Origin of the sequence: Streptococcus sp. 27098_8_74, from assembly GCF_041431705.1 — a bacterium.
GTDB classification, from domain to species: Bacteria; Bacillota; Bacilli; order Lactobacillales; family Streptococcaceae; genus Streptococcus; species Streptococcus salivarius_E.
Window position 1 is genome coordinate 1 of record NZ_JAPVYF010000019.1, and the last position, 43,487, is coordinate 43,487.

Annotated in this window: 36 protein-coding genes and 4 pseudogenes; 2 read left to right on the plus strand and 38 right to left on the minus strand. The window is 41.0% G+C overall.

All coding sequences use genetic code 11. The features are described from left to right. From O3670_RS08075 to O3670_RS08155, 17 genes are all read right to left on the minus strand, one after another. Positions 1-428: ABC transporter transmembrane domain-containing protein (locus tag O3670_RS08075; protein ID WP_371595987.1), on the minus strand; the 428-nt coding region annotated here is incomplete at its 3' end. Continuing rightward, positions 421-2,178, minus strand: coding sequence for an ABC transporter ATP-binding protein (locus tag O3670_RS08080; RefSeq protein WP_037602514.1), 1,758 nt, complete (start codon positions 2,176-2,178; stop codon positions 421-423). The genes O3670_RS08075 and O3670_RS08080, both read right to left, overlap by 8 nt. 63 nt (positions 2,179-2,241) lie before the next feature. Continuing rightward, positions 2,242-2,637 (minus strand): hypothetical protein, encoded by a 396-nt coding sequence (locus O3670_RS08085; RefSeq protein ID WP_014634994.1) that lies wholly within the window; start codon positions 2,635-2,637, stop codon positions 2,242-2,244. Between the two features lie 153 nt (positions 2,638-2,790). Then, positions 2,791-3,318 carry a VanZ family protein gene (locus tag O3670_RS08090; protein ID WP_014634995.1) on the minus strand — a complete coding sequence of 176 codons (528 nt, stop codon included), beginning with the start codon at positions 3,316-3,318 and terminating at the stop codon, positions 2,791-2,793. Position 3,319: 1 nt separating this feature from the next. Further along, positions 3,320-4,429 carry a dual-specificity RNA methyltransferase RlmN gene (gene rlmN, locus O3670_RS08095; RefSeq protein WP_096832658.1) on the minus strand — a complete coding sequence of 370 codons (1,110 nt, stop codon included), beginning with the start codon at positions 4,427-4,429 and terminating at the stop codon, positions 3,320-3,322. A 63-nt stretch (positions 4,430-4,492) separates the two neighbouring features. Next, positions 4,493-5,215: a YutD family protein gene (locus O3670_RS08100; RefSeq protein WP_048790202.1), complete on the minus strand. Its 723-nt coding sequence runs from the start codon at positions 5,213-5,215 to the stop codon at positions 4,493-4,495. A 54-nt stretch (positions 5,216-5,269) separates the two neighbouring features. Then, positions 5,270-6,625 (minus strand): bifunctional metallophosphatase/5'-nucleotidase, encoded by a 1,356-nt coding sequence (locus O3670_RS08105; protein WP_227039368.1) that lies wholly within the window; start codon positions 6,623-6,625, stop codon positions 5,270-5,272. Positions 6,626-6,898: 273 nt separating this feature from the next. Continuing rightward, positions 6,899-7,129, minus strand: a complete 231-nt coding sequence (locus O3670_RS08110; RefSeq protein WP_002884558.1) for a Blp family class II bacteriocin — start codon at positions 7,127-7,129, stop codon at positions 6,899-6,901. A gap of 479 nt (positions 7,130-7,608) precedes the next feature. Further along, positions 7,609-8,952 carry a DEAD/DEAH box helicase gene (locus O3670_RS08115; RefSeq protein ID WP_060971666.1) on the minus strand — a complete coding sequence of 448 codons (1,344 nt, stop codon included), beginning with the start codon at positions 8,950-8,952 and terminating at the stop codon, positions 7,609-7,611. Positions 8,953-9,024: 72 nt separating this feature from the next. Continuing rightward, the gene (gene mraY / locus O3670_RS08120) at positions 9,025-10,047 is read right to left on the minus strand and encodes a phospho-N-acetylmuramoyl-pentapeptide-transferase (RefSeq protein ID WP_002891748.1); all 1,023 of its coding nucleotides are present in this window, start codon (positions 10,045-10,047) and stop codon (positions 9,025-9,027) included. 1 nt (position 10,048) lies between these two features. Next, on the minus strand, positions 10,049-12,316 hold the full coding sequence (gene pbp2x / locus O3670_RS08125; protein ID WP_110981240.1) for a penicillin-binding protein PBP2X: 2,268 nt from the start codon (positions 12,314-12,316) through the stop codon (positions 10,049-10,051). Between the two features lie 3 nt (positions 12,317-12,319). Further along, positions 12,320-12,640: a cell division protein FtsL gene (gene ftsL, locus O3670_RS08130; protein WP_002891750.1), complete on the minus strand. Its 321-nt coding sequence runs from the start codon at positions 12,638-12,640 to the stop codon at positions 12,320-12,322. Positions 12,641-12,642: 2 nt separating this feature from the next. Then, on the minus strand, positions 12,643-13,593 hold the full coding sequence (rsmH, locus tag O3670_RS08135) for a 16S rRNA (cytosine(1402)-N(4))-methyltransferase RsmH (RefSeq protein ID WP_002888254.1): 951 nt from the start codon (positions 13,591-13,593) through the stop codon (positions 12,643-12,645). 113 nt (positions 13,594-13,706) lie between these two features. Beyond that, entirely contained in the window at positions 13,707-14,756 is a 1,050-nt protein-coding gene (locus O3670_RS08140) for a DUF6287 domain-containing protein (protein ID WP_142246488.1), read from the minus strand. A 30-nt stretch (positions 14,757-14,786) separates the two neighbouring features. Beyond that, positions 14,787-15,242 carry a Wzz/FepE/Etk N-terminal domain-containing protein gene (locus O3670_RS08145; protein ID WP_073686181.1) on the minus strand — a complete coding sequence of 152 codons (456 nt, stop codon included), beginning with the start codon at positions 15,240-15,242 and terminating at the stop codon, positions 14,787-14,789. A gap of 141 nt (positions 15,243-15,383) precedes the next feature. Then, positions 15,384-15,782 carry a DUF805 domain-containing protein gene (locus O3670_RS08150; protein ID WP_084869549.1) on the minus strand — a complete coding sequence of 133 codons (399 nt, stop codon included), beginning with the start codon at positions 15,780-15,782 and terminating at the stop codon, positions 15,384-15,386. Between the two features lie 99 nt (positions 15,783-15,881). Next, on the minus strand, positions 15,882-16,289 hold the full coding sequence (locus O3670_RS08155; RefSeq protein WP_064523919.1) for a DUF805 domain-containing protein: 408 nt from the start codon (positions 16,287-16,289) through the stop codon (positions 15,882-15,884). Positions 16,290-16,525: 236 nt separating this feature from the next. On the opposite strand from O3670_RS08155, the gene O3670_RS08160 reads away from it, so the two are divergent. Beyond that, positions 16,526-17,506 (plus strand): HNH endonuclease, encoded by a 981-nt coding sequence (locus O3670_RS08160; protein WP_051677073.1) that lies wholly within the window; start codon positions 16,526-16,528, stop codon positions 17,504-17,506. A 350-nt stretch (positions 17,507-17,856) separates the two neighbouring features. On the opposite strand, the pseudogene O3670_RS08165 reads toward O3670_RS08160, so the two are convergent. The 8 genes and pseudogenes from O3670_RS08165 to O3670_RS08200 form a co-directional block, all read right to left on the minus strand. Further along, positions 17,857-18,110 (minus strand): annotated as a pseudogene (locus tag O3670_RS08165) (IS110 family transposase); the annotation flags it as partial. Further along, positions 18,046-18,452, minus strand: a pseudogene (locus O3670_RS08170) (IS3 family transposase); the annotation flags it as partial. The pseudogenes O3670_RS08170 and O3670_RS08165, both read right to left, overlap by 65 nt. A 16-nt stretch (positions 18,453-18,468) precedes the next feature. Further along, positions 18,469-18,885: pseudogene (locus O3670_RS08175) on the minus strand (DUF805 domain-containing protein). Between the two features lie 98 nt (positions 18,886-18,983). Further along, entirely contained in the window at positions 18,984-19,376 is a 393-nt protein-coding gene (locus O3670_RS08180; protein WP_073686183.1) for a DUF805 domain-containing protein, read from the minus strand. A gap of 95 nt (positions 19,377-19,471) precedes the next feature. Continuing rightward, positions 19,472-20,722, minus strand: a complete 1,251-nt coding sequence (locus O3670_RS08185) for a glutamate-5-semialdehyde dehydrogenase (protein WP_073686184.1) — start codon at positions 20,720-20,722, stop codon at positions 19,472-19,474. A 1-nt stretch (position 20,723) separates the two neighbouring features. Beyond that, on the minus strand, positions 20,724-21,527 hold the full coding sequence (proB, locus tag O3670_RS08190; RefSeq protein WP_073686185.1) for a glutamate 5-kinase: 804 nt from the start codon (positions 21,525-21,527) through the stop codon (positions 20,724-20,726). Positions 21,528-21,646: 119 nt separating this feature from the next. After that, on the minus strand, positions 21,647-23,236 hold the full coding sequence (locus tag O3670_RS08195) for an ABC transporter permease (protein WP_073686186.1): 1,590 nt from the start codon (positions 23,234-23,236) through the stop codon (positions 21,647-21,649). A gap of 2 nt (positions 23,237-23,238) precedes the next feature. Continuing rightward, complete coding sequence (locus tag O3670_RS08200) at positions 23,239-23,970, minus strand: ABC transporter ATP-binding protein (RefSeq protein ID WP_002891761.1); 732 nt, start codon at positions 23,968-23,970, stop codon at positions 23,239-23,241. Between the two features lie 274 nt (positions 23,971-24,244). Between O3670_RS08200 and O3670_RS08205 the strand changes: the two genes are divergently transcribed. Then, a complete protein-coding gene (locus tag O3670_RS08205; protein ID WP_002891763.1) occupies positions 24,245-24,976 on the plus strand; it encodes a DUF554 domain-containing protein in 732 nt (243 codons plus the stop codon). Positions 24,977-25,327: 351 nt separating this feature from the next. On the opposite strand, the gene addA is transcribed toward O3670_RS08205, so the two are convergent. The 13 genes and pseudogenes from addA to O3670_RS08270 form a co-directional block, all read right to left on the minus strand. Next, positions 25,328-28,981, minus strand: a complete 3,654-nt coding sequence (gene addA, locus O3670_RS08210) for a helicase-exonuclease AddAB subunit AddA (RefSeq protein ID WP_371595990.1) — start codon at positions 28,979-28,981, stop codon at positions 25,328-25,330. Then, on the minus strand, positions 28,971-32,291 hold the full coding sequence (gene rexB / locus O3670_RS08215) for an ATP-dependent nuclease subunit B (RefSeq protein ID WP_371595991.1): 3,321 nt from the start codon (positions 32,289-32,291) through the stop codon (positions 28,971-28,973). Before rexB ends, addA begins: the two co-directional genes overlap by 11 nt. A 245-nt stretch (positions 32,292-32,536) precedes the next feature. Then, entirely contained in the window at positions 32,537-33,910 is a 1,374-nt protein-coding gene (locus tag O3670_RS08220) for a GHKL domain-containing protein (RefSeq protein WP_073686189.1), read from the minus strand. Between the two features lie 34 nt (positions 33,911-33,944). Continuing rightward, on the minus strand, positions 33,945-35,255 hold the full coding sequence (locus O3670_RS08225) for an ATP-binding protein (RefSeq protein ID WP_014635015.1): 1,311 nt from the start codon (positions 35,253-35,255) through the stop codon (positions 33,945-33,947). A gap of 280 nt (positions 35,256-35,535) precedes the next feature. Continuing rightward, a complete protein-coding gene (locus O3670_RS08230) occupies positions 35,536-37,278 on the minus strand; it encodes a DUF6287 domain-containing protein (protein WP_195187437.1) in 1,743 nt (580 codons plus the stop codon). A gap of 9 nt (positions 37,279-37,287) precedes the next feature. Continuing rightward, positions 37,288-37,548, minus strand: coding sequence for a hypothetical protein (locus tag O3670_RS08235; RefSeq protein WP_002884593.1), 261 nt, complete (start codon positions 37,546-37,548; stop codon positions 37,288-37,290). Further along, positions 37,549-38,364 carry an ABC transporter permease gene (locus O3670_RS08240; protein WP_004183421.1) on the minus strand — a complete coding sequence of 272 codons (816 nt, stop codon included), beginning with the start codon at positions 38,362-38,364 and terminating at the stop codon, positions 37,549-37,551. A gap of 8 nt (positions 38,365-38,372) precedes the next feature. After that, on the minus strand, positions 38,373-39,158 hold the full coding sequence (locus tag O3670_RS08245) for an ATP-binding cassette domain-containing protein (protein ID WP_002891779.1): 786 nt from the start codon (positions 39,156-39,158) through the stop codon (positions 38,373-38,375). A 9-nt stretch (positions 39,159-39,167) separates the two neighbouring features. Continuing rightward, positions 39,168-39,680 (minus strand): hypothetical protein, encoded by a 513-nt coding sequence (locus O3670_RS08250; RefSeq protein ID WP_021143642.1) that lies wholly within the window; start codon positions 39,678-39,680, stop codon positions 39,168-39,170. Then, positions 39,677-41,275, minus strand: coding sequence for an Hsp70 family protein (locus O3670_RS08255; RefSeq protein WP_022495864.1), 1,599 nt, complete (start codon positions 41,273-41,275; stop codon positions 39,677-39,679). The genes O3670_RS08250 and O3670_RS08255 overlap by 4 nt, the downstream gene beginning before the upstream one ends. Positions 41,276-41,644: 369 nt before the next feature. After that, positions 41,645-42,682, minus strand: a complete 1,038-nt coding sequence (locus O3670_RS08260; RefSeq protein WP_013991153.1) for a S66 family peptidase — start codon at positions 42,680-42,682, stop codon at positions 41,645-41,647. 151 nt (positions 42,683-42,833) lie between these two features. Then, positions 42,834-43,097, minus strand: coding sequence for a SemiSWEET family transporter (locus O3670_RS08265; protein ID WP_002891785.1), 264 nt, complete (start codon positions 43,095-43,097; stop codon positions 42,834-42,836). A 99-nt stretch (positions 43,098-43,196) separates the two neighbouring features. Continuing rightward, a pseudogene (locus O3670_RS08270) lies at positions 43,197-43,487 on the minus strand (LD-carboxypeptidase); the annotation flags it as partial.

A 43,487-nucleotide genomic window follows, 5' to 3' on the forward strand; every position in this document is an offset into this window, starting at 1 on the left:
ATAAAGCTAGACAGAATCCCTGAGAACATCTCGCTAATAGTCTCTGTATCATTGGTCAAGCGGGAAACGATAGAGCCTGCTGGAGTTTTGTCAAAGTAAGACATACCTAGTTTCTCCATATTGGCAAAGGCATCTCGGCGAATATCCCTGACAATACTGTAGGACACACGCGCAAAAAAGAGATTTCCCAAATACTGGACTAGCGTCTGTAAGAGATAAAGACCATAGTAACCAATCAGAATCAAGCTTGCCGCCTGATTCATATCATGCAGATAGTGGTCGATAAAATAAGAGGCCACAAGGGGAATGATACTCTTGATAACCGTAGTGGACAAGAGGAAGGCCAAAGCTAGAAAGGTCAAGAATTTGTAAGGCTTGAGATAAGTCAAGAGACGCTTAAACACAGACCATTGGTTTTGATTAGGCATCAACTTCTCCTCCTTCCATTTCTAACTGTTGAGACTCATAGGTCTTGGCATACCAACCACCCTGAGCTAGTAAGTCCTCATGACGGCCCCGTTCAATGATACGACCATTTTGCATGACTAAGATGAGGTCAGCGTGCACTACCGCACTAAGACGATGGGCGGTAATGATCGTCGTCTTGTCCTTGCGGGTATGCTTGAGATTATCAAAAATGGCATGTTCTGTCTTGGCATCAACCGCAGATAAGGAGTCGTCCAAAATCAAAATATCTGGATCCAAAATCATGGCACGACTCATGGCCAGACGTTGTTTTTGACCACCTGATAGGCTGACACCCTTTTCACCAATGATTGTTTCAAAGCCTTCAGGCATAGCCTTGATATCCTCATAAACTTGAGCCAACTTAGTCGCTTCTTCCACCTTTTCAAAGGCGAGTTCAGGATTACCAAAGCGGACATTGTCTAAAATTGAACTGGCAAAGAGAAACTGGTCTTGAGGAACATAGCCCATCAAGCTACGCAAGTCTGATAGGCGATAGTCTCGGATATCATGTCCATTTAAATAGATGGCTCCTTGATTGACATCGTGCTCCCGCAAGAGCAACTTGACAAGAGCCGTCTTTCCTGAACCAGTCTGCCCAACCAAACCAAGGGTTTGGCCCTTGTCCAAGGTGAAATGAATATCTCTCAAAGTATCCTCATCCTCAAAAGCAAAGCGGTCAATCGCATATTCTAAACGACCATTTTCAATGCTTGGGAGAGGATGAGCAGGATCTTGAACATCTGATTCCTGCTCCAGAAGATTTTCAATACGTTGGTAGGATACATTTCCCCTCTGTGTGATATTAAAGAGAAAGCCAATGGCCATCAAAGGCCAAACCAACATATCCAAATAGGTAATGAAGGTTACTAAATTTCCGACCGTTATCTGATTAGTCTGAATCATAAAGGCCCCGACAAGAAGGGTTAAAACATAAGATGAGCCAACAAAGAGCAAGACCAAAGGATCAAAAAGGCTGTCATACTTCATGGTATGCATATTCTTTTTAAAAGTCATCTTATTGGTCTCTTGGAAGGACTGAAGCTCAGCCTCCTGATAGCCAAAAGACTTGGTTACCTTGATCCCTGATACCGACTCCTGAACCTTATTATTAAGTTCTGAAAAGGCTGCCTGGGATTCACCAAAAGCTTTATGGGTCTTGCGTCCCAAACGACTAGTCGCAAAAGCCATGAAGGGTAGGGGTAAGACAGCCAACAGGGTCATCTGCCAGGAAATGCTGAAGAACATGGTGATTAAGGTTACCAAGGCTGTGATAGACGCATCTACGGCTGACATGACACCCCCACCAGCCAAGCGGGTTAAGGAGTTGATATCATTAGTTGCATGAGCCATGAGGTCCCCTGTTCGGTACTTTTGATAAAAAGAAGGCGACATCTTGGTAAAATGCTCAAAAAGGCGTGACCTCATAATCTGACCCAAGCGATAAGAGGTCGCTAAGATATACATGCGCCAAACATAGCGCAAATAGTACATCCCCAAAGCTGCCAAAAGCAAATAAACGAGATTCAAAAGCAAGATCTGATTGGTCAATTTTCCCGATGTGATAGCATCAATGACCCGCCCCATAACCATAGGAGGAATCAGATTGAGAACCGAAACCAGACTCAGTGCCAAAATCCCAACAATATACCGGCGTTTTTCTAACTTGAAAAACCACCAAAGTTTTGCAATGATTGATTCTTTAAAAGACAAGTTACTCCTCCTATCCTTACAAATGGTTAATAATAGACCTCGTATAAGTCTCGTATGATAAGGTTACTTCCAATAGCGATAGATTGTGCCATCTTCTAACTGAAAGTGACCAATATAAGATAACTTCCCAAAATCAGTAGACTCTGGCAATTGATAAGCAAAGGAATCAAAATTATAGACCTTGTGCCCATCATCCATAGAGTAGCTATCCTTATCATGGATAACGGATTCATCTTTCTTAGGGTTCCAAATGCGTCTGATTTCATCAGATGTCTTATACTCTCTGACAAAATTGTACAATTCAAAGTTAGTTGCCTCACTGAGATAGCGACCATCGGTGTTGTAGTTAGCTAATTGAGGCTCTCTCTTAGCCTCAGAATAATTCCAAACCTGTCCTCTTTCTCGCATGATATCGGCATCACGGCCACTTTGATAGGTATCTGCCTTAACCATCGTCATTGTTACTCCTAACGTTAATACGGTGACTACTGTCATCATTAAATGTTTCATTATTTCTCCAAACGTGTTTATTCATTTTTCCCTCTTTTGAATGTGTTGTATTTGTATGATAGAAAATAAGTGAAACCTGAGACGCGTAAGCTCCCAGGTTTTTTACTCTTTAAAATGCGTTTGAATCAGTTTCACAAGGAGGCGGTAGGCAGCTAATGCCAGCAAACCTCCTAAAGTATTGGTCCATAAATCATCTAACTCAAAGACACGATTAGCATCAATGAGAAGGTCTAGAATGACTTGTCCAACCTCAATCGTCAAAGACATGACAAAGGTCGCTAAAAGGACCTTTTTCCAAGACCTGAATCTGGGGTACAAGGCTAAAAGCCCTAAAATCAGCGGACTCAGTAAGAAAATGTTGGTCACATTTTGCCCAAGGACAAAGACAATCTCCTTAAGACTATCCAGCTGATAAAAGTTGGTCAAACTATTGAATGGGGTTAATAGGACCACAACACGACCAAAATGTTGAATACCAGGGGTGTCAACACCTTCAACTAGCCCGTACTGGGGTGTCCAACACAGGAGCACTAAACAAAGGAGATAAGTATAGACCAAAACTCGGCTTAGCTTTCTTCCTTTTGGTGTTAGTTCTCCATCCTTATCTACCCAAGTCTTAAGCCGAAACATCTTACTTACCTTCTGATTTACCAGAAGCTTCTGCCACTGCTTTTTGACGGTCGCGTTTCATAGTGTTTGAACGCAATTGTCCACAAGCAGCATCGATATCTGTACCGTGCTCTTGACGAACCACACAGTTAACCCCATTTTTCTTAAGCACATCGTAGAAGGCCGCCACACGTTCTTTAGTTGAACGGCTATATTGATCGTGCTCTGATACTGGGTTATATGGAATCAAGTTGATGTATGACAACTTACGGATTTTCTTAGTCAAATCAGCCAACTCTTGTGCATTTTCAGGATGGTCATTGACCTCATTAAGCATGATATACTCAAAAGTTACACGACGGTTGGTTGTTTGGATGTAATACTCGATAGCTTCAAAGAGTTTTTCAAGTGGGAATGAGCGGTTGATACGCATGATGCTTGAACGAAGGTCATTGTTAGGCGCGTGAAGTGATACGGCAAGGTTAACTTGAACACCTTCGTTAGCAAATTCCTTGATTTTTGGTGCCAAACCAGATGTTGATACGGTAATGTGACGCGCTCCAATGGCAAGACCATTATCATTGTTAATGGTACGCAAGAAACGAAGCACATTGTCATAGTTATCAAATGGCTCACCGATACCCATAACAACCACGTGGCTTACACGTTCACCGTCGCCACGATCGTCAAAGTATTTTTGTACCAACATGATTTGCGCCACAATCTCACCAGCAGTCAAGTCACGTTGTTTCTTAATCAAACCACTGGCACAGAAAGTACAACCGATGTTACATCCAACCTGGGTTGTCACACAGACAGACAAACCATAGTGTTGACGCATCAAAACCGTCTCAATCAACATACCATCTGGCAATTCAAAAAGATATTTAACGGTACCATCTTTAGATTCTTGAACGATACGTTGTTTCAATGGGTTCACACAGAAATTCTCATTCAATTTAGCAATGAAATCCTTAGAAATGTTAGTCATTTCTTCGAAAGATTGCACACGCTTCTTGTAGAGCCAATCCCAAATTTGAGTAGCACGGAATTTCTTTTCACCGTGTTCCATAGCCCAATCAATCAACTCGTCACGAGTAAGACCATAAATAGAAGGTTTGTAGCCTTCCATATCCTCTAACTTCTGACGTTTACGGCGTTCTGGTTTTGCTTGTGTTGTTACTTCTGACATAGTTTAATTTCCTTTTTTTCTGATTGTGAAATGCTGACCATCTGACTTGGTCTGGCTTTGTTTCTTCGATGGGGTGTTTTGACCTTTAGATTTTGGAGCTTGCTTCTGACTCTTCTTGAAGTTAGGCTTACGCTCACGACCACCGTCCTCGGATCTAGATTTGAACTTAGGGCGACGCTTGATTTTCTCAAAGCTTGGACCCTCTTGATCCCTATCTCTTCGTTTGGACTTGTCTGGCTTTTGCTTAGCAGAAGCTTTTTGTCCTTTATTCTTTTGAGAAGCATTGCGCTCTCTAGATTCCTGAGAAGCATTACGACGATTATTAGAACGACGGCGCTTGCGACGAGGTTCTGTCTCCTCTTCAAAGACGATTAATTGCGGCTCTTCATTTTTCAAAATAAAGTAGGCGCAACCAAAGGCACAGTATTCACGCAAATACTCCGACAATCGGCTAATGCGGTCTGTCTTACGCGTATTAGGGCGCTCGTCCTCGTAAAATCCCTTAAGGCGAAGCTGATCATTGGACCAGTCCCCAACGATATAATCATACTTGAGCATGATTTCAGAAAAACGTTGCCCAAAGCGGGTAGCGTCTAAAGCATCCTTGTGATTTTCAAGAACTGTAAACTGACAGGCATCTGATTTCAGAAGATCAGCCACATACACAAAGTCTGGCCCTGGATATTTATTATAATTAAACATTTCTGGCAAGATTTCTTTACGCATGTGCCATCCTTTCTGCTCTCTCTTATTTTCTATCATGATGCTGTAATAAAGTCTCTATATCTTATCCCAATTGGCACCATTTTTTCCTAAATACTTGGCCACAAGTTCCCTTAACAAATCTGGAAAAAGAAGAGTAACTTCCTTTTCCTTAATTGTAGGAAAGTAAGAAGCAAAGTAGTACTGGTCCACAAGGACCAAACTAAACTTCTCATTGGAATCTACAACCCTTCTATTATACAACAAATTACCGTTTTTGTAAGCAAAATTCCCCGTGATTACTTCACCAAATGTCTTCCCTCTAAATCCCATACCTTTAATAGCTTGATTTTTAAGGAGTTCAGCCTTAGTAAAAACTTCCTGACAGATTTCTTTGAGCTCTTGTCCTGTCACGACTAGACGAGCCATCCGCATCTGATGAGGAAGGGCTTCTTGCAGGTCTGCCATGGTCACTTGAGGACCCAAAGTCTTCATGATGAGTCCAGTATTTAAAAGCGTTAATTGGCTATGAGTCTCCTGACAAACAGCCTGCAAAACCAATTGACAGGTCTCATCAAAATCTAGTTCTCGACCTAGATTAGCTACTTTTTTCTGAGCTAAACGACGATGGCCTTCCTCACGCATAGCCTTGATAAAGGCTTCGTCCTCCTTGTCTAAATCCAAGATGTAGGACTTGGTGGGGATAGCCTCAATCTGACACTCTATCAATTGCCCATTTTTCACAGTAAGGTCAATACAGCCAAGATAATAACCATATCTGTCAGCAGCTGCTAAATAGGTTTCATTGACTAATTTGCCCTCTTCAAAAAGGTGATGCGTGTGGCTTCCGATGACAAGATTTACCTGTGGATAAGTCTCTGCAATCTGCTCATCATAACGTACACCTAGGTGGCTAAGAACGACGACTATATCTGCATCCCTTACCTCGGGACGAGCCAAATCCTCTTCCAACCGAGCCATAGGCTCTAACACTTGCCAACCGTTGGGAGCATAGGTGATGTAATATGGGAAGGTATAGGCCAAGAAAGCAATGTTTGTACCTGCTTTAGTTTTGTGGATAAGATAGGGCTTAGCCCATTCAGGTTGTCTCCCCTCATCCTTGAGATTTCCTATGATCGGCTGAAACTTAGCCTGCTCATAAAGACAGTCTAGCTCCTCCTTGGCCAGACCAATCCCCTCATTATTTCCAATAGTCGCATAGTCTATCCCCAACTCATTCATCAGGGCTACATTAAAACGCCCGGCTGTCGCATCAGATAAGGGATGGGACTTATCCACATTGTCCCCAAGATCTACCTTGATCAACTCTCTATCTGTCTGACTCAAATCATCCACAGCTCGCTTGAGTTGTGGATACTGTTCAAAATGAGAGTGTAAATCATTGATATGAAGAATTCGAATCGTGTCTTTCATGACTCCTATTGTAGCACTTTTGCTATAAAAAAACTTGACAATCATTTTGCCAAGTTTTTACATGCTATTTTTCAAACAGGAAGGTATTCCTAGTTAACTTTCTTTTTAACATATTCTTCTGCGAGATGATAGACGTCATCTGCTAGGGATATACTGACATAGATGCACACAATTGAGAAAATTTCTCCTCTAAAGTGTTGCCAAGCAAAGAATATAAGCCCATAAATTAGTAGCGCAAGTACTATTTGGCCAAAAAATTGACTCAGTAATCGCCTAATAACGACAAATAAGTCCATAAGTAATCCCATCTTTAATACCATAACCAATACCCTTTAAGGCTGCACCTTGCCAAGTACCTGTTTGAATACCACCTTTAATGGCTCCTCCAACAGCCCCGACGCCTACGGCAGCTGTAGCTCCCCAAAAACTACATGCTCCACCCTTAACAGTAGAAAGATCTTCGGAATTAAGTGAGTTAAAATTGTTAATGATTTGTGTCGTCATTAAAACAACCTCCTTTAAAATATTTTTTAGCCTTTTCTCAAAAGCTATGATTGTATTATAGATAGAAAGCCAACAAAAAAGTAGTGACATAAATGTCACTACCTGATTTTGAGAGTTGACTCAACTAATAACCTCAAACTTACACATTATTTTACTTTAAACGGAAAGCTTCTTAAAAATGGCTGTGATAAAACTATTTAAAATCTGTCATAGTTTCAGTTCTTAAGACAGCCAATTATTTTGCGAGTGTAGTGAGCATATACTGAGACTTGTCACTGTGATAATGACGACTAAGACTTTGTAGTCATAAGCGTTGGGAAGTTTTGAGACCTTAGGCTCAAAAGAAAAATATATCTTCAAACTAAATAAGGTCTTTTGAGTTTCCAAAAAGTTTGATAATAATCAAAAAAGCTGAAACACTTTGGTTTCAACCTCTTGAATTTTTAAATTAAAATTTGCTCTCACCTAGAAGCCAATACTTAGAAACTTTGCTTCTTAGCTTTACGCTCAGCACGTCCCTTAGCACGGTTAGCTGCACGGCGTTCACGTTTGCGTTTTTCGTCAACCTTCCACTGAATTTTCTTCTTGTAGCCAGGCTTGATTTTTTTCTTTTTCTTCTTAACCAAACCAATCATTTCCGTATCAAGTTTTTGATAGGCTTTTTCACGGTTGGCACGACGGTCACGGTCATAGGTATCTTGAAACTCGCCGTCCTTATAGACTTTCGGCTCAAAGGTAATCCCCATCTTTTCAAGCTCACGAATATCTGAGTCATCACTTGGTTGATAGAGGGTGATGGCTGTTCCTGACAAGCCATTACGTCCAGTACGTCCCACACGGTGAACAAAAAAGGACAAGTCTTGAGGGATGGCGTCATTGATTACATGGCTAACCCCTTCAATGTCAATCCCACGCGCTGCAAGGTCAGTCGCTACTATATACTCAAACTCAAGCTTCTTAACTTGATTCATGATACGTTTACGTTCACGTGGTGGAATACCGCCGTGAATTTTGGCAACCTTAAGACCATTTGACACTAGGTAACTGTGCAAATCGTCAGCACGTTCCTTGGTATTAACGAAAATCATTGCTAGATAAGGCTGCATCCCCTTAAGCATCTCAAGAATCTGTTCATTCTTGTTGCGACCCTTGGTAGATACCAACCAGTTATCAATAGTATCCGCAATAACTGTTGAAGTTTTGATTTGTTCCATGACTGGATTGGTCAAATACTTCTTCAAGAATGGTTGCAATTTTTGAGGAATGGTTGCTGAGAAGACCAAAATTTGAACTTCCTTAGGTAGACTTGCCGCAATCTTGTCTACAGTATCCAAGAATCCCATATCCATGGTCATATCAGCTTCGTCAACAACAAAGGTATGGGCCTTGTGAATAGCCAAGTCCCCAGACTTAACTAGGTCATAAATACGACCTGGTGTCCCAATAACAATATGAGGTTGTGCTACCTTGAGTTTCTCAATCTGACGTTGCTTGTCTGTACCACCCACATAATTGACTACACGAATTTCAGTCTCAGAGTGTTTGGCAATTTGTTTTGTCGCTTGGTAAATTTGTGTAGCCAATTCACGTGATGGTGCTGTAATAACAACCTGAACATCACCACTCTTTGGATTTAGTTTCTCAAAAATTGGCAAGAGGAAGGTATGTGTCTTCCCTGAACCCGTCTTTGATTCACCAACCAAATCACGACCTGAACGGACTACAGGAATCAATTTCTGTTGAACAGGTGTTGGCTCCTTAAACTTAATCTCGTCAAGAGCCTCCTGAATAAATGTTTTAAAATTAAAATCTTTAAATGACATGTTTACTTCTTCTTTTCTATCTAGTATATCCCTATCATTATAACAGAAAAAGAGCATTTCTGCTCTTTTCATTTATTTCATAACGTTTCCAAGAACCATCCAAAGGGTAATGGCACTTGCAAGTGCTCCAACTGTCCAAAGGAAAGCATCAACCTTCCACTCTGACCATTTGTCACCCTTACCTGAAAGACCACCCAACTCGAGGTGATGGTGGAATGGTGTCATACGGAAAATACGACGACCTTCACCATACTTACGCTTAGTGTATTTGAAATAGCTGACCTGTAGCATGACAGAAGCTGTCTCAAAGACATAAACCACACCAATCAAGAGTAGGGTCCACTCTACACGTAGGGCAATAGAGATAACCGCAAGCATAGCTCCAAGTGACAAGGAACCGACATCTCCCATAAAGACCTTGGCTGGCTTGTGGTTAAAGACGAAGAAGCCAAGAAGTGCCCCAATCATAGTGATAATGATAGTCAAGATAGCGAACTCACCCTTGACAAAAGCGATAATTCCATAGGCAATCAAGCTGATAACCACAGAGATAGAAGCTAAACCATCAATACCGTCTGTCAAGTTCACAGCATTTGAGAAACCGACAATCCAGAATAGGACAAAGAGAACATAAAAGACACCGAGATGAATGGTTAATCCACCAATAGCTAGGCTATCTGTCCCACTAGGGAGTACGTGGATAAAGTAGAAAAGCAAACCCGCAATAATCTGCAAGGCCATCTTTTGCCAAGGTTTAAGTCCCTCATTGATTTGACGGAAAATCTTAAGGAAATCATCAAGGAAGCCGATGATTCCATAAATCAAAATTACAAAGAGAATCCCTACTGTAGCACCATAGGCTTGGTGGCCCTCGCTAAAGACGTGGAAGTTAAAAATCAAGCTAACCAAGATGGCAACCACTAGGAAGACTGTCCCTCCCATAGTTGGTGTTCCAGCCTTAGCCAAATGCTGCTTCACATCTTCATGCATTTGTTGGCCACCGATTTTCTTGATTTTGTAGTAAGTAATAAAGTGAGGCATGGCGAGCACCGTCAACACAAAGGCGGCCACACCTGCTATCAGACTCATAGTCATCTTAGTCTCCTAAAGTAATGGTAATCTTCTTGGTTTTAGACAGGGCTTTTCCTGCCGCAACACTTTGTTTGGTAACAGTCCCTGACTTGCCACCCTTATAAGTAACTTTAATGCCTTTCCATTTGGCAAAGGTTTCAACGTTCTTCTTGGTCCAACCATACATGTCTGGAAGTTCTGTGAAATCATTGGTCATGATAAGAATCTGTTCATTAGCCTTGATATTGGCTTTGGCATCTACAGAAACCTTCTCAATCTTATCACCAACACCCAGAACAATCGGATGAATCAAGTTTTGACGAAGGGTGTTAGCTGTCTCGCCCGGACTCTTACCGATAATATCGCCGGTTTGATAGCTCGTTTCCTCGGTCTTTTCACTACCTTCAGACACAGAAGTATCTAGGGTGTCTCCCATAGACATGGCTTCTTCCAAAACCGGGTTAACCACAGTTGCATAAAAATTATTATCCCAAGTCTTAGGCTCCTGTACAGTCACATACATGATATATTCTGGATTATCTGTAGGTACCATGGCTACAACTGAATTGAGGGTTTCATTGGAACCAACTTTGTAGGTCCCAGTCTTCTCATCAGCAACCTGAGCCGTTCCAGACTTAACTGAAACATCATAATTGCCAACTTGGATAATAGGTGACCCTTCAGATTTATTGTAAAGGGTACCGAACTCTGGATCTGTACCAACGGAAATCATATAGTTACGCGTTTCAGAGGCAGCCTGCTTAGAAACTGGCTTACCGATAACTTCCTTCTTCGCTGTACGAACTGTGCCTTGGTTAGTATCGGCAACTTGTTTGATAAATTGAGGTTCTAGCATTATACCATTGTTTGAAATAGCGGTAAAGGCTCGAAGCATCTGCACCTGAGTCACCGAAATCCCTTGTCCGAAGGACGATTGAGCTATATTAACAGAGTTTCGAGAGACAACCCCTGAAGATTCACCGACCATCCCAAAACGGGTTGGAAGACCAAATTTGTAAAGAGATAAGTAGCTAGACCAAACCTTGTCTCCCATCTCTTGTTCCAGCATGGTCATACCAACGTTACTTGAATAAGAGAAGCCTTGGGCAAATGACATGGTACGACCTGTTGAGATACCTTCATTGATTGACCAGTCATTAATTTCAACGTCGTCAACCTTAATACCATTAGCATTACTATAGGTCGTATTCGGGTTAAAGCTTCCATTGTTAATAGCAGCTGACAAGAGCATGACCTTCATGGTTGATCCAGGCTCATACTGAGCTTCGTAAAGACGGTTAACCCAATCATAGTTTTTCTTAGCCTGTCCCTCAAGAGTATCAGAATTATAGGTCGGACGTTGTGTCGTTGCAAGAATCTCACCTGTCTTAGCATTAACAACTGTCGCTGAAGCATTGACACCTTGCGTCTGCTCCATAAAGGTATCCATCTGCGTTTCTAAGAAGGTTTGGAGAGGCGCTGACAAGGTTGTATAGATGTTCTTACCATCGATAGCTTCCTTGGTAATGGTTTCCGTACCTAGAAGCGTATTACCGTTTTTATCCTTTTCATAGATGGCCTCTCCATCTGTTCCAGTCAAGAGGCTATTGAGCGAGCGCTCCAAACCAGTTTGACCAATTAAAGAATATGAGCCGTCTTTTTTATTTTCAACAGCTTCGGCACGACCAAGAAACTCTGACGCGAAGGTTCCATTAGGGTACATTCGTGACGTTGTTGCTTCAAAGGCCATCCCCTTAATTCCCGCATCTTTAAAGGCTTTTTCTAGTTCTTCTTTAACAGAGTAGGTAATTCCCTTCCCCTTTAGCCCAAAGGAAACCTGGTAGGCACCCTTAGTACGCAATTGGGCCAAGGAATCACTCTTTTCAATTCCTAGCTTATCCTTTAAAATATCAGCAACCTTGTCAAACTGACTATCTTGGACATAGAGTTTTTCTTGAGTCGCTGACACATAACTGGTCGACACGATAGCGTAAATGGCATAACTGGTTGAATCCTCAGCCAAAACATTTCCATTTCGGTCGTAAATCGTCCCACGCTTGGCAGCCACCGTGGTCTTAGTGTTATAAGATTTAGCAGCCTGGGTAGACAAATCGACACCAAACTTACTGTCTGTCCCGATAATCACCACAAAGTTGATAATAAAGACGAAAAAGATAAAGATGCTGAGAACCATAAGGTTCTGACCAACGTGCTGTCGATTCTGGGCTGGCTTTCGCCTATCCCTAACGACATAGTTTAGAAATAAATGTTTAAGTTTTCTTAATCTGTTCATTGGTTACTTCACACTCTTAATACTATCGTTATTAATAGACAGGCCTGCCTTATTAGCAATCTCTTTAATACGGTCAGAGTTTGTCAACTCATTAACCGCCTGCTTTGCATTATTAAGCTCTGTTTTTTCATCACTAATCTTGCTATTAAGGTCTGTGATTTGTTGCTTGATAGCCTGATTACGCCCTTGTAAAAATACAACTGCAATACTCATCACAATAGCTGTCAAAACAATTGCCGAATAGAAGGCCTTTTCCATACGCGTCATAAAACGAATATGGTTTCTAATGGCTCTATTGACAATCTGATGTTCCTTATTTTCCATAATTATTTCCTGATTTTTTTAGCCACACGCAATTTAGCAGAATGTGAGCGGTTATTAGCTTCTAATTCTTCCTGACTAGGTAGGATTGGCTTACGATTAACTAAGGCTACCTTAGGTTGGAGGTCTTCAGGAATAAAGGGCAGACCTTTAGGCACATCTACCGTACTGGCTTCCTTGAAAAGCTGTTTAGTCAATCGATCCTCCAAAGAATGGAAGGTAATCACCGAAATACGACCATCTACAGCAAGTAAATCCAAGGCCTCTTGAATAGACTCATCTGCAGCACCAAGCTCATCGTTCACTTCGATACGAATAGCTTGGAAAATTTGCTTGGCTGGGTGACCTTTTTTCTTCAGTTCCTTAGCAGGCTTAGCCGATTTAATGATTTCCGCCAGTTCCGTCGTGGTCTCAATTGGTTTAACCTGACGGGCCTGTTCAATCTTACGTGCAATTTGTTTAGAGAACTTGTCCTCACCATACTTGAAGAAAATGCGCACCAAATCGTTGTAAGGATAGGTATTGACCACATCATAAGCGGTCAGACTCGCCTCCTCATTCATACGCATATCTAGCTTGGCATCCTGTTTATAGGAGAAACCACGCTCACGCTCATCCAACTGTGGGCTAGAGACACCCAAGTCATAGAGAATGCCATCAATTTCAGACACCCCCAAGGCTTCAAGGTTGGACTTGAGATTACGGAAATTATCCTTGATGAAAGTCACCATACCCTTATCAATATAGTCCTTGAGACGCACTTGAGCATTATCAATAGCCTTTTGGTCCTGATCAAAGCAGTACAAATGACCCTTTTCAGATAATTGCGACAAAAGATAAGACGAATGTCCTGCGCCACCCAAGGTCGCATCAACATAGATGCCATCGGGCTTGATATCAAGCATATCAACAGTTTCGTGTAAAAGAACGGTTACATGGTGAAATTCATTAGTCATAACTTTTATTATAGCACAAGAATAGAGAAATTGTCTCGTTCTGTAAGTTGACAGGATAGTAAAAGAGCCAGACCCGAGGCCTAACTCTTTAGTTACTATATCATCTGATAAGATTAATCCACTCTGTAAAAATAGCTTTCCTCAGATGGCACTCCATTCGTCGCTAGAATACGGTCCTTACTGTTATCTCCCGCATCACTTGCATCACTAACTCCCTTAGGACAAAGCTGAATTGGAGTATTCCCAACTGGACTAGAATCAACATAAGTTAAGGTATATATACCAGACACATACTGATTCGGTGAGACTTTGTCGATAGGATAAGTATAGCCCCAGAAATCCAACTGTCCATCCGAAGTAATGATGATGGTCTTTCCATTTGAAGATTTCCATGTTCCTACAGCTGATTTGTAATTGCCATTTTTGAGCTCATCAGGCTTAAGAGCTGATGAACTTGTTGGCGTTTGTGACGCTGTGCTAGAGCTACTAGTAGAGGCGCTGCTCAGGTCCTTCCAACCCCAATTAGAGAGATCAACCTTGTCTGCACCCGAATCACTGTCATCTTTTACAAGAGACTGGCCATCACTACTAAAGTGGTAGCCAGAACCTCCACCAGCCATAGCACCAGCACTACCATAGTAGCTAAAGGTGTCATCCATGAGGTAGGCCAATGTCATACGCTCACCCAACATGCCCAGTTGTGGACCTTCTGTCAGACGAATCACCTGACCACTATCCTTAGAGATAGTGTAAATATCCGTAATCACATGTTCTTTAAAGAGTTTACCTGGCTTAAAAGCAAGAATCAACTCATCAACACCATTACCATCCAAATCACGATAAGTATAGACCGTTGAGGCAGGACTTGTTTGAGAATTAGCATAGGTCACAATGAGAGAATTAAGTGAGGCATCCGTTTGGTTGTTGGCCACGGCCGTTTGGTACTTACTAATGATGCTATCATAGGCAGAGGTATCTACCTTTTTCTCCTGACTAGAGCTTGAGCTATTACTCGTGCTAGAGCTTTCACTACTACTTGATTGTGACTGCTCTACTGATGAAGATGAAGTCGTCGAAATCATGTCATTTTGCTGGTTTGAACAAGCTGCTAATAGGACTAAACTAGATAATCCTGTCACTAATGCTAAAACTTTATTTTTCATTTCTAATCCTAAATTCCTTTTCTCTAACCCTTATTCTGTTGTTCCAGAGCTAACATCTGCGCTGTAGGCAGGTACTGTATAGCTTGAAGACTCACTATGTGACTCTGTATAAGTTGTTGGTGGCACATAGTTATACTGGGGCGCTTGATAAGCCTCTTGTGCTGAAGAAGGCGTTGGCGCCGATGCTACCGCAGGAGTTGAGCTTGCTTCTGTCTGACTAGCTGCTTCTACCGTTGAGCTTGCTGACGATGATTCGCTTGAAGACTCACTTGAAGTTGAAGAAGATGACGACGAACTTGAGCTCGATGACTTGGATGAAGCCTTGGGTTTGCTTGATGATGATTGCTTAGTCCCCACCTTAACTTGGACCTTAGCATGATTCTGCGCAGGTTGCAAAAAGACGATAGCCAGAGCCAAAAGGATAGCTGGTAGGGTAAATGTCAAAATAAGGTAACGTTTTTCTTTCAAGTGACGAAATAGTTTCATAAGTTATTCACATTTCTTAAATTATATTTTAGTATTGATTAGTCTCAGATAAGATTATATCAGAAATATTAAAATGTGCAACATTAACATAAAACTTTTTTGACATTAGAAAAACCAACTCAAAGAGTTGGTTGATTGTCATTATTGCTGTGGGTTATCGACGTTGTTCAATGGCACTTCTACTTCTGTTGGTTGACATAGTAAAAAAATAAGGATAAAAATACCGACAAATGGGATTAAAGGAATAAAAATATATGCCCAATGATAGCCAGCATCACGTAAACGACGAACCGTTACAGCAATACCAGGTAAAACCGCAGCAACACCATAGGCAAAAAAGATAAGTAGTAAAATAACACCAATAGTAAATAAATCGCTTGATCCTGTTTCAGAATCCATTCTTTCAAACACTGCTAGGAGCAAATAAGAAGCAAAGAAAATCAATACATGTGCCGAATATGCAAACCAGTAATCCGAGGGTGTTGAACGGCCCTTAAAATCAACATAGCCCTTCCAAAATTTTTTGTAGGCTTCAATCATAATAAAATCCCCCTTTTTTATGTTACTCTCAGTATAACAAGAGAAAAGGAGCTTGACAAATCAACTAAAAAACAGCCTAGCAAGGCTGTTAAGTCATTATTATTGCTGTGGATTATTGAAGTTATTGAAGTTATTGAATGGATACTCAACCTTAGTTGGTTTACACAACAACACAATTAAGATAATACCACCTACAAATGGGATAAATGCAACAAAAATATACGGCCAATTGTAGCCAGCATCACGCAAACGACGAACAGTTACAGCAATACCAGGTAAACACGCAGCAATACCATAGGCAAAAAAGATAAGTAGTAGGATAAGTGAAATAACAGCTAAAAAGCTTGAATCAGTTGCACCTGCAATTCCTCCAAATACTGCTAACAACACATAAAAAGCAACGACAGTTAACATATTTGCCAAATATGCAAACCAGTAATCTGAACGTGTTGAACGTCCCTCAAAATCTACGTAGCCCTTCCAAAACTTCTTATAAGCTTCGATCATAATAAAATCTCCTCATTTTTTGATAATACTACTATACCAAAAGACCGGTCTTCTGGCAAATTGACTAAGGAGCAGCCTATAAGGCTTTTTTAACTTTTTGTTATTTAAAATAAATTTGACAGATAATATAAAATAGATTAGAATAATTGCATAACTATAATAATTGATATACCATTAGTTTTCATAATTGTTCTTGGTAAATCTCAACGTAAAAAAAATTTTAATTAGGAGATATAATGAAGGTTTTAGGATACATCATGCTTTCTTTTATAATGCTATTCTTAGTAATTTCAGCATTTCCGTATATTTTAATTGGGGCTTTAATTTATAGTCTTTATCGATTGATTAGATATATTAGGAAAGTTCGATATTTTAAGAGTCCGAATTTTTTAGCCCATAAACTGGCACTTGCTGATACAATCTCTGAATATAATGAAATATCTAATTATGTAAACTCATTTGATCAAATCAGTCTTAGAGCAAGTCAAGCAGATCGATATAAATATTCTAACCTAGCTACTTATCAAAATACTAGCGTGCATAATATGAATCGTAATCGACATCAGAAAACGCTGTCTAGTAATGTTCACCACGCTTCGCTAGCAGTAGTTCGAAAAGCGTCTGAAGAGCCTTTAAAGTATTTGTGTAAATATTTTGATTTCAAACCTAATGAAGAGAATCTCCAACGCATTCAGGATATCGGTGAAGTAGTATCACGTTTTACAAATGCGAAAAGTAACTTAGACATGCGTCTAGCTCAAATTGAAGCAGATTTCAATCCTCCTAAATTTATAAAAAAATACTATCGTGATGAATTACTTAAACATTTAGAAGTAAATATTCCAAAAATTCATTTTTATTTTCCACAATATATTTTTGAATATGTTAGTGCGGGGGGAAACAGCTCACAACGAACAACTATCACACTTGACGACATTACTATCGAAGCACTTATAGAATATATTGATGATAATATTAAGCGTAGCAAGACTGCAAAAGCGCAGCGTTCTTTAATGACAAAAAAATTACGTGAATTTATTAAACGTCGCGATAATTATACCTGCCAGAATTGTTATGCCTCTGTCGCTCAGCAAAACCTTTTACTTTTAGAAGTTGACCATATCATCCCTATTTCAAAAGGTGGCTTATCTACTAAAGACAACTTACAAACATTGTGTTGGAAATGCAATCGAACAAAATCTAACAAAATCATATAAAATAGGTATTTGATGTATTATTACGTTAGTTATTATTGCTTTGTTGATTCCTTTATATATATTGTCTATAGATAAGTATTAGCTGATGTCTCATCTCCCACAATTCACAATTTTTATATGACAAAAATATTTAAATAAATGATTTAGTTCTGTATTGTACAGGACTAAGTCATTTTCTACCATTTGTCAAGTTTATCAAGGTATTTGATGAAAAATAGTTTGAGTGCCATAGTCAAACTAAGGAAATTATCTTTTTTGAACTAAAGATTAGTGTAAAAAATGTACACTAATCAACACCTTATCTGGTGATTTTTTTGATAAGGCGTTACAATAATATGGTATAAACAATTTTACCGATTTTGGGTAGAAGTATAATCGTAAAGTTTGTTGTGCATTATGAGGTAATAATAAGACGATGTATAGAGGCAATCGTGTGTGGTTTGGTTTAAGTCACTTGCGATTGTCTTTTCCGTTTCTCACAGAAGTCTGCGATATGACAAGGATTGGTGTAGCTATCTGAAGTTATGTTAAGAATGCACTTAAAGAGAATTTTTCTGGCAGAGGGATTCCCACATTTGATGAAATGTTCCTTGGCTAGAAAGTTTTAGTTTTACCTTAATGCACTTATTATCATAATAATCAATGTATTCTACAATAACTTGTTTCAATTGCTCAAGTGACTTAGACACCTTCTCATGACAATAAAACATTTTCGATTTCAAAATTCCAAAAAAGGACTCCACCATACCCTTGTCTAGGCTATTCCACTTGCGTGACATGGATGGTTGAATCCTTTATCCTCTATAAATTGATAATGATACTGGTGAGAATATTGCCATCCCTACTCACTATGGAGAATAGCAATCTCCTGGTCTCTCTATAAAGGCCTGTTCTAAACATAACTTTCATCTATACCAAGTTCAGTGTTAAAACCATCTAAAACAGGAAACTATAAAAACTTTTTATTGCTGTGGGTTATTGAAATTATTAAACGCTACTTCTACCTTTGTTGGTTGTAAGGTTAAGATAAAAATAATAAAACCACCAAGATATGGAATTAGCGATAGGAATATCAAGGCCCAGTGGTAACCTGCATCTCATAAACGACGTACTATGATTGCAATGGATGGTACAAGTGAGGCCAACGCATAGACTCCTATTCCTAACACTACAATATAGACCAAAATCATTTGGAAACTATATGGATCAGATATATACGTAGAGGAGTCTCCTCCTAAAATCATGATTAGTATGAGTAAGAAACTAAACAATAAATAAACCAAGCATTGCGCAAGAACATTAAGCCAATAATCTGAACGCGTTGAACGTCCCTTAAAATCTACATAGCCCTTCCAAAATTTTTTGTAGGCTTCAATCATAATAAAATCCCCCTTTTTTATGATACTCCCAGTATAGCAAGAGAAGGGAAGATTGACAAATCAACTAAAAAACAGCCTACAAGGCTGTTAAGTCATTATTATTGTTGTGAATTATTGAACTGTTTGAAAGGAAATTCTACTTTTGTGGGTTGACAAGACAAAACCAACAGAACGATATCACCTATAACAAAGGCAAAACGTAAAAAAATCAAGGCCCAGTGATAGCCTGCATCGCGCAAGCGACGTACCTGAAGGGAAATGGATGGGATAAAGCTAGCAGGAAAATAGGTCATTACAAGCAGATACGGTAAGTTGAGAATAACATGGTAAGGACTATCGGGACTATCAAAAACAATTACAACTATAACTATGCTAAATAAAATGATAGTTACTATAGTATTTGCTAGAACTGCTAACCAATATTCTGAGCGAGTTGGACGTCCTGTAAAATCGACATAGCCCATCCAATACTTTTTATAAGCTCTAAACATGACAAAAGCTCCTCATTTTTGATACCACCAGTATATCAGAAGGCCTGTTGTCTAGCAAACTAACCTAAAAAAGCTCCTTCATGGAGCTTGATGGTTTATTCTCTAATTTGACCTTGGCCATTAATATAGAACTTGGTTGAGGTTAGGGCCTCAAGTCCCATTGGGCCACGGGCGTGCATTTTTTGGGTTGAGATTCCGATTTCAGCACCCAGTCCAAAGACGAATCCATCTGTGAAGCGGGTTGAGGCATTAACATAGACAGCTGCAGCGTCAACATCATCTTGGAATTGCTCCGCACGACTGATATCCTGAGTCACAATAGCCTCTGAATGCGATGTCGTGTAAGTGTTAATCCAGCCAATAGCCTCATCAAGGCTATCTACCACTTTAACAGACATAATATAGTCAAGAAACTCTGTCGCAAAATCTTCTGGTGAAGCGGGTACGGATTTTTCCATAAGTTTCAAAGCCTTTTCATCCGCACGGAACTCAACAGCCTGAACTTTTGAAATAGCTTTTTCCAAGTTAGGCAAGAAGTCTTCCGCAATATCAGCATGAACAACGAGAGATTCTGCAGCATTACAAACACTTGGTCGTTGGGTTTTGGCATTGATGACAATCTGTGTCGCCATATCTAAGTTAGCATATTTATCCACATAAATATGACAGTTACCAACACCCGTTTCAATGACTGGAACTTTGGCTTTTTCTTTAACCGTTTGAATGAGACGGGCTCCGCCACGAGGGATGAGCAAGTCTACATACTTAGTCGCCGCCATAAGTTCTTCTGCTACCTCATGAGAGGTATCTTCAACCAGCTGAACGGCATCTGCTGTGATACCCGCATTTTCCAAAGCCTTACGGGCTACTGTAACCAAGGCCTTGTTGGAATTGATGGCATCACGTCCTCCACGAAGAATGATAGCATTATTGGTTTTAAAGGCAAGGCTAAAGGCATCGATTGAGACATTGGGACGGCTCTCAAAAATCATAGCGATAACACCCATAGGAACACGCTTTTGAACGATTTTGAGACCATCCAGATTCGTATAGCCACGAACTACTTGACCGATTGGGTCCTGAAGATCTGCCACCTGACGGACACCCTCAGCAATCCCTGCGATACGGTCTTCCGTCAAGAGCAAGCGGTCTTGCATAATCTCTGAAATACCATTTTCCTTGGCATTGACCATATCCTTAGCATTTTCAGTGATAATATAGGCACTCTCAGCTACTAGAGCTTTAGCTACCTGATTTAAAAGGTCGTTTTTAGCTGCTGTTGACAATTTAGCAATCTGACGACCTGCCACTTTGGCCTGCTGGCCCAATGTATCAATATATGTCATATTAGACCTCCTGTTTAAAGAGTGTACCGATTTTGGCTCCTTCTAGGACACGAAGAATGTCACGTGGATTTTCACCATTCATCAAAACCATTTGGCTTTGATTTTCAAAAACCATCTGAGCTGACTTAATCTTACTCATCATACCACCCGTACCAAATTTACTACCGGCACCACCAGCTGAGGCTATAATTTCCTCTGTAATCTCTGGGACATAGCTACGAAGGGTCGCATCCTCATAGACATTTGGGTTCTTATCGAAGAGCCCATCAATATCTGACAACATAATGAGTAGGTCAGCACCAACAATCTTAGCTACGATAGCTGACAAGCGGTCGTTGTCTCCGAACTTAGTCGCATGGTCCATTTCATCTACGCTGACAGCATCATTTTCATTAACAACTGGAACAACTCCAAGCTTGAAGAGGCTCTCGAAGGCATTGATGGCATTGGCCAAACTCTCAGGATACTCGACCACATCACGGGTCAAAAGCAACTGAGATACCTTGGTTTGGTAATGTGAAAATACCTGAGAATAAAGGCTCATCATGGCCACCTGACCTACACTTGAGACAGCTTGTTGCTTACCGACTTCAGCCGGTCGCTTGTCTAGGTCTAAGACATTGAGCCCGAAGCCCATGGCACCAGAGGATACGAGGACAACCTCAATCTCTTTATTATGCAGGCTAGAAATAACAAAAGCTAGCTGATCGATTTTTTCAAGATTAATTTTCCCTGATGGTAAAACCAGAGAGCTAGTCCCGATTTTGATAACCAGGCGTTTTACTGAGTCAAAATTTCGTTTCATGTTTATGATTATACACTAAATTCAGGTATTTTAACATATATAATGCATAAGTTTACATATTAAGGATTTTCAGTAAAAAAGAATCCCTCCAATCGGAGAGACTCTTTCAACAGTTTGTTCTAGGCAAAAAACATGGCTCTAATACGTTTCCAACGTCTGCGATCAACAAAAAGATAAACGATTAGGGCAATTAAAGCTATAAGCCCAGATACTATAACGTTGACTACTAGGGCAATCCAGAACTTACTTGCAAAGAAGACAATACCTCCTAGCAAGGCAGCGATGAAAATTGTAAGAATAAAGATACCCATATAGAGCCACTGTCCGCCACCCCGATTGAAGAGCTGAGTGACTTCCTGCCAATTCACTTCCAATAATTTAAGGTCACGTTCAAAGAAATAGCCACCTACAAGATAGGTTGTTACGAGAAAACCAAGAGCGAAACTTGCCACCAAAATAGGATGGAGATGTGCAAGGAATATTAAACCAAGTCCTCCTAGTAAGAGGGATACACCGACTTGCAAGCCATAGAAAATCCAAAACTTTTGACGAAGATAGTCACCCGTATTGATTGGCAGGCTACGGATAAAGTCAAAGTTTGTTCCTTCTAAGGAAGTTGCCACCCCAAGAAAACTTGTTGGTTGCGCTGAAAAGAAACCAAAGGCAATTCCGACTAAAAGCATGAGCCCGAAATAGTCTGGACCTAAGTCTTTCAAAAAGAACGCACCTCCACCCAGCATGATCATATATAATACTGGTACCACATAGGTATTGATAATGAGGGTTGAGTTTCCCAAAGTAGATAAATGATGGCGAACCAAGACCTGTCTTTGACTTCGAGTAACAACTTTTACCTGAGTCTTTCTAGCCTTTTTGTTATAAATGGCTTCGTGGAAATAACGAGGCATTCTGACTTTATAAAACCAAAAGCCCAAGATAAGCACTAAGATAAGAGGAAGATAAAAATTTAGTAGAGCCTCTGGAGATAGAGGAGCAGCTACCACATCATAGTAACCTCTTAGATAAGGCAATAAAGGAAAATCAATATGTCCAGCACCCTTAATATAACCATTAAGAAAACCAACCATCATGATAGGGAACATAATCAATAGGGTTGACAGGGTCATCAAAATAGTCGAATAGAGCTTTTGACGAGAACTGCGAACAATCAGCGTTCCAATACTATTAGACAGAATCACTGAAAAAACGAGATTGATAAAGAGAGAAACGATAAAGGATAGCAGCCCCACGACTATCCCCAGTGGGCCAATAAATTGCCAGTAAGCTAGAATGAGAAGACTAAGGATAGGTACCATGAAGGTCATCCCAACCATAGAACCTGACAAGGTCTTGGCCAAAAAGACTTCTGATGGCTTTAAAGGAAGAGGCAGATATGCCTTGCTATCCTTACTATCGTAAAAGGTACTATAGAGAGCCGTAAAAGTCTGGAGAAGCCCCATGATTGAAAATGTCAAAAGATATAGGGTTAAGACTCCAGGATTGGCCTTATAATCGACACCTACAAAAAGATAGCTATATACAACCGTAAAAATAATTAAAATCAAGAGTTGTTGTCTAAGCATGGCATTAACGATGGAGAAATTAGCCTTTTTCTTTTTCTCCTGACGTTTCTGTAGGTTAGTTACTGCTTGAGGATTTGCATAGAGGAGATTAATTTTAAAAAGCTCCCAAACATGGTTCCAGTTCATGACTACACCTCCTCGATCTTACGTCCAGCCATTTCCAGATAAATAGTTTCCAAATCCTTGTCAGGGTACTGAGACTTAAGTTCCGCTAGAGACCCTTGGAAGATGAGTTTTCCTTTCTTCAAAATAGCAATACGATCACAGAGCTGCTCAGCTACACTTAGAACGTGGGTTGAAAAGAGCACACTATTACCCTCCTTAGCGTGGTTACGCATGGCTTCTTTCAAATCATAAGATGCCTGTGGATCCAGACCAGTCAAAGGCTCATCCAAAACCCAAATCTGCGGATTAACCAGAAGAGCACCGATAACGACAACCTTCTGACGCATACCGTGAGAGAAGGAAGAAATGAGGTTATAGCGACTTTCCGTCAAGTCAAAGGTAGCCATAAGATTAGTCAAACGTTCCTCAACCTGACTAGCTTCCAAATCATAGATACGTGTCAAAAAGTACCAATAGTCATTAGCAGTCAAATTTAAAAATAAGTCTGGTGAATCTGGCACATAAGCGATTTTTTTCTTGATAGCATCACGATGTTGGCTGAGGGCCATATCATCGACGTAAACTTCACCGTAGCTAGCTTCAATGATGGATGTCAAAATGGAAATAGTCGTGGTCTTACCAGCCCCATTGTGACCAATCAGACCAAAAATCTCCCCATCTCGAATCTCGAGGTTAAGATCTGAGAGAGCATCCTTATCTTCATAACGTTTCGTTACGTGTTCAAAACGAATCATCTTTTATCCTTTCTTGAGAATCTATTTAACAATAGTCTCATTTTAAACTTTATATTAGATTATAAATTAGAGTTATTGCCTTGTCTTTTATGGACAATACTCTAGGAACACTGGCAATAGATTTAGATAAGGCTATTTCCTTATCTTTTCATTTATTGTATCATTTCAAAGGTACAATTTCAAGAAAACGTTTGTAAAAACGAGACAATTTTGCATTCGATCTTTGATAATGCTAAACTTATAGTATTTAGAATAAATAGGAGGAAAATCACTGATGCCAACTGGAATTATCATCAACTCGCTATCTATTATCTTAGGAGGAATCGCTGGAGGGCTCTTCGGGGACTATCTCAGAGACGATTTCAAGGAAAATCTTAACCTTATCTTTGGTCTAGCCTCTATGGTAATGGGGATTAGCGCTATTATGAATATGGTTAATATGCCTGCGGTTATCTTTGCGGTAGTTATCGGTACCATCATTGGGCTGGCCCTAAAGTTTGGAAACCTCATCAACAAGGGAGCTGGACTTATGGAAAAAGGCTTGTCCAAGATTACACCAAGCAAGCAAACAGGGTTAGCTCACGATGAATTTTATGCGCAGCTCTTGACAGTTATCGTCCTTTTTTGTGCGAGTGGTACAGGAATTTACGGGAGTCTTGAGTCTGGGATGACAGGCGATGCTTCTATCTTAATTTCTAAATCTATCCTAGATTTCTTTACGGCTATGATTTTCTCTTGTAGTCTAGGCTACATCGTCTCCATGATTGCCATTCCACAATTTATCGTTTTCTTCCTCCTCTTTGTGAGTGCTGGTTTCATTCTCCCTCTAACAACAAAAGCCATGATTGGAGACTTTAAGGCTTGCGGGGGCTTCCTCATGATTGCGACCGGTTTTCGTATTATGAAACTGCGTCAATTCCCAACAGCAGATATGATTCCAGCCATGATTCTGGTTATGCCTATTTCCTGGGCCTGGGTCAATTGGGTGGTTCCTTTGATTAGTTGATATTAGGATTAAAATAAACTAAAACCGTCAGTCTCATGCTGACGGTTTTTATCTCTATTTATTGCTATTATGGATCCTAACTATTAAAAACTAGTAATGTTTGTGGCAGTTAATTCTAATTTTTCTAACCTTGTTTAGACTAAGATGAGTTTGTTATAATAGCCCTTGTAGGCCTAAGCAACCTACAAGATACTTTTTTTCATAACTATTTCCATCCTCTAATATTTTAACGAACTTACAATACTGATGGAAATCTATCGAAAAGACTGGTGTGTGCACACCGGTCTTTTTTGGTGGGATTAAGACACAAAAAACCACTCTTTCACCATGAAAGAATGGTTAGGCTATAGCTTATACTTCTACGACTTCCAAGTCTTTTCCACCTAGGAGAATAAGGTATTTATCAATCTTATCTATTTGATAGGCTTGGCTGAGTGCTTTAGCATAGAGGCTCATTTGACCTTTGTAACGTTCCTTAAGTTCACTAGGATGAGTGAAGCGGTCCGTCTTATAGTCAAAGAGGACAATACGGTCTTCAAGAAGAAGGTAGCCATCGATGATACCACGGACGACAAAATCTTCTTTACTAGCGGGATCTTCTGCCAACATAGCAAATGGTGCTTCCCGACGCAACTTACCACGGTTAGCTAGAATGAGCTTCCCAAGTTCGGTGTCAAAGAAGCCTAGTAGCTTTTCTAACTGCACACGCGACTTAACTTGATCATCTGCCGATACCCGACTCAATGCCTGTGTTAAATCTTGGAGGGTCACAGTATCAGAAAGAATCAAGCGTTGCATGAGTTCATGGGTAGCAGAACCAACTGCAGCTCCAGTGACCTTAGGTTTTTGCCCAAAATTTGGAAGCTCAAAGGTAGCGGTAGTCTCAAGAGGTTGCACTTCCTCTTTCTTATCCATAATATCCACCCCTTCGGTATCCATAACAGGTTCGTAGAAGGCTTTGAGCTGGCTCGGCGTACGCACAGATGGTAGGTCAATCGCTGGTGCATAAAGCTGGTTGAGTTTTTCAACACTTTCTAAGACAGTTAGAGCACGCTTAATGTCTTCCGTCTGGCGATTGTTAGATAAATCATCAGCATTTACTGCCGCCTTGACTTGAACCTGACCAATAGCCTCTGGCGTCAACTCCTCAGCCTCAACAAAGCGAACAGTAAACTTGAGATCCTTTCTCATAAAGGCGGTATCCAAAGCCATAACCCAATCCTGATAAGTAGCGATTTGGTCACGTAGAGCTACTGGTAGGCGATTATTTTCGACATCCGTGCCAAATTGCTGGGTTAATTTTTCCTTACTACCCTTACCAACCAGGTAGAGTTTTTTCTCTGCACGAGTCATTGCAACATAGAGCAGACGCATCTCTTCTGAGATACTTGCTCGACGCTCTTCCCTACGATTTTCCTGGAAGGTTAAGGTCTCTAGAACAACATTTAACTTGGGCAAATTGGTGTTTATCTGGTCTTTAAGGTCAGCTAGGTACTTAATGCCAAGTCCTTTTTCACGGTTGATAATATACTTACCACTTAGTCCATCCCTACTGTGACCAATGAACTTGCGATTCATCTGCAAGACAAAGACATACTTGAACTCTAGTCCCTTGGACTTGTGAATAGTCATAAGGCTAACGGCATTTTTGGGAACCAAGTCTGTCACTTCCTCTAGGTCGTTACCGCTAGAAATGATCTTATCAATCATGCCAATAAAACGAGAAAGTCCCTTAAAGCCAGTCTTTTCATAGGCATTGGCACGCAAGGCAAGGGCGTAGAGATTGGCCTGGCGTTGCTCAGCTCGTGGAAGACTGCCGACATAATCATAATAGAAACGATCGTCGTAAATCTTCCAGATGAGGTCATAGAGCGAGTGCCACTTACTGTAATCACGCCAATCTGCCAGAGTCTCAATGAAGAGAGTCAACTTGGCCTCCAGTCCTTGCGTCACGACTTCTGGATGAAGTCCTGATTTAGTATGAGCTGCAAGAAGCTTGTCATAGAATTGTCCTTTGTCAGCCTGGACAGCAATCCGAGCCAGGTCGTCCTCGTTGAAGTTAAACATCGGTGAACGAAGGAGGGCAACGAGGGCATAGTCATTAAGAGGATTATTGATGGCACGAAGGGTATCCAACATAATCATAACTTCTAGTGACTCTAGGTAGCTTGACTTGTACTCGTCAGGAACCAAGGGAATTCCGTGCTCCTCAAAGCTTGCCATCAAGTCCAGATAGGTGTTGCGGGTTGGTGCTAGGAGGGTAATGTCCTCAAAACGTACACCCTGCTTATGCAGACTGATAATTTCTTTGATAACCAAGGAAATCTCACCACTACTGATAGGTTGATCAGAACCTTCCTCGTCAGGAGTCACACTTGCTTCATCACTATTGTAAATCAGAACCTCAGTCTCATTTTCAGGATGAGGCTCTTTTTGCTTCTCGCTACCCGCTACCAACATGTGTGTCTTGTCATAGAGGATGTCCCCGATTTCCTGGTCCATGAGGTGGCTAAAAACACCATTGGTCGCATCAAGAACTTCAGATTGGCTACGGAAGTTCTCTTTAAGGAGAATCAGCTTACCTGCATCTGGATTTTCAAGGAAAAGCTGGAACTTGCCATTAAAAATCTGAGGATCCGCCTGACGGAAACGATAGATGGATTGCTTGATATCTCCCACCATGAATCGGTTGTGACCGTTAGAGAGGAGCTCCAACATGCGTTCTTGGGTATGGCTATTGTCTTGATACTCGTCTACCATTACTTCATGGTAACGGTCACGGTAGCTGGCTGCCACCTCTGGATTTTCCTCCAAAATACGGATGGCGAAGTGGGCAATATCTGAGAATTCAAAGGCATTTTCCTGAATCTTGGCCTGTAAATACTGGTCTGAAAAATCAAGCACAAAGGCCTGAAGCAGCTCTAACAGAGGTAGGATGTCATCATTATGCTTGGTCAAAACCTCGAGGACCGTTAGTTGGGTATCAATCTCACGCAACTGGGCCACAAACTCATTTTTGGTCTTGTTGTAAGCTTCCTTGTAGGCCTTGAGTTCCTCGTCTTTAGGACGGGTCATATTTGTCAAGCCAGTCCCTCCTGACAGAGTCAAGAGTTGTTTGAGCAAGTCCTCCATATCGGTTTGGTCATTGGCCAAGGCTCCCTCCAGAAGGCTAATGGCATCTGACACATTATTCAGATACTTGGCCTTGGCAAATTCACGCTGAGCTAAGCCTAAATGGTCTCTTAAGAAGGCTAAGAAATCAGCCAACAAGCCATCTTTGAGACCCTCTAAAAGCTCAACTTTAGCCTTGTCTGGCTTGGCATCGGTCTGCCCTTTTAAGAGATTCTGACGTAGCCATTTTTCAGGACCTGCAGTAGCCTGAGAAAAGTTATAGACATCGTAAACTAGATCACGGAAGGCCTTACTAGTCTTACCATTTCCAGCGAAGTTGCGGACCAATTTTTGGAAAAGCTGGGCATCCTTGGCTTGCATGTAATCATTGAAAAGATCGGTATAAACCTCATTTTTCATAAGCGTCTGCTCAGCAGGGTCTGTCATGATGCGAAAAATAGGTGACACCCCCAGGAGATAGCCATACTGATTGACCAATTTCTGGGTGAAGGCATCCATGGTTCCAATATCAGCCGTCCCAATCTTGGCAATCTGATCTGAAAGAAAGGCACGCTCTTCATCCGTCTCAACTTGTCCAAGTTGCTCTGTCAGACGCTTTTCCAGACGCTCTTTTAACTCACCCGCGGCCTTTACCGTAAAGGTTGAGATAAAGAGTTGGTCAATGCCAACGCCACGTCCAATCATATCAAGTATACGCTCAACCATGACAAAGGTTTTTCCTGATCCAGCCGAAGCTGACACAAGAATATTACTACCATTACTGTAAATGGCCTCAATCTGCTCAGGTGTTAACTTGCGTTCCTTGTCAGAAGCTGCTTCTTGGTCAATACGTTCCTTAATCTCTGTTGGACTTAAAAAAGCTTTAGTCAACATGGTTGTCCTCCTGGTCTTTGTTGTCTGCTGTCACAGCTTGATCAGTGACTGGAAAGGGGACGATAGTTTCAGCAACTTGCATCTCATTATCGTCCTCATCTTTTGCCATCAGCTCCAAATAGGCTTCCTTCTTGCCCTTACTTGGTAAACGCAAGAGTTTTCGAGCCTGTCCCATGTGGCGGTCGGCTTCAAAATGAGTAATAGCCTTGATTTGATCTCCTTGGACAGACTTGCCATCCTCAGTATAAGGATTAACCGCAAAATTCCCGCTTCGAATAACTTCAGCAGCACTTGTAAAGAGCTTAATATTGTAATCAAGCAAGGTTTCTAGGTCCTCCTTATCATAGGTGACAGTCTTTTGTAAATCATAGTTTCCACCAGCCAGATGCTCCGTTTCTGAAGCCACAAAAAGTCCCTTATAGGTCAATTCCTTATGAGCCTGAGCTGCTAACTTATCCAGACCAAACTGAGCTAGGTTAAGCTGTGGGTCCTGCATGTGAAGATACATGGCACCAAAAAGCTGATCAGCATCAACCTTATAGGTCTGGCGAAGAGCTTCTAGATAGGTTACCAATTGCGGACTGAGACCATTGTAGAATTTCTGAATGTCAAAGACATTTTTACCTGATTTGTAGTCAACGACACCCAGAGCCCCATCCGTTAAACGGTCCACACGGTCAATAATCCCTGTAATCTTGATGCTATTTGCTAAAAGCAAGTCAAACTTGGCTTCCTCACGCTCAACCTTAACAGCCGCATTATCACGCAAAACACTGGCAGTTGATCGGGCGATATCTTCTAAAATCTGACGAGATAAGCGACTCTCTTGGTCCTCTGTATAGAGAAGTTCAAAGGGTTGTTCCTGATTGGTCTGAGCAATAGCCTTTTCCAATTTATCATCGAAGTTTTCTGACGAAGAATCACCCATGACACGCTCAAAGACACGGTGCAAGTAAGTCCCATGGTGTCGAGCATCTGGATGGATGGACTCCAACTCTTCAAGCCCCAAAACATAACGCAAGAAATAAAGATATTGGTTGTTATAGAAGGTCGTCAGAGCCGAGGCTGATAATTTCAGTGGTTCTTCCCCCGGAAAGACCAGCTGCATGACCTGATCATCAACCTTGGTCGTCGTCACATCGTCAATCACATTTGGAATCAAGACTTGGTCCTTATCAAGTCGCTTACGGAGATAACGCACCGCAACTGACCAGAAAGTCTGCGTTTCCTTGTCCAAATCAGCATCTAGATGGCTACTGTTAAGGGCGATGACAGTTGATAGAAGGTCCTTGTAGTTCCCAATCTGGTCACCCTTAGCCTCGAAACGATTACGTCCCTTTTCAACCAAAGGAAGACCAAGGTCAAGCAGCTCCTTCAAATAAACCGACATGTCATCTTGAGTCTCATTGAGAATTTGTGGCTGACTAAGCACCAATTGTTCACTAGCTGCATTAAAAAGTGACATAGCCACAAAATGCCCCCGCTGACTATTGCTCTGCGTAACAATATCCAAACTCCGGTGTTCATCCGTAGCTTCATTGATACGACTACGTTCCTCGTCAGACAGGAGACTCTTATTTTGCCCTACCTTTGGAAAATGTGACTGGGTCATGCCCAAGGCAAAAACATAAGGAGCAGAGTGTGGTTGAATCAAATCGTATTTCTTCACATTGACCACATCAACAGTAGCTGGGACCGTACGGTAATCACAGGCCAACATGCCCGAACGCAAGATAGACAAAAAGTCATCCACTGAAAGTGTTTCTTCCCCAAAGATTGTCTCAACCTGCTCCAAGAGTTGCGTGAAGGCCTTCCAGACCTGTTCATTCTGCTCTTTTTCAGCTTCACTGGCCTTGGCAGTCAAACTAGCCATCTGACTTGGCACTTGCACAGCCTCTAAAAAGACCACAAGTTTCTTGAGCAGACTAGACCCCTTCTGTTTGCGACTGTTAAGCAACTTGTCCAAGGGCTCTACCAGTTGTGATCTCAAGGTATTGAGCTGATCCAAATCATACTTATCACGACTATTAGCCGTGAAATCAGAAAGGAACTTGTGACGCCCCTTGATATCTGCAAAATTGACATAATATTCAAAAAGGTCTAAATCCTCTTGAGCAAAACCACCATAGAGACCGGATTTTACGAGATTAAGCAAATCCTCGGCACGGTAATTATAGCGCTTGATACGTTCCAGCGAATCCACAAACTGCACCAAAGGGTGGCTAGACATGGTTTCTTCCTTCCCGAAATAATAGGGAATATCAAATTTTCGGAAAATCTGCCCCACCTGAAGCTTATAACTCTCCTCATCACCTAGCAAGACCAAAATATCCTTGTAGCGCTTGCCATCCGCCAGCAACTGACGAATACTCTTGGCAACCTGAGCCACCTCTTCCTTTTGGTTGACCACTTCCCAGACCTGCAAGGCTTGCTTGTCCTGAGCAGTCAGCTGCTCATCTACCGTACTAAAATCATGACGGCTTTCCAAAAGACGGCTAATACGTGCAAAAGAAGGATTGCCCTCTTTGTCTGTCGTCACGTAGTCAGGTGTCACCTTATAAGTCTGAGCCAGAGTTCTCAGAAAATCCACTGAAGCTTGATAAACATTGCCATAGACAAAATTAGCCCTATAAGCCTTTTGACTGGCATAAGTTCCAATGACAATCTGGTGGCACTTATCATTCAAGAGTGCAACCAGTGCTTCCTCCTCGGCAGAGAAACGCGTAAAGCCATCAATGACCAAAACCGTGTTACTCAAGGCCTTATCTAGGTGGCCTGAGGTAATCTCCTTGAAGAAGGCACTGAGTTTGGATTGATTGTCGAAATCTCCCGCCAACAAGAGATTCTGAGCCACACTGAAAATCCTTACCAAATCCTCTTGTTTCTCCGCCTGATCCAAATGCTGCAAATCCAGAACTGTCATATTAGCCTGCTGCAACTCTTTGTAAAGGTCCACCAATTGATTAATAAAGTTACTATCCTTGCGTAAACGACCATAAACCTTGAGCTCATCATCGTCCATATGTGACAAGACCTTATAAAAAATCATGGCCAGACCAGTATCATCCAACTGAGTTTTTGGGTTACTCGTATTGAGAATAAAGTACCTAGCCATCTGAGTAAAACGAGTCACCGTAATCTCAAAGGACGCTGACTGAGGCAGGTATTCCAAGACCTTACGCTCCTTCTCAAATGATAGGGCATTAGGGGCAATATAAAAGACCCTCTTTCCCTTTTGAGCATAGCTAGTTGCCTGCTCCGTCAGAATTTCTGTTAAATCCTGAGACATATCCGTATAAAGTAATTTCATAAGACGTCCCTTTCTTGTCTCTACACCAGTTGTTAGGCTAAGCAATCGCCATTCACCTAGCTCTAAGAACCACTAATCCTTGCTATTATAACACAGAATGAAGCAACAATCAGACTCCTCCCTCACCCCTTCCTCCTCCGATGTCCTAAGCTTCAGACATAAGCGTAAGCTCAACAGCAAAGAGCCCTACTTTATGGATCTGTAACGAAAAAAAGAGCCAAATCCTTTGATTTAGCTCTATATATTTATTTAAAAATCAATTCCTGTTTGAAGAGGTAATCACCACTGCTTGTAATCAGATTGGCATCACTATACTTCCTAAGAATATCCTTGGCTGAGTGAAGGTTAAGACCAGAGGTCTTCTTCTGATTTTCTTCCTGCATAATGGCATCAAGGTCAACTTTTTCTTCTTGCGTCCTATTTTCCATGACGAAATGGTAACTCCCATCCTTATCATGACGATGAAAACTAAAATTGATTTGACTGGCAGGCACCTGCTTACTCTCATCAATCGCATTACTAAAGAAAATGGACACCAGCAAGGTCAAGTCAACCACGTTCATGGTAAAGCCTGAAATCTCCTCAGGAATATCACAAGTCACTGGAATATTACTACGTTTAGCCTCCATCATACGAGCCGAAAGAAGACTACGTAAGGGCAAGGATTGAATATTTTCTAGCTTAGGATTATCAATGACACGGAAACGTTCAAACTCCTTGGCACTCTCTCTAAGAACATTCTGATACACCTGCTCAGCAAGGGCCTCTTCCTGGTCACGCACTTCCTCTGAAAATTGTTCCACAACCGTCTGATAAGACTGTCTGTATTGTAACAATTCATTGTAGAGAAGATCAATCTTTTGGTTGGCCTTAGTCAAACTATTCAAATGCCGTTTTTCCTCCATGGCCAAACTCTCTTCCAAATACTGCCTAGACAGTTGATTAAGATGAGCAACTAGGAAAATAAAGGCCACTGCAGACAAGAGAACCCCTAACATACGAAGTCTCAATTCCAAATCTAAAGAATAACCAGGTAACCAGTCATCTAAATTCATACTGAGAAAGATTCCCAATAAATAAGTAGCCATGGCTAAGGCAGCTCTTCTAGAAATCTGGAGGTTATGGAAAGAGTCATCACTATAGACCTTCCAACGCTTCAAATCCAAGCCCAAGAAACGGTCAAAAACAAAATAAAGTGGCAAAATCAAACCGTAAGATAAGAGATAGAAAAGTGCATTAGACCCCACCTCCGCTACAGGGAGATTTAAGAGAAGGGGAATAAAGAAGAGTCCCAATAAACGATAAAGCAAATCTGATGTCACCACTGGAAACAAGGTATGAAAAGCATACTGCGTTACCGTCCAAGTCTTTCCTTTAGCCAGAATAGCCAAAACCATCAGAATAAAGACATCAGCAATCATGTTCATACTCTTAATATTATACTGAAGAACCACATCTAGCAGGGCTAAGGTCAGAAACACCGTCCAGGAGATACGAATGTCTGTCATTCGTTTGAAAATAGCACAGTTTATCGTCAGCGTTATAATAATCTGAATGGCTAGAAAGGCATCTGTATTATAGAGATTTAAAAAATTTATTCCCAAAAACGACTCAAACATCGAATCTCCTTTCTATATATTTTTTTACAAGTCTTTAGTATTCAAATTGCTGTCTATAGATGAACTTATCATTCTTAAAGCTAAGTTTAGACTGAGGGTAACGCTCCATAATATCTTCGAGCTGCTCATTGATTGATAAGTGACTCTCATACGCCTCGTGGGGCGCCTCGGCACTATCTTGCGAAAGGGTTGTCTCTACAGAGAGGACCTGGACCTCACCTCTTTGGTAATAAGACATACGAACTAAACTATTTTCTTGACCATGAGCTCTCAACAAGGCATTATCCAAGAAGGTCGTTAGAACAGCTGATAAATCCACCACATCGATATGAACTGGGGATATAGGGTCTGGAACCTCCATGATAAAATCAACGCCAACAGCATGAAATTCCATATACTTACTCTCAATGACGGAACGTAACAATTGAGAAAGCAGGTTGGAAATATCTGGCATAACCTTGCTGAAGGGAACTTCCTCCTCAGATAAGTTCTGAGTGTCTCCCTCTTGACTAGTAGCCAGAACGGTCTTAACCTTCTTAGGTACGACTACCTTAGGCACTCCATCACGGTATAGATCCTGATAGAGATGGAGGATATGTCTACTAGATTCCTGTAAGCTCTGGAAATGACGCTCCTGCTCCTCCTTCAATTCTAGAAAGAGCTCATCCTTAATCCACTGGTTGGCATAGGAAACAACAATGAAGAAGGCTCCTGTTGCTAATAGAACGATCAACTTGGCATAATTGTTAACCACTTCCACAGGCCAGATGCTAGCAAAGTAAGGCATGAAATCATTTAGAAGCCCGTATGAAAGAAAGGCAAAGCTAACCCCAATAACAATAGGGGTGAAGTGTATACGTAAGCGCTCCTTTTCCTCGACCTGCAAATATTCATAACCAATAAAACGGTGAACCAAAAGATAAAGAGGATAAGTAACTACCACACATATAAACTCTGTTAAAGATTCTGGAATGCGGCTCATCAAGTCGTCTCCCAAAAGTAAAGGAAAGACGATTAATGACAAGCCTCGTATAATGATATTGGTTGTCCCCCAGGCATAAAAACTATTAAATACCGGCTCTATCCATGGCAAGTCTGGACGTTTGTAATAACTAAAACAAAATAAAATGAGAGGATTAAGTAAAAATTTGAATCCCATAGGAAGAAGGGGAGTCAAAACAACTGATAAAAGGCCACCTAATAAAAGTAGCCACCAAGAAATCTTGACCCTACCAGCTGCATGAAACATCAGATAATTGACAAAGAAAATCAAGAGCGTGTCTATAGATACTAGCCAATGAAAATCTTTAAAAACAGCAAGTAGCGATTCAATAATAGAAGTCATTCTTTTCCCCCTCTCCCATTAATCTGATTTAAGAAACTTCCTCAAAAATCCCCTAGGAAGCCCTTTTTACAACACTACTCATTATATAGCTTTTTGTAAGTTTTCACAATAATTAATTTTCTATTAAGGTCTACAATACCTCTAAGAATCCATTTATTTATAGAAGATAGACTTACTATTAAATTAAAGTTACAAATGTAACATAAAAAGTTGAGACAATTTTATCTCAACTTTTAGATTATAAAACTACTTTTTTGAGACTTACTTTTAAGCCTAAAGTCTAGTCAGCCTTGTAGTAGAATTGTTTGGCGTCAGATTGTGGTGATGCTGACTGGGTAATCAAAATACGGTCTTTAGTATTATCTGAAGCATCAGGATTATTTCCTGACACATTCGGTAATGTCGTACCTTTAGGGATGAAAAAGATTATTGCGCCATACATTCCTGTTCTTAGGCTCGCTCTCAGGTAGCCATTTTCAAGACTGGAATTAGCATTTTGAACCTCATAATCTGTTGGTGCAGTTACTTGATCCTTAGAAAATGTCAAACTATTACCATTCCCATTCTTCCAAGTCCCTTCGAGGCTTTGGAAGTTATTATCCTTGATAGCATTAACATCCATGCCTGTTTGTTCGGTCTTGGTTTCCGTTTTTGATTCTGTTTTGGCCTCTGATGAGCTTGATGATGACTCCGATGTTTGTGAAGAACTTGAAGATTCTGAGCTTTCAGATGTGCTAGCACTAGAGTAATGCTTGAGCAACTCTTGGTAAGCCTCTTGCATATCATCTGGTGCTACCTTATAGGTCTGAACAGCCTTCTTATCGTAATTGCCCTTCCAGTAGTTCGTCACATAGTAAACAGTACCATTAGAGCCGAGAACAATTTGGTAAGAATCCTTATCTTGGTCAACCAAATCCTTATAGAGCTTGTTGTAGCCATTATAATTGCCACCAGTCTTATCATCAGCTGAGAAGTCCTTAAAGAGGGCTTTTTGTTCAGCAGCATCGTCTTCATACATAGCATGTTTCTTATCCTTCAAGGTATAAAGACGGAAGGATGATCTTGGACTATAGTCTGCGGTCTTACCACTATTGTCATTAATCCCTAAAGTAAAGGAATCAACCGTGTTTTTATAGTCCTTGAAATCATAGTTTGAGACTTCCTTGCCATTGATGATACCACTTGGAACACCAGTAATATGTTCATAGCCATCCGCATTGATGAGATTAGCAAGGATGGTAATCGTTTGGCTGCTACCTTTTTCTTTAGGTGCCTTAAATGACAGGAAGGTTGGACTACCATCATTGACCTTGGTGATGCTGTCAAAGCTGCTTTGAACTAAAACAGCATCCTTGGCATAATCAGACTGATAGAGCCATTTCCCAAAAGCTTCCGTGATAGACTTAATGTCCTCAGTCGAATAGTCTGCAATATAAGTGGTTTCCTTATCACCATTGACATCGGTCTTAGTCTTGATATCTGCATTTGGCTTATTTGGATCGTTAGAAGACGATTCTGAGCTTGCATCGCTACCTGAGGATGAACTACTTGATTCCAAAATATCCTTAATAATGCTTTTAACTTGGCTACTTGAAGAACTAGACGAAGCCTCGCTAGACTCAACGACTTCAGAGCCTCCCTCAACCTGAGTATAGGTGTCTGATTCAGTCATTTCAACCTTCGCATCTCCTCCAGGTACCATACTTGGTGTGATACGGATAGTACCGTCTGAGCTACCGTTAGTTCCAGGCAACTTAAAGCTCAAAGAACGGTCTTCGCCGGATTGGGCATTAGCCTGATAAGTATCCCCGGTCTCCGTATTTTTGACTTCGTATTTGTCTCCCTTGATCTTACGAACTTCAAAACGCACCTTGTTCCCGGTATTCTTATCGACAACGGTTGTGGCATAAACTCTTGAAGACGATGTAAAAGCCGTGCTCTGAGTGTATTTTCCAAGTACCATGAAGACCAAAAAGACAATCAAGGCTAAACCGATAAACTTTTTATGTTTAAACTGTTTCATGAGGTCCTCCTAGATAAATAGATAGCCAACAACATAGCCAAAGAGAGCAATACAAATCAAGAGCAAAATTTCCAAAACTAAAAACCAGCTAAACTTGAGATCACCCAAACCAACCTTAGACAAAACTTGTCTGAATTTAGAATTTTTCTGTCTGCTCAAGCCACTAGAAAGAGCAAAACCAGTCTTAGCAGCTTCTGCGACTTCCTTATCACTTGGCTTGCGACCATGCTGCACTTGGAAGTCAATCAGCCATTCATCATATTGTTGCATTTATTTCTCCTTCTTCTGAAGTGTGACGAAAAAGAGTAGGGCATAAACGAGGCAATGAAGCACCAAGGCCCACCATTGTCCCCAGAATTCGCCTGTAGACCCTTGAAAGGCCTCCAACTGGCTCTTAGGGACTGGGACTCCGTACTTAGCCAAGCTCGATGGCAAGTCTGACAAGTCACTAGAAATCCCAAAAAGCTTGTGGCCATAACCAAGATAGATAAATTTTTGTACCCAATCAATGGCTTTGGGCAAAGACAGGATAGTTCCCGACAATGAAAATTGCATGATACCCACAACGACTGCTAGGATAACAGAGGTAATCTCAGATTTGCCAACCAAGGCTGAGATAAAGAGGGCAATAAAATGCGACGCCAAGAAAACCAGGAGCACTGTAATCCCAACTTCCCAACGGTAGGAACCAAAAATATGACCAGCATCTGGAAATTCCTTGTCAAAGAACTTACTAAAGACAGAGTAAGATAGGATAAAGACAATGGTTTCCAAAACGGCAAAGAAGGCGTGAATCCCCATACTAGCCAAGGCGAAGGCTGAACGACTCAAACCTGAGAAAAAGTCACGGTTGAGGACCGAGCGTTCCTTAGAAATATAAATACTGTTTTGAACCACAATCAAGAGACTGGTTGAGAAAAGCAAGAGAAAGAGGGTCATTCGAGTTGTTTCGAAATCTTTCAAAAATCCCTTGTCTTGGATATAGAGAATTAAGCCTTCAAAAGCGACAATGCCCAGAAGAACCTTCACAAAATCCATGTAGTGGTGTTTAAATTTATACCAACTTAATCGTAATGCTGCGTTCATAAATCTCCCTAAATCTTGTAAATACGTGTTGAAGCATTGAGCTCTTGGTAGACATCTGCGATATTCATATCCATATATTTACGAATCATATACGGATCGCTAGTCTTGTATTCCAAAAGCAACTCTTCATAGGTTCCTGCAAATGTCGGACGTCCCTTAGACAAGAAGATGATCTTGTCAAAAATAGCCAAATTTTCTGTATTGTGAGTAATAACCACAATAGACTTGTTAGCTGATTTAGCCAAGATTTTCAAGGTACGTAAGAGATTACGATCACTAAGGGCATCCAAACCTGAAGACGGCTCATCAAGGATAAAGTAGGGACTAGGGCTAAGAAGCTCGATACCAATAGAGACACGACGTTTTTGCCCACCAGAAAGCTCTGAGATCTTCTTATTGGCAAATTCCGTCAACCCTAAATCATCCATGATGCCTGCAATGCGATGCTTTTTAGTCAGCTTACCACTCCCTTTCAGATGGTGGTCCGCATAAAAATCAAAGGTCTCAGATACCTTGAGGTACTCACGTAGGAGATTTTGTTGGGGTACATAGGACCAAGAGCGTGAACCCGCAGTCACAGGTTTACCATTTTCTAAAATACGAAATTGTTGGCAAGTCGGTTTAAGCTGGCCTAGGAGAATCTCTGTTAAAGTTGTTTTCCCTGAACCAGAAGCACCCAAGATACCGACAACTTGACCAGTCTCCATAGTAACATCCAAATCTGTAAAGAGCTGGTTATCATTTCCCTTATATTTGAAACAGATATGTTCAAATGTTAATTGATTGGTTTCCATTAATATCTCCTAAGACATAAGTAACATCAAAGCCACAATTAGAATGGCTCCGATAATAAGAACGATGACATTGATATTGAAGAAGAGAATCAAGCTTAGTAGAATCACAAAGGCGAAGGCCGCAAAGAGGTAATTTTTAAGAGGTGACTCTTTAGTCTGAGTCACCGCAACAGGTTCAAAAGGGATTTCCTTTTTAGCTGATAGATTGCTAGCATCAGTGGCCGTCCCCTTGTCAACTTCCAAGGCCTTTCTCTGAGCCTGTCTGAGTTTTCGGTCATATTGTAACTTCTCATGGTCTGAGAAAAAGATTGAGCGAATCGTGTAGAGTTCACTGCGCAAACGATCCCCTTCTTTATCCAAGGTACCATTTGTCCAGAGCTCCTCCAGCTCCTCACGTAAAAAGGAAAGAGCCACGAAACAATCTTGAGCCGACATCTCTGGAGAGATACGGTTACTGACCTCTCTTAAATAGGGCACTTCCTGTCCTGTCTCTGTATCAATTGCTTTGTAGTAGTCTATCATGAGATGAATTTAGCAAAAATAGCTTGAAGTTCTGACAAATCTTCCTTAACCACTTCTTGGGTTTGGTTGACTTGTGCATTGACTGAAAAGCGTGCCACAACAGTATTGCTTCGAGGGTCCGACACTGTCACGGTAACAATTTGTTCTGAGTCAAAGGCATAGGTGACTTGTGCCAAGAGCTCACCTTTCTGACGAGGTTGTGGCACTTGCCCTTCCACTTGTCCCAAAATCTTCACAGCAAATGGATTTTCATAATTTCCTTCTGTGATACGAAGTTTAAACTTACTCTGTCCATCCACGACCGCAAAGAGATCCTTGGTAACAGCCAAAGGTAAGACCGAGTTACGTGGAACCACGACACTATTATAGTAGTCACCCACAAAGCTGTAGTTTTTGTTTGGATTTTTCTTGAAGAGCAGACCGATTCCCTGAGAGGTCACATCCTTGACAACCACTCTATCTGTCTCAGTTGTCTTACCATCCTGATGTTCAGAGAAGCTAACCTCGTTATTGACGATAAGGTCAGCCAAAATAGAAGCTCCCTGTGCCACGATGGTATCTGGATTAAGGTCAAACTTAGGCTCCAAACCACTCATCAAACGAATCATTTGACGAATCATTGGCATACGTGTTGACCCACCCACAAGGAGAATATGGTCAATCTCTTCCCATTTTAAGCCAGATGCTTGAAGAGTAGATTGCACCTTGATTTCAGTATCTTTGAGGAGGTCCAAGGTAATTTCATTGAAAATCGCTTGAGTAATCAAGACACCGTAACCTTGACCATTGACATAGTGCTCATAGAGAGCTTGGTCATTCACAGATAGACTAGTCTTAATCTGCTCAGCCTTATATTGAAGTTGAATTTTTTCCTTCTCGGAAAGGTTAGTCATATTGACCCCTTGTTTTTCCAACTCCTGCATGATGTAGCCCACAAGACGCTTATCAAAGTCAATCCCACCAAGGCGTGAATTCCCGTCAGTTGCCAAAATATCATAGGCATGATCAGCCACGCGCATGATGGTAACGTCAAAAGTTCCTCCACCAAGGTCGAAGACCAAGACATTTCCTTGAGCATTTTTAGTGTGGGCATAGGCAATGGCCGCAGCTGTAGGCTCATTGATAATACGCAAGACATTAAATCCTGCAATACGACCAGCATTCTTAGTTGCCGCACGTTGATCTGATGTAAAGTAGGCAGGCACTGTGATAACAGCATCCTTGATACCGTCTGCTTGTCCCATCTCCTGACCAACGACATAGGCGCGTTTACGGAATTCGTTCAAAACCAAGGCCGAAAGAATAATAGAATTGACACGTGTGTGGTCTGGTGTATCACTAGCAATCGGACGCCCGATGTCACGTTTGAAGTCAAACTTAAAGTTTTCTGTACTTCCGATTTCTGTCCCACGCTCGATGGCTTCTTTACCAAAAGATACATGGTTTTGGCCACTAATATTTGAGAAGTAAACCGCTGAACGTAAGACCTGATCGTCATTCGTCCCCATCGGAATAATCTCTGGCACATCTTCACGAACAACAGCCATAACGGAATTCGTTGTTCCTAAATCAATACCAATCGCTTTTTTTCTCATAACAATTTCCCTTCTAGCCTCATTCCTCATTCCTCATTTTGAGTTTTCTTGGCTATAGCTCCAAACAGGCAGCCGCTTAGATTGTCTCCATTCATCGCTGTCACATAAAACTCCAAAAGAGTAAAGTTATTCCAGTCTAGTTTTTTTCACTATACTATATTATCACAAATAAAGAGACTATAAAATAGGAAAAAAGGGAGTAGGACCGAACAACTTTTTAAAAATTGTTCCTTGTCCCACTCCCTTGAGTCTCAATCAATCTGATAGACTGGATGAACTTAGAAATACAGGAGTATTATCCACTTAAAGTGTCATGCTTTATAGCAACTAAGATACTCCTACTTTCTAAAAAAAGCTGAGAGTCTTATCTCAGCTTTCTTTGTTATAGTCAAAGCGAATGACTTGCTTCTTTGCATCTACGTGGGCGTGGACTCCAAAGGGAACAATCGCTCTTGGAGTTGCGTGTCCGACATTCAGATTATAGACAATTGGGATATTGCTATCAATGATATCCAATAGTGCCTCTTTATAGTCGTCATAGAAGGTTTCATCCATAGGTTTCCCGACCAAGAGTCCACTGACGACCTCAAATATCCCAGTTTCTTTTAAAGTTTGCAACATTTTTTTGAAATCATCAGGTTCAGGCTTTTCTTCACTTGTTTCTAGCAATAGAATCTTTCCTTCCCAGTCGGATAAGTCAGGGAAAAGTTTGTATTTTTGGCAGAGGTCTGTGCTATCTGCGTGTAGAGAGTTGTCAAAAATATCGTAGAGGGATTCGAGGCAACCGCCGAGGATTTCCCCCTCGAACTTAGCATTGCCTTGTAACAAGTCAAAACCTGTATTTGCATGGCTGACACGAGGTGTTCCCAAGGCTTTGGGACTAAAATCAGTCCGTTCCTCATACCAAACGTCACTAGGGCGAATTTCCGAGATTCTTCCCGTCTCAATCAATTCCTTGAAGTAGTGGAGGCTATATGGCAACATTTCTTTGTCTAACTCACAAATGTCTGCTAAAAATGATTGGCCGTAAAAAGTCTTGACCCCTAGCTTATGCAACATGAGGTGGTTCATGGTTGTATCCGAGAAACCGAGAAAAATCTTTGGTTTGATAACCTTTTGTAGTTGGTCATTTTCAAAGAGGTAGGGTAGCAAGCGATAGGTATCGTCTCCACCAATGGCACATAGAATCATGTCGATGCTATCATCAGAAAAGGCATGAATCAAATCCTCTGCACGAGCTTCAGGATGTTCTTTGATAAAATCTAAGCCTTTTAGTGAATGGGGCAAAAAGATAGGATTGAGTCCCAGGTCCTTGAGACGTTGAATACCCAAGTCCACTTCGTGCTTGACAAAGTCTTCACCGATAATTCCACTAGATAAGCTCACAATACCAATAGTAGAAACCATGTCTTGACCCTCCTGAAAATAGATTGAGCCTATCTTATCACAGGAGATGAGATAAAACAACAAGAATTAGAGTCAGAAGAAGACTTTTAGATCGAGAAAATAGTAAAAAAGCAACCGCTCGATGTGGTTGCTTTTTATAGTAGTTGTATTCTTATAGAGCAGTAAGGAAAGTCAGTCCGCCAAGGATAACCCCGGCTGAGTTTGGAATGATTAGAACCCAGTCTTTCTTAGGCTCTTTTGTCCATCCATAAATGACCCAGATTAAGCAAGAGACAGCTGCTGATAAAGGTTGGAATGGTTGAGCTTTGTTCCCTTGTAAATTGGCAAAAATTTGAGGGATGTAGGCTATAAATACAATAATCCCGATAAAGGCACCAATTGAACCAACAACTTGATTAATTCTCTGTTTAGTCATATATATTTCTCCTTATTACTTTATTAGTATAACAGAAAAACAACTTGGATTCAAGGACAAAACCTCGGGATTCTAAGGAAAGACTTTACATTAGAACGTTTTTAGAAAATGTAGCAACATTTCTTTGTCTAACTCACAAATGTCGGCTAAAAATGATTGGCCGTAAAAAGTCTTGACCCCTAGCTTATGCAACATGAGGTGGTTCATGGTTGTATCCGAGAAACCGAGAAAAATCTTTGGTTTGATAACCTTTTGTAGTTGGTCATTTTCAAAGAGGTAGGGTAGCAAGCGATAGGTATCGTCTCCACCAATGGCACATAGAATCATGTCGATGCTATCATCAGAAAAGGCATGAATCAAATCCTCTGCACGAGCTTCAGGATGTTCTTT

Coding starts and splice junctions, on each gene's coding strand:
- O3670_RS08200 (WP_002891761.1), bottom strand. CDS start 23,970: ATGATTCGTTTTGAACACGTAACGAAACGTTATGAAGATAAGGATGCT.
- O3670_RS08185 (WP_073686184.1), bottom strand. CDS start 20,722: ATGACATATATTGATACATTGGGCCAGCAGGCCAAAGTGGCAGGTCGT.
- O3670_RS08145 (WP_073686181.1), bottom strand. CDS start 15,242: ATGAAACTATTTCGTCACTTGAAAGAAAAACGTTACCTTATTTTGACA.
- O3670_RS08105 (WP_227039368.1), bottom strand. CDS start 6,625: ATGAAAGACACGATTCGAATTCTTCATATCAATGATTTACACTCTCAT.
- O3670_RS08255 (WP_022495864.1), bottom strand. CDS start 41,275: ATGAGAAAAAAAGCGATTGGTATTGATTTAGGAACAACGAATTCCGTT.
- O3670_RS08220 (WP_073686189.1), bottom strand. CDS start 33,910: ATGTTTGAGTCGTTTTTGGGAATAAATTTTTTAAATCTCTATAATACA.
- ftsL (WP_002891750.1), bottom strand. CDS start 12,640: ATGGAAAATAAGGAACATCAGATTGTCAATAGAGCCATTAGAAACCAT.
- O3670_RS08180 (WP_073686183.1), bottom strand. CDS start 19,376: ATGTTTAGAGCTTATAAAAAGTATTGGATGGGCTATGTCGATTTTACA.
- O3670_RS08260 (WP_013991153.1), bottom strand. CDS start 42,682: ATGGTTTCTACTATTGGTATTGTGAGCTTATCTAGTGGAATTATCGGT.
- O3670_RS08140 (WP_142246488.1), bottom strand. CDS start 14,756: ATGAAAAATAAAGTTTTAGCATTAGTGACAGGATTATCTAGTTTAGTC.
- addA (WP_371595990.1), bottom strand. CDS start 28,981: ATGTTGACTAAAGCTTTTTTAAGTCCAACAGAGATTAAGGAACGTATT.
- pbp2x (WP_110981240.1), bottom strand. CDS start 12,316: ATGAACAGATTAAGAAAACTTAAACATTTATTTCTAAACTATGTCGTT.
- rexB (WP_371595991.1), bottom strand. CDS start 32,291: ATGAAATTACTTTATACGGATATGTCTCAGGATTTAACAGAAATTCTG.
- O3670_RS08110 (WP_002884558.1), bottom strand. CDS start 7,129: ATGACGACACAAATCATTAACAATTTTAACTCACTTAATTCCGAAGAT.
- O3670_RS08155 (WP_064523919.1), bottom strand. CDS start 16,289: ATGATCGAAGCTTATAAGAAGTTTTGGAAGGGCTACGTAGATTTTGAG.
- O3670_RS08100 (WP_048790202.1), bottom strand. CDS start 5,215: ATGCGTAAAGAAATCTTGCCAGAAATGTTTAATTATAATAAATATCCA.
- O3670_RS08235 (WP_002884593.1), bottom strand. CDS start 37,548: ATGCAACAATATGATGAATGGCTGATTGACTTCCAAGTGCAGCATGGT.
- O3670_RS08090 (WP_014634995.1), bottom strand. CDS start 3,318: ATGTTTCGGCTTAAGACTTGGGTAGATAAGGATGGAGAACTAACACCA.
- O3670_RS08085 (WP_014634994.1), bottom strand. CDS start 2,637: ATGACGATGGTTAAGGCAGATACCTATCAAAGTGGCCGTGATGCCGAT.
- O3670_RS08265 (WP_002891785.1), bottom strand. CDS start 43,097: ATGACTAAACAGAGAATTAATCAAGTTGTTGGTTCAATTGGTGCCTTT.
- O3670_RS08225 (WP_014635015.1), bottom strand. CDS start 35,255: ATGACTTCTATTATTGAATCGCTACTTGCTGTTTTTAAAGATTTTCAT.
- rsmH (WP_002888254.1), bottom strand. CDS start 13,593: ATGACTAATGAATTTCACCATGTAACCGTTCTTTTACACGAAACTGTT.
- O3670_RS08115 (WP_060971666.1), bottom strand. CDS start 8,952: ATGTCATTTAAAGATTTTAATTTTAAAACATTTATTCAGGAGGCTCTT.
- O3670_RS08245 (WP_002891779.1), bottom strand. CDS start 39,158: ATGGAAACCAATCAATTAACATTTGAACATATCTGTTTCAAATATAAG.
- O3670_RS08230 (WP_195187437.1), bottom strand. CDS start 37,278: ATGAAACAGTTTAAACATAAAAAGTTTATCGGTTTAGCCTTGATTGTC.
- O3670_RS08160 (WP_051677073.1), top strand. CDS start 16,526: ATGAAGGTTTTAGGATACATCATGCTTTCTTTTATAATGCTATTCTTA.
- O3670_RS08205 (WP_002891763.1), top strand. CDS start 24,245: ATGCCAACTGGAATTATCATCAACTCGCTATCTATTATCTTAGGAGGA.
- O3670_RS08250 (WP_021143642.1), bottom strand. CDS start 39,680: ATGATAGACTACTACAAAGCAATTGATACAGAGACAGGACAGGAAGTG.
- O3670_RS08150 (WP_084869549.1), bottom strand. CDS start 15,782: ATGATTGAAGCCTACAAAAAATTTTGGAAGGGCTATGTTGATTTTAAG.
- proB (WP_073686185.1), bottom strand. CDS start 21,527: ATGAAACGAAATTTTGACTCAGTAAAACGCCTGGTTATCAAAATCGGG.
- mraY (WP_002891748.1), bottom strand. CDS start 10,047: ATGACTATGAGTCTGATAGCAGGTGTGGCCGCCTTTGTGTTGACGGTG.
- O3670_RS08240 (WP_004183421.1), bottom strand. CDS start 38,364: ATGAACGCAGCATTACGATTAAGTTGGTATAAATTTAAACACCACTAC.
- rlmN (WP_096832658.1), bottom strand. CDS start 4,429: ATGGAAGGCTACAAACCTTCTATTTATGGTCTTACTCGTGACGAGTTG.
- O3670_RS08195 (WP_073686186.1), bottom strand. CDS start 23,236: ATGAACTGGAACCATGTTTGGGAGCTTTTTAAAATTAATCTCCTCTAT.